48 protein-coding genes and 1 pseudogene are annotated in these 49,362 nt (G+C 66.8%); 30 read left to right on the forward strand and 19 right to left on the reverse strand.

Annotated features, from left to right (window positions below; all coding sequences use genetic code 11):
• Positions 1-491: 491 nt before the first annotated feature.
• Positions 492-1,451, reverse strand: a complete 960-nt coding sequence (locus tag FHG71_RS15695; RefSeq protein WP_139082649.1) for an SMEK domain-containing protein — start codon at positions 1,449-1,451, stop codon at positions 492-494.
• Between the two features lie 415 nt (positions 1,452-1,866).
• Here FHG71_RS15695 and FHG71_RS15700 point away from each other — a divergent pair, with 415 nt between their 5' ends.
• The 3 genes from FHG71_RS15700 (at position 1,867) to FHG71_RS15710 (ending at position 4,577) form a co-directional block, all read left to right on the forward strand.
• Positions 1,867-2,451, forward strand: a complete 585-nt coding sequence (locus FHG71_RS15700) for a recombinase family protein (RefSeq protein WP_139082650.1) — start codon at positions 1,867-1,869, stop codon at positions 2,449-2,451.
• A gap of 136 nt (positions 2,452-2,587) precedes the next feature.
• Positions 2,588-2,779: a WGR domain-containing protein gene (locus FHG71_RS24330; RefSeq protein WP_425467366.1), complete on the forward strand. Its 192-nt coding sequence runs from the start codon at positions 2,588-2,590 to the stop codon at positions 2,777-2,779.
• A gap of 616 nt (positions 2,780-3,395) precedes the next feature.
• Entirely contained in the window at positions 3,396-4,577 is a 1,182-nt protein-coding gene (locus FHG71_RS15710) for an aminotransferase class V-fold PLP-dependent enzyme (protein ID WP_139082651.1), read from the forward strand.
• 206 nt (positions 4,578-4,783) lie between these two features.
• Here the strand turns inward: FHG71_RS15710 and FHG71_RS15715 are convergent, their stop codons facing one another.
• The 6 genes from FHG71_RS15715 to FHG71_RS15740 all read right to left on the reverse strand — a co-directional run bounded on the left by FHG71_RS15715 (position 4,784) and on the right by FHG71_RS15740 (position 11,846).
• Positions 4,784-6,556, reverse strand: coding sequence for a histidine kinase famiy protein (locus FHG71_RS15715; RefSeq protein WP_139082652.1), 1,773 nt, complete (start codon positions 6,554-6,556; stop codon positions 4,784-4,786).
• 286 nt (positions 6,557-6,842) lie between these two features.
• The gene (locus tag FHG71_RS15720; RefSeq protein WP_139082653.1) at positions 6,843-8,081 is read right to left on the reverse strand and encodes a GAF domain-containing sensor histidine kinase; all 1,239 of its coding nucleotides are present in this window, start codon (positions 8,079-8,081) and stop codon (positions 6,843-6,845) included.
• Positions 8,082-8,415: 334 nt separating this feature from the next.
• Positions 8,416-9,894: an IS1182 family transposase gene (locus tag FHG71_RS15725; RefSeq protein WP_139082654.1), complete on the reverse strand. Its 1,479-nt coding sequence runs from the start codon at positions 9,892-9,894 to the stop codon at positions 8,416-8,418.
• 88 nt (positions 9,895-9,982) lie between these two features.
• Positions 9,983-10,450, reverse strand: a complete 468-nt coding sequence (locus FHG71_RS15730) for an MAPEG family protein (RefSeq protein ID WP_139082655.1) — start codon at positions 10,448-10,450, stop codon at positions 9,983-9,985.
• 40 nt (positions 10,451-10,490) lie between these two features.
• Positions 10,491-10,916, reverse strand: a complete 426-nt coding sequence (locus FHG71_RS15735) for a hypothetical protein (RefSeq protein ID WP_139082656.1) — start codon at positions 10,914-10,916, stop codon at positions 10,491-10,493.
• Between the two features lie 423 nt (positions 10,917-11,339).
• Positions 11,340-11,846: a cupin domain-containing protein gene (locus FHG71_RS15740; protein ID WP_218014113.1), complete on the reverse strand. Its 507-nt coding sequence runs from the start codon at positions 11,844-11,846 to the stop codon at positions 11,340-11,342.
• 117 nt (positions 11,847-11,963) lie between these two features.
• On the opposite strand from FHG71_RS15740, the gene FHG71_RS15745 reads away from it, so the two are divergent.
• From FHG71_RS15745 to FHG71_RS15755, 3 genes are all read left to right on the forward strand, one after another.
• Positions 11,964-12,581, forward strand: coding sequence for a TetR/AcrR family transcriptional regulator (locus FHG71_RS15745; RefSeq protein ID WP_139082657.1), 618 nt, complete (start codon positions 11,964-11,966; stop codon positions 12,579-12,581).
• A 409-nt stretch (positions 12,582-12,990) separates the two neighbouring features.
• Positions 12,991-13,824, forward strand: a complete 834-nt coding sequence (locus FHG71_RS15750; RefSeq protein ID WP_139082658.1) for a GNAT family N-acetyltransferase — start codon at positions 12,991-12,993, stop codon at positions 13,822-13,824.
• Between the two features lie 277 nt (positions 13,825-14,101).
• Complete coding sequence (locus FHG71_RS15755; RefSeq protein WP_139082659.1) at positions 14,102-15,427, forward strand: MFS transporter; 1,326 nt, start codon at positions 14,102-14,104, stop codon at positions 15,425-15,427.
• A 542-nt stretch (positions 15,428-15,969) separates the two neighbouring features.
• On the opposite strand, the gene FHG71_RS15760 is transcribed toward FHG71_RS15755, so the two are convergent.
• Together FHG71_RS15760 and FHG71_RS15765 are read right to left on the reverse strand one after the other, a co-directional pair.
• Entirely contained in the window at positions 15,970-16,569 is a 600-nt protein-coding gene (locus FHG71_RS15760) for a L,D-transpeptidase (RefSeq protein WP_139082660.1), read from the reverse strand.
• Positions 16,570-16,692: 123 nt separating this feature from the next.
• Complete coding sequence (locus FHG71_RS15765) at positions 16,693-17,256, reverse strand: L,D-transpeptidase (protein WP_139082661.1); 564 nt, start codon at positions 17,254-17,256, stop codon at positions 16,693-16,695.
• A gap of 292 nt (positions 17,257-17,548) precedes the next feature.
• Here FHG71_RS15765 and FHG71_RS15770 point away from each other — a divergent pair, with 292 nt between their 5' ends.
• On the forward strand, positions 17,549-17,935 hold the full coding sequence (locus FHG71_RS15770; RefSeq protein ID WP_139082662.1) for a DUF302 domain-containing protein: 387 nt from the start codon (positions 17,549-17,551) through the stop codon (positions 17,933-17,935).
• Between the two features lie 47 nt (positions 17,936-17,982).
• Here FHG71_RS15770 and FHG71_RS15775 read toward each other — a convergent pair whose 3' ends face one another.
• Positions 17,983-19,398, reverse strand: a complete 1,416-nt coding sequence (locus FHG71_RS15775) for an ATP-binding protein (protein ID WP_246045475.1) — start codon at positions 19,396-19,398, stop codon at positions 17,983-17,985.
• Positions 19,398-20,075: a winged helix-turn-helix domain-containing protein gene (locus FHG71_RS15780; RefSeq protein WP_139082663.1), complete on the reverse strand. Its 678-nt coding sequence runs from the start codon at positions 20,073-20,075 to the stop codon at positions 19,398-19,400. The genes FHG71_RS15775 and FHG71_RS15780 overlap by 1 nt, the downstream gene beginning before the upstream one ends.
• A 148-nt stretch (positions 20,076-20,223) precedes the next feature.
• Here FHG71_RS15780 and FHG71_RS15785 point away from each other — a divergent pair, with 148 nt between their 5' ends.
• From FHG71_RS15785 to FHG71_RS15820, 8 genes are all read left to right on the forward strand, one after another.
• A complete protein-coding gene (locus tag FHG71_RS15785) occupies positions 20,224-21,054 on the forward strand; it encodes a L,D-transpeptidase (RefSeq protein ID WP_139082664.1) in 831 nt (276 codons plus the stop codon).
• A 258-nt stretch (positions 21,055-21,312) separates the two neighbouring features.
• The gene (locus FHG71_RS15790) at positions 21,313-21,741 is read left to right on the forward strand and encodes a YeeE/YedE family protein (protein ID WP_139082665.1); all 429 of its coding nucleotides are present in this window, start codon (positions 21,313-21,315) and stop codon (positions 21,739-21,741) included.
• A 10-nt stretch (positions 21,742-21,751) separates the two neighbouring features.
• Positions 21,752-22,201, forward strand: a complete 450-nt coding sequence (locus FHG71_RS15795) for a DUF6691 family protein (RefSeq protein ID WP_139082666.1) — start codon at positions 21,752-21,754, stop codon at positions 22,199-22,201.
• 34 nt (positions 22,202-22,235) lie between these two features.
• Positions 22,236-23,126 carry an MBL fold metallo-hydrolase gene (locus FHG71_RS15800; protein ID WP_139082667.1) on the forward strand — a complete coding sequence of 297 codons (891 nt, stop codon included), beginning with the start codon at positions 22,236-22,238 and terminating at the stop codon, positions 23,124-23,126.
• Between the two features lie 27 nt (positions 23,127-23,153).
• On the forward strand, positions 23,154-23,480 hold the full coding sequence (locus FHG71_RS15805; RefSeq protein ID WP_139082668.1) for a protein tyrosine phosphatase family protein: 327 nt from the start codon (positions 23,154-23,156) through the stop codon (positions 23,478-23,480).
• Between the two features lie 106 nt (positions 23,481-23,586).
• A complete protein-coding gene (locus tag FHG71_RS15810; RefSeq protein ID WP_139082669.1) occupies positions 23,587-25,320 on the forward strand; it encodes a SulP family inorganic anion transporter in 1,734 nt (577 codons plus the stop codon).
• 47 nt (positions 25,321-25,367) lie between these two features.
• On the forward strand, positions 25,368-26,261 hold the full coding sequence (locus tag FHG71_RS15815) for an MBL fold metallo-hydrolase (RefSeq protein WP_139082670.1): 894 nt from the start codon (positions 25,368-25,370) through the stop codon (positions 26,259-26,261).
• A gap of 150 nt (positions 26,262-26,411) precedes the next feature.
• The gene (locus FHG71_RS15820) at positions 26,412-26,696 is read left to right on the forward strand and encodes an ArsR/SmtB family transcription factor (RefSeq protein ID WP_246045480.1); all 285 of its coding nucleotides are present in this window, start codon (positions 26,412-26,414) and stop codon (positions 26,694-26,696) included.
• Positions 26,697-26,973: 277 nt separating this feature from the next.
• Here FHG71_RS15820 and FHG71_RS15825 read toward each other — a convergent pair whose 3' ends face one another.
• From FHG71_RS15825 to FHG71_RS15835, 3 genes are all read right to left on the reverse strand, one after another.
• Entirely contained in the window at positions 26,974-28,482 is a 1,509-nt protein-coding gene (locus FHG71_RS15825) for a sensor histidine kinase (RefSeq protein ID WP_139082672.1), read from the reverse strand.
• A gap of 172 nt (positions 28,483-28,654) precedes the next feature.
• Positions 28,655-29,113: a response regulator gene (locus FHG71_RS15830; RefSeq protein WP_139082673.1), complete on the reverse strand. Its 459-nt coding sequence runs from the start codon at positions 29,111-29,113 to the stop codon at positions 28,655-28,657.
• A 2-nt stretch (positions 29,114-29,115) separates the two neighbouring features.
• The gene (locus FHG71_RS15835; RefSeq protein WP_139082674.1) at positions 29,116-30,258 is read right to left on the reverse strand and encodes a PAS domain-containing protein; all 1,143 of its coding nucleotides are present in this window, start codon (positions 30,256-30,258) and stop codon (positions 29,116-29,118) included.
• Between the two features lie 274 nt (positions 30,259-30,532).
• Between FHG71_RS15835 and FHG71_RS15840 the strand changes: the two genes are divergently transcribed.
• The 6 genes from FHG71_RS15840 (at position 30,533) to arsJ (ending at position 36,433) form a co-directional block, all read left to right on the forward strand.
• Positions 30,533-31,231, forward strand: coding sequence for a Crp/Fnr family transcriptional regulator (locus tag FHG71_RS15840; protein WP_218014114.1), 699 nt, complete (start codon positions 30,533-30,535; stop codon positions 31,229-31,231).
• An 18-nt stretch (positions 31,232-31,249) separates the two neighbouring features.
• The gene (locus FHG71_RS15845; RefSeq protein WP_139082676.1) at positions 31,250-32,005 is read left to right on the forward strand and encodes a PAS domain-containing protein; all 756 of its coding nucleotides are present in this window, start codon (positions 31,250-31,252) and stop codon (positions 32,003-32,005) included.
• Positions 31,957-33,048 (forward strand): ATP-binding protein, encoded by a 1,092-nt coding sequence (locus tag FHG71_RS15850; RefSeq protein ID WP_139082677.1) that lies wholly within the window; start codon positions 31,957-31,959, stop codon positions 33,046-33,048. The genes FHG71_RS15845 and FHG71_RS15850 overlap by 49 nt, the downstream gene beginning before the upstream one ends.
• Positions 33,049-33,312: 264 nt before the next feature.
• Positions 33,313-34,161, forward strand: a complete 849-nt coding sequence (locus FHG71_RS15855; RefSeq protein ID WP_139082678.1) for a metalloregulator ArsR/SmtB family transcription factor — start codon at positions 33,313-33,315, stop codon at positions 34,159-34,161.
• Positions 34,162-34,169: 8 nt separating this feature from the next.
• Complete coding sequence (locus FHG71_RS15860) at positions 34,170-35,180, forward strand: ArsJ-associated glyceraldehyde-3-phosphate dehydrogenase (protein WP_139082679.1); 1,011 nt, start codon at positions 34,170-34,172, stop codon at positions 35,178-35,180.
• Positions 35,181-35,248: 68 nt separating this feature from the next.
• Complete coding sequence (gene arsJ / locus FHG71_RS15865) at positions 35,249-36,433, forward strand: organoarsenical effux MFS transporter ArsJ (protein WP_246045481.1); 1,185 nt, start codon at positions 35,249-35,251, stop codon at positions 36,431-36,433.
• On the opposite strand, the gene FHG71_RS15870 is transcribed toward arsJ, so the two are convergent.
• The 4 genes from FHG71_RS15870 to FHG71_RS15885 all read right to left on the reverse strand — a co-directional run bounded on the left by FHG71_RS15870 (position 36,414) and on the right by FHG71_RS15885 (position 39,562).
• Complete coding sequence (locus tag FHG71_RS15870; RefSeq protein ID WP_139082681.1) at positions 36,414-37,589, reverse strand: MFS transporter; 1,176 nt, start codon at positions 37,587-37,589, stop codon at positions 36,414-36,416. The genes arsJ and FHG71_RS15870 overlap by 20 nt on opposite strands.
• Positions 37,590-37,659: 70 nt before the next feature.
• Positions 37,660-38,718 carry an ACR3 family arsenite efflux transporter gene (arsB, locus tag FHG71_RS15875; RefSeq protein ID WP_139082682.1) on the reverse strand — a complete coding sequence of 353 codons (1,059 nt, stop codon included), beginning with the start codon at positions 38,716-38,718 and terminating at the stop codon, positions 37,660-37,662.
• A 20-nt stretch (positions 38,719-38,738) separates the two neighbouring features.
• The gene (gene arsN2 / locus FHG71_RS15880) at positions 38,739-39,206 is read right to left on the reverse strand and encodes an arsenic resistance N-acetyltransferase ArsN2 (RefSeq protein WP_246045476.1); all 468 of its coding nucleotides are present in this window, start codon (positions 39,204-39,206) and stop codon (positions 38,739-38,741) included.
• A complete protein-coding gene (locus FHG71_RS15885; protein ID WP_139082683.1) occupies positions 39,203-39,562 on the reverse strand; it encodes an ArsR/SmtB family transcription factor in 360 nt (119 codons plus the stop codon). The genes arsN2 and FHG71_RS15885 overlap by 4 nt, the downstream gene beginning before the upstream one ends.
• Before the next feature lie 42 nt (positions 39,563-39,604).
• Between FHG71_RS15885 and FHG71_RS15890 the strand changes: the two genes are divergently transcribed.
• The 6 genes from FHG71_RS15890 (at position 39,605) to FHG71_RS15910 (ending at position 44,247) form a co-directional block, all read left to right on the forward strand.
• On the forward strand, positions 39,605-40,153 hold the full coding sequence (locus FHG71_RS15890) for a DUF6428 family protein (RefSeq protein WP_139082684.1): 549 nt from the start codon (positions 39,605-39,607) through the stop codon (positions 40,151-40,153).
• 132 nt (positions 40,154-40,285) lie between these two features.
• Positions 40,286-40,690, forward strand: coding sequence for an OsmC family protein (locus FHG71_RS15895; RefSeq protein ID WP_139082685.1), 405 nt, complete (start codon positions 40,286-40,288; stop codon positions 40,688-40,690).
• A gap of 85 nt (positions 40,691-40,775) precedes the next feature.
• Entirely contained in the window at positions 40,776-40,931 is a 156-nt protein-coding gene (locus tag FHG71_RS24000; RefSeq protein WP_218014116.1) for a hypothetical protein, read from the forward strand.
• A gap of 18 nt (positions 40,932-40,949) precedes the next feature.
• Positions 40,950-41,627 carry a PhnD/SsuA/transferrin family substrate-binding protein gene (locus tag FHG71_RS15900; protein ID WP_218014119.1) on the forward strand — a complete coding sequence of 226 codons (678 nt, stop codon included), beginning with the start codon at positions 40,950-40,952 and terminating at the stop codon, positions 41,625-41,627.
• Positions 41,624-43,042 carry an ATP-binding protein gene (locus FHG71_RS15905; RefSeq protein WP_139082686.1) on the forward strand — a complete coding sequence of 473 codons (1,419 nt, stop codon included), beginning with the start codon at positions 41,624-41,626 and terminating at the stop codon, positions 43,040-43,042. Before FHG71_RS15900 ends, FHG71_RS15905 begins: the two co-directional genes overlap by 4 nt.
• Positions 43,036-44,247 carry a sigma-54-dependent transcriptional regulator gene (locus tag FHG71_RS15910; RefSeq protein WP_139082687.1) on the forward strand — a complete coding sequence of 404 codons (1,212 nt, stop codon included), beginning with the start codon at positions 43,036-43,038 and terminating at the stop codon, positions 44,245-44,247. Before FHG71_RS15905 ends, FHG71_RS15910 begins: the two co-directional genes overlap by 7 nt.
• A 5-nt stretch (positions 44,248-44,252) precedes the next feature.
• Here FHG71_RS15910 and FHG71_RS23620 read toward each other — a convergent pair whose 3' ends face one another.
• Positions 44,253-44,513, reverse strand: coding sequence for a hypothetical protein (locus FHG71_RS23620; RefSeq protein ID WP_176559447.1), 261 nt, complete (start codon positions 44,511-44,513; stop codon positions 44,253-44,255).
• Between FHG71_RS23620 and FHG71_RS15915 the strand changes: the two genes are divergently transcribed.
• The 3 genes and pseudogenes from FHG71_RS15915 to FHG71_RS15925 all read left to right on the forward strand — a co-directional run.
• The gene (locus FHG71_RS15915; RefSeq protein ID WP_281281974.1) at positions 44,454-44,930 is read left to right on the forward strand and encodes an arsenate reductase (azurin) small subunit; all 477 of its coding nucleotides are present in this window, start codon (positions 44,454-44,456) and stop codon (positions 44,928-44,930) included. The two genes, FHG71_RS23620 and FHG71_RS15915, sit on opposite strands and share 60 nt — an antisense overlap.
• A 14-nt stretch (positions 44,931-44,944) precedes the next feature.
• Positions 44,945-47,521, forward strand: a complete 2,577-nt coding sequence (locus FHG71_RS15920; protein WP_139082689.1) for an arsenate reductase (azurin) large subunit — start codon at positions 44,945-44,947, stop codon at positions 47,519-47,521.
• A 401-nt stretch (positions 47,522-47,922) separates the two neighbouring features.
• Positions 47,923-48,462 (forward strand): annotated as a pseudogene (locus FHG71_RS15925) (TSUP family transporter); the annotation flags it as partial.
• Positions 48,463-49,362: the final 900 nt, after the last annotated feature.

Genomic DNA, 49,362 nt, shown 5'->3' on the forward strand with positions numbered 1-49,362 from the left:
TGGCCGCCCAGATAAGCAGGCAGACCCGCCGCGCGAGCCCCCTCGCTCATGGGTTACGCAACAACGCCCTTTCGGAATCTTAGCAACGCGGCTCTCCGATTTTCGCTTAAGAAGGCCAAAGCTAAGAAACTCGATGCAGAGCGATTTTCCGACGCCGTTATTCTTAGAGCTCGAGTCATCGCCCTCACCTATAATGAAGTTGACGCCGCCCTTGAAGGTGATAGGGTTGATCGTAGCAGGCTCGGTATATAGACGTTTAATCTGCATCGCGCGCTATCAAATAGGGCTCATCGAAGTCGACCAAGCCTACGGAGTATAGGAAGGTGAGGCCGTAAAGAAATGAGTTCGATGAGAACCAGGATTCTCGTTTGAAGTGGTCAACGACGTCGAAAATGCTTACCCGCTCCTTGCCAGAACTTTGCAAGAACCGGGCAATCTCGAAGCCAACGATTGCCGGCGCTTTGTTAATGGCTTGATCTTTAAGGAAGATGCTAGGCATGGCTCTGCCGTTTATTCGGGAACACATTGCACGCAATTAGTTGCTCTATTAGATAGTAGCGAACCGCGCCATCGTCAAATTCGGCGTCGCTTGAGCCCATCATTTTCAGCACGTCCTCGGTGAGCCTGTCTAATGCGGCTTCTGGGTCGCCTCCACATTGACTCAAGACTCGGTCGCTCCATCGCATGAGGTAGACCTGTAACTTGCGGACGCGGACGTGGCCCAGGTCTGAATATTTGTTTACCTCTGCCAGAGTTCGACCATAGATCTGATGGAGGTCCACATAAAGACGTTTTAGGAACTCGGCGTGGTCGGCGAAACGATCGTTGATTTTCTTATCGGGGTCAGGATCTTCACGGCCTTCGTCGAAGGAGAGGCCTTCTTCGGCGGCACTGAGCGCTTCAATCAATCGGATCAGCGTCTTTACCTCGTTGGAGAGCCGGGGCTCGGAGACGCGTAGCTCTGCGCGGAGGAAGTTTCGGCATGCCTCTAACTTGTTCAAGGGCATGTCGGAGATTTTGCGAAGCAGGTCGTTAAGTCCCCAGACATCTTCCTCGAGGGACATGGTAAAATTACCTTCGCCTCCTAAGGAGCTTTCGCGATATGCCTTCTTCTCTCCGATGATGAGAACCACGAGCCGATCGTACTTGCTATCTAGTCCGCCCTTAACGAAGCCGTTGTAAGTGTGTTTGATCTTCCCAATGTCCGAAGTTGATGTGACTTGGATCGCTAGGCGCTCCACTTCGTCGCCCAGGTCTACGGCTCTGGCGTTTTTCTCGATGATGTTGATGTTGACGAGGGCGTGGCCGAGGGCGACGTTGAGCAGGTCGCGAAAGAATGTCTCGGCGTGGATGTTGATGTCCTGCAGGTTGAGGTGGTTAAGGAGATCGACCTTCACCTTCAAGTGTGTGAGGTAATCCGTGATGGCGTTAAGAAGTTCTGCTCTGTTCATTAACTAACCCGGATCCTTACATTCACACCACACGCCGCTCGCGTCGAGGGGAGACAGTCGCGAGGCTAGTTGGTCAGCGCGAAGATGAAAGTCGAATGTGGCTCCATGTGGCGCTTGGGGGGGTTAGGCCAGGTTCGGGGCCCAGTCCAAGGGGTTTGACAGCTTACGGATAGCGCCGGTTGTAGTGCGTCGATACTGGCCTCCGACAGCGACTTTGGCCTTTGCCCGTCGGTGTGACAATTGTGGGCTGCTTGGCGAGTCGTGCTGCAGCCGGGAGGGGATGTCTGGTAATCGACCGTTTTCCTGACATGGCATACGGGGCTCGGTCGGGCCTTGGGTTTGTAGCTATTTTATGTCTGAAAACCGTGTCAGGAAATCAGTTGTCCTAGATACCCTGTCCAGCTACTATCCTGACATGCTCATTGGCTATGCTCGCGTTTCGACCGACGACCAGAACCTCGACCTGCAGCGGGACGCGCTGCGGCGCGCCGGCTGCGGCCGGATCTTCGAGGAGAAGGAGAGCGGCAGGGCAGGGACCAAGCGCCCGGCTCTGGAGGCGGCGCTGGCTTTCCTTCGTCCCGAGGACCAGCTCGTGGTCTGGAAGGTGGACCGGCTGGGGCGCTCTCTCCGCGAGATGCTCGACACCGCGCACAAGCTGCAGGCGCAAGGGGTGAAGCTCCGCTCCCTGACCGAGGCCGTGGACACGGAGACCCCCACCGGGCGGCTGATGTTCAACTTCCTGGGCACCATTGCCGAGTACTTCCTGGACCTGAACCGCGAACGCACCATGGAGGGCCTCAAGGCCGCGGCGGCCCGCGGCCGCAAGGGGGGGCGCCGGCGCAAGCTCTCGGAAGAGGACCTCGCGATGGCCCGGGCCCTCCTCAAGGACCCAAGCATCCCGGTGGCGCAGGTGGCCAGGCGCCTCGGCGTGAGCCGGGCCACGTTCTACGCCTACTTCCCCGGAGCACGGAGCCGGAGCATGAGCGGAGCGGGAACATGAGCGAGCCCGAGCAGCTGGATCTCCTGGACTGGCTCGCGGCGCAGCCACCCAGCCCTCCTCCGGCTGCACTGGAGCCCGCGCTCGTTGTAATCGACCAAAGCCCTGATCCCGTCCTCCTCACCCGCGTGGACCGGTCCTGCAACATGCGCCGGTTCTACAGTTTGGCGCTCGCCACCAGCTCTTTGGCGAGTGCGGGGTGGTGCGCCACTGGGGGCGGATCGGGGCCTCGGGCCAGACCCGGACGGATTGGTATCGCGAGGCTCCGGAGGCGGAGACTGCGCTTCAGGCTCTGCTTCGTGTGAAGCGCCGCCGAGGGTATGTATCCTGAGGTGATCCGGTCCCCTTCGGCGTGTGGGCAGGAGTCGAGCCTTGCTGGAACGACGAAGCTGATCGGCGGTAGGGCAGGGGCCTTTGCAGTATCCTCGGGCCAAGAGCGGCCGTTTCGCACCTGACATACGCACAAGACAATTCGTTGAGATGTCTGCTTCGCCGAACAGTGCATCAAGTCAAGATTTACGCACCAATCCTGAGTTTAGCTGTCAGAGGCCAAGCAGCCATCCAAAACCGCCGTAAGGGCGTTCATCATTGCCGCGTAGAGAGGTCTGGACCCGACTCAAGGAACACGCCGCCCGGATCGACTTGTGCAGTCCGCAGGGTCGCTTCTTCTGCAACTGTGTCTGCCCAGTCCAGATTGGTGTTGACCCCAAGTCCCCCCTGACCATGACCCCCAGGCCGTGAACGGGGGCCGTGTCGGTCAGGACCGCACGGACCTCAACTTGGAGGAGCCGCTCCGGCCGACAGGCTCGATATTCATGATTCACGGCAGGTGAGCGGGAAGGGCTCCTAGCGGCGGCCGGAGCTTGACCGGGATGAACCGGCCCTCGACTCTGGGGGACCCCTGGACGGCCATCAACGGCTGACTCGGAAAGCCGGAAAGGACGCGCATGAGCCTCGACATTGAAAAGCTTCGGTCCGAGACACCAGGCGTCGCCAACCGTGTTCATCTCAACAACGCCGGGGCCGGGCTGATGCCGCGGCCGGTGCTCGATGCGATGGTCGGGCATCTCACCCGCGAGGCGGAGATTGGTGGGTATGAGGCGGCGAGCGAGGCGGCCGCAGACCTTGAGGGCGTGTATGACAGCGTGGCGCGGCTGCTCGGGTCAGGTCGCGACGAGATCGCCCTCACCGAGAATGCGACGGTCGCTTGGCAGCTCGCGTTCTACTCCCAGACATTCCGGCCGGGAGACCGCATCCTGACCGCGCGGGCAGAGTATGCGGCCAACTACGTCGCATTCCTTCAGATGGCCAAGCGGACCGGAGCGATGATCGAAGTCATACCCGACGACGGGAATGGCGTGCTGGACCAGGACGCTCTCGATCGCATGATCGACGACCGAGTGAGGCTCATTGCGATCACCTGGATCCCGACGAACGGCGGGCTTCGAAATCCGGCGGCAGCGGTTGGCCGGATCGCGCGAAAACACGGGGTGCGCTACCTGCTTGACGCCTGTCAGGCCGTGGGCCAGATGCCGACGCGGCTGGAGGAGCTGGGGTGCGATTTCCTGACCGCGACGGGGCGGAAGTTCCTTCGTGGCCCGCGCGGGACCGGCTTTCTCTATGTCCGGCGCGATCTGATGCTGGGCTTGGAACCACCGATGATCGACCATTTCGGGGCGCCCTGGGTTGCCCCTGATCGCTACGAACTGCGACGTGACGCGCGGCGCTTCGAGACGTGGGAAAACAACTATGCAGCCCGACTCGGTCTCGGGCGCGCCATTGAGTACGCCCTCAACCTCGGTCTCGGGAAGATTGAGGAGCGATGCCGAACTCTGTCAGCGCAACTGCGCGACGGCCTGCGGACTATTCCAGGTGTGACGGTCCAAGATCTTGGCCAGAATCCCGCCTCCATTGTCACCTTCTCGATCAAGGATCATGACGCGGAGAGCGTAAGGGCCACGCTGTCCCACTCCGGCTTCAACGTCAGCGTCTCATATCCGTCCAGCACTCTCCTTGACGCGCAGGCCCGTCACCTGCCCGCGCTCATTCGGGCTTCGCCTCACTACTACAATACCGAGGACGAGGTGTGCCGGTTCATCGCCGCGATGAGCAAAGCCGTCGATGCATGACCTCGAAGTTCTTGCCGTCTGTGCTCAGGCGTCTGCTTCCAAGCCGGCGCAGGTGGAAGGACCAGAGCCGGAAGGTGTTCACCCGCATCGCCCGAGCGCCATCTCCGTAAACGGTGAGGGGCCTTGCTCTCTTGGCATGGCTCACGTTGTTCGTTCCGGCTGGACCCACACGACGAAGCTGGCATTCGAGCGCGAGCCGGCAGCCCTCACTCCTGTGCTGGCCCGAAGTCCGACGCCCGGCGGCGCTTGGTGCCCTCGCCATGCCGAGCAAGCGCGCCGCGCACGCGGTCCATGAGCTCGGCCCGGCGGTAGGGCTTGGCAAGCACGTCCATGCCCGGCACCCGAGTGCCTTGCGCGAGCTCCTCGTTGTAGCCGGTGGTCAGCAGCACCGGGACCTCGGGGGCACGGGCCCGCAGCTCGGACGCAAGTCCAAGCCCGTTGACGTTGCCCGGCATGATGAGGTCGGTGAACAGGAGGTCCACGCGGTTGCCCTCGCGGTGGAGAAGACGCAGCGCCTCGTCGCCGCTGGTCGCAGTCAGCACGCGATGCCCCATCTCCTCTAGCGTTTCGCGCGCGAGTGCCATTATGTCCTCATTGTCCTCCACCACCAGCACGAGCTTACTGTTCTCAGCGCTCAAGCGAGGTGCCAGCTTCGCAGGTTCGACCAACTCGCCACGAGTCTCGACCTCCGAGGCAGCCATATGGGCTGGCAGGATCATCCGGATGGTGGTGCCCCGCCCCACTTCGCTCTCGATCTCCAGCCGCCCGCGGGACTGTTGCAAGAAGCCATGAACCATGGCGAGGCCCAGGCCCGTGCCCTTGCCCTGACTCTTGGTCGTGAAGAACGGCTCGGCCGCGCGGGCCACCACCGAGGGCGGCATGCCTTCTCCCTCGTCCCTGACCTCAAGCACGACGTAGTCACCCGAGGGCAGCTCGCGCGAAAGCGCGTCGCCGTTGAGGTGGAGCCGCGAGGTCGCGATGGTGATCTCGCCCCCCTTGGGCATGGCATCGCGGGCGTTTGCAACGGCGTTGAGGAGCGCGGACTCAAGGTGTGTGCGATCCACAAGGCAGGCCGGCAGCCTGCGGCGCAAGTCGAGCCGGAGCTCCACGCCCGAGCCCGCCGTGGTCTCCAAAAGGTCGACGAAGCCCAGCACGGCGTCGCTGAGGTCGATGGGCTTGGGATCGAGCGCGGTCTTGCGGGCAAAGGCCAGAAGCTGGCGCGTCAGGTGCGCGGCACGGTCGGCGGCGATCTGGATGACGTCCAGCCGTCGCCTGAGGTCGGGCTGCTCAAGCCGCGCCTGGAGCCGCTCGAGGTTGCCCGCGATGGCGGTCAAGAGGTTGTTGAAGTCGTGCGCAAGCCCGGCAGTGAGCTGGCCCACGGCTTCCATCTTCTGCGCCTGCCGGAAGCTGTCCTCGCTGGCGCGCCGGCGTGTGACGTCGAGTTGCGAGGCGAAGAAGTAGAGAAGCTCCCCTTGCGGGTTGTGAACAGGGCCGATGAACACCGCGTTCCAGAAGGGCGTGCCGTCGCGCTTGTAGTTCAGGATCTCCAGGCTGACCGGCTCGTGCGCCTTTACGGCGTCCCGCAGGACGCTCACCGTGTCCCGGTCCGTCTTGGGTCCTTGCAGGAAGCGGCAGTTGCGCCCCAGGACCTCCTGCTCCTCGTAGCCGGTGAGGTCGAGGAAGGCCTTGTTGGCGAAGACGATCGGATTGTCGGGCTGGCGCGGGTCCGTGAGGATCATCGGCATGCGCGTCATCTCGACGGCGGCGAAGAAGGGCCCGCCCCGCTTCGAAAGATCGTCGTCGGTAATGGTCGACTCGCGCCAGTGACGCCCCTGGTGTCTTCCGGCCAGCATCGCGGAGTCGTCGGCCAGCGCATCGCCGGCGGGAATGCCTGCGGAGCCGCCCGCACCGGGGCCGCCGCCCTCGAACTCCACGCGGCCGGCGCTCGCGCCCAGGTCGTCCTGCTCGTCTGCGCTCATGCCTACTCCGCTCCTGCCCTATGCTGCGGGCAGACGTCGCGGATCACCTCACCACGAACAGCACCGCAGGCCGACCCCGATCTAATTCCGGCACACCGTCCGTGCCCTTTGCCGCGCCCGAACTGGGCCGCTTGTCGCCGCTTACGCAGCGCTTCGTTACAGCAGACATAACGCTGGGGCGGCCTAGGCCAACAGCGAGCTGCTAAATCCACCTCGGGCGAGCCCTACTTGGCGCGACAGTCACGATTTGCGCAGAGCGGCAAATCTGTGAGCCATTGAAGTGGTGCTACTCGGCAGCTGTTGCGCCGAGAGCCCTCAGCGGCATCTCGAACGTGAAGCACGTCTGTTCGGGCGTGGAGGTGGCGCTCATCGTTCCGCCGTGCGCGCGCGAGATCTCGGCGGCGATGTAGAGCCCCAGACCCAAGCCATGGGACATGTTGCCCTGCCCTTGGTAGAACGGCTGGAACAGCTGCTCCAGCATATCAGGCGAGATAGGCGCTCCGCCGTTGGCGACGGAGAGCACAAAGGTGTCCTCGCTGGTCGCCGCCGTCACCACGACGGGTTGGGCCGTGTCGCCGTGCGTCAGCGCGTTCGAGAGCAGGTTCGAGAACATCTGCCCGATCCGGTCAGGATCGCAAAGAACGGGTCGGGTCAGCGCAATCCTGGTCTCGATACGCGCGTCGGGATGCGACCACCGCAGTTCGGTGATGATCTGCTCGAGGACAGGCTGGAGAGGCGCGTCGCTGTTGCGGCTCACAACAAGTCCCTGACCGAGGCGGGATCGGGCAAAGTCGAGCGTGGTCTCGATCAGCTTGGCCATGCGCACGGCGCTCGTCTTCATCATGGCCATGACGGAAATGGCGCGGGCGCTGGCCGGGTCGCGCTCGATGATCCGCAGGCCCGCATCTATCGCTGCGAGAGGGTTGCGAAGGTCATGCCCGAGCACGGCGATGAAGCGCTCGCGAAGCTCCGCCACGTGGCGCTCGTGCTTTCGCTCCACCTCCATCCTGTGGCGCTCCTCCACCAGCAGGCGCCGGGTCTCAAGGAGAGTTGACACTTGTCGCGCCAACGCAAGCAGGCCCGCCTTTTGGGCCTTGGTCAGACCATTCGGTCGGGGCTTCGTGTCGATCACGCACACGGAGCCCAAGGGCACGCCCGCCGGATCGCGTAACGACGCGCCGGCATAGAAGCGGATGAAAGGCTCTTCGGTCACGAGCGTGTTGCTCGCTGTGCGTGGGTCCAGCCGGAGGTCCGGGATGATGAGGACGTCGTCCTCCGTCATGGCATACTTGCAGACTGACTGATCCAGGGGAGTCTGGCATTGGGGAAAGCCTAGGTGCGCCTTGAACCATTGTCGGTCATCGGCCACCAAGCTCACCAGGGCGACTGGGGTTTGGCAAAGCTCTCGCGCAAGAAGCACGATATCGTCGAAGCCTGGCTCGGGTGGAGTGTCCAGGATGTCCAGACGGCCAAGGGCCGCCATCCGTTCAGCCGTCGTGGCGGCGTTCTCGCGAAACTCGTCCATGACGCGCAGCTAAGCCGAAACCGGGAGGCACTTGAAGAGCCTGCTCGCTTGGCCAGCAGTGCCGGCCCGGTCCGATCGTGGCTTCCGTTGCCGCGCATCGGTTCCGTGGACCATGCTCGCGACAGGCATCGAACCGAGAGCGGCCTAAAGCGCCTCCTGCAAAATGTGCATCAATCATGCAGACCGTGTGGAAACGCCCCCGGCGCTGAGCGACAGGGAGCCTTGGTGACGGACGGTGACCCGCGTTCGGCTCCTGTGGGGCCGTAGAGCGACCTGGGCGATCAGGAACCAGCCCCGGCCGGGTGGTCACCAGTCAGGCAGCACGGGTGTGCCGTTAACCCTTTGCCGCGGCGATCAGGCCGGGCACTCCGACCAGGCTGATGGCACGCCGGATGTTATAGGCCAAGGCCGTCAGGCTGAACTCACCGCGGACGTTCTCGAGCCGCCGCATCAGGAAGGCGCCCTGGTTCATCCACTGCTTGATCGTGCCAAACGGATGCTCGACGCTGGATCGACGTTGATCCATGACCTCGGGTCGGGCGGCGAGCCGCACCGCCATCATGACCTCGGGTCGGGCGGCGAGCCGCACCGCCATGCGGTCGAGCACGGCCTCGTTCTCCAGACGTGAGACATGTCGGTAGGTCTTGGTGCAGTGTGGTCGGAGCTGGCAGGCCAGACAAGCCTCGCGGTTGCTGTAGTCGATCTTGACGTTGTCACGCGAGCGCCCACGCCGACAGGGCCGCAGGATCTGGCCGGCGGGACAGGTGAAGGTGTCTGTCGTCGGGTCGAAGCGGAACGCCTCTTTGGGGAAGAAGCCCTCCCGCACGGACGAGCCCCGCACCGGCTTGGTCACGTAGGTGGTAACCCCAGCCGCTTCGCAGGCCTCGATGTCCTCGATCTTGAAGTAACCCCGGTCGGCGACGGCTTCGATCCGCTCCACTCCGAGCGCCTCCATAGCGGCCTTGGCCGTGGGCGCCAGCAGCCCGATGTCGACGACCTGGCTGTGGACCTCCTGCTCGACGATGAGCTTGTGCTTCACGTCAACGGCGACCTGGACGTTGTAGCCCACCCCTACCTTGGTCATGCGCGCCATGGCCCGGCTGTCGGGGTCCGTGAGCGAGATCTGGTCCTCGCCGGTGCGGTCCAGTTCCTCCAGGAGTGCCTGGTGGCGCTGGCGCTTGCCCCGGACCGCCGCGATCTTCTCGGCCAGCTGGGGGTCCTCGCGGCCCGGGCCGCTGCCGCCGCTTGAACCGTCCTCGTAGGCGTCGCCTTCGTCCAGGCGCTTCAAATACCCGGCCAGCCTCTCATCGGCCTGTTGAACAAAGGCGGTGAGCGCCGCCCTGGTGAAGTTGCGGTCCTTGTTGTTGACGGCCTTGATGCGGGTGCCGTCGACGGTCAGCAACTCGCGACCGAACAGGTCGAGCTGTCGGCAGAGCAGCACGAAGGCCCGGAACACGGATCGGAAGGCCGCGCGGTTGTCGCGCCGGAAGTCCGCGATGGTCTTGAAGTCGGGCCTGAGGCATCGCAGGAGCCAGATCACCTCGATGTGGCGGTGCGCCTCGGCTTCTAGGCGCCGGCCCGAGCGCACGCGGTTCAAGTAGCCGTAGATGTAGAGCTTCAGCAGGTCGGCAGGATTGTAGCCCGGCCGGCCGGTGGCCTTTGGACGGACGCGGGCGAAGCCGGCAGCCCCAAGATCCAACTCATCTACGAAGGCCTCAATGAAGCGGACCGGGCTGTCCGGGCCCACGTAGTCGTCGACCGCCTCGGGCAGAAGCAGCAGTTGCGAGCGTTCATGTCCAGCAAGATGTGCCATGGCAGGAGGATACCACGGCGGCTCACTCACCGGTCAGAATAGCCCGCCGGGTTCTCACACGGTCTGCATGATTGACGCACCTATGCAGTCAGGCCAGCGCCGCGACCAGCACCCAGACGGCCATGACCATCACCACGACGGAGCCGACCGAATAGAACGTGGCCCGCACCTCGTGGTTCTGCGCCGTGGCATAGGCCAGGGTGTGAGCCAACCGAGCCAGCACGAAGACGGCGAACAGCAGCACCGCCAGCCAGACGGGCGGCTCGACCGTCACAAGGAGGAGGCCGGCGGCCAGGAAGGCCGGGATGTTCTCGAGGTCGTTGCGGTGCATGCGGCGGGAGCGCTCCACGTCCGCATGGAAACCGAGCTGCTCGGGCCGGGGGTTTCGATTGGCTGGGGATGGTCGCAGATCTTCGGGGTTGAGGAGACCCGCATCCGTTCTCAGCATCAGGACCACCGTCATCCAGCCTTGGCCCATGATCTTGAGGACCATGATCGCGGCCGCTACGGCGTAGGTCATGAAGACCGGGTTCTCCATCGTCAGCATGGAGGTCATAAAAGGCTCTCCTGCACGGCGTCGTTGATGCTGGACCGTTTCACTCGGCGGGCGTCATGTGACCGCTGCTGCTGTCCATCCGGAGGCGCGTCGCACTGGCGCCGAAGCCGTGACGGACCACGGTGAACAGGAACACCACCATGGAGCCAAAGGTCAGGAACGAACCTGCGATCGCGAGACCCGGCGAGCCCCCGGTCGTGGCGATGGCGATCCCCGGGACCATGACGAGCACGCCGGGGATGGCAAGCGCGGCATGGACACGGGGCAGCCAACCGCGGGCGGCCTGGGGGGTCACGCGATAGTAGAGCCCGAAAAGCGCCATGGTGGCCCAACCCACCAAGTTGAGGTGGGCGTGCGCGCCGACCATGGAATGGTCGTTGCTGGCGGCCATCTGAAGGCCCCAGATCATGCCGCCCGTGACGCACAGGACGGCGGCGAGGAAGAAGACGAAGGCGATGTCGCGCATGGGCGCTCTCCATGGGGTTGGGTCGTTGCTTCGGCCAAGGGGGTCGGCCAGGGCCAGTGAACCCTGACGGATCTCGCGGAGGATCGCCGACAGGCAGATGGCGTTAAAAGAACCGCTGATGGTCGCCTTTGGCGAAAGAGAGGTTCGCGCCGAGCTGGTCCCGTGCGAGCCCGAGGTCGCGCAGGGAGGCGTCCGAGAGTGTGCTAACATCGCGGGTTCTTGCGCCAGGAGTGGGGGCCGCAGCGCGCCAGACGGTCAGGGCTCCAGCAAGGCGCTCCCAGAGCCGCATTGGTCGGCCGGGTCGTAGGGCAGCAGAAGGCAGCATAGCGATGTCCTTTCCCGGACCGCGAGCCTTTGACGGGCCGCCGAGCTGATCCCCTTCAGGGGAGGTTACATCCGATGTCGAGAGGAGCCGTTCTGGACCTAGTGATCAGCGCTGGGGGGCAGCAGGAACTCGAGCCCATGCCGGCGGCCGAGCTCGAGGAGGCGCGGAATGTCCGGGGCGCCGACGGGTGGCGGCAGATCGCGGGTGCCGGACGGCAACGGGTCACCCGCCTCGCTGAAGAAGGCCTCGTGGTCGCGACCCGGCGAGTTGACGATCAGAAGCTTGCCCGGTGTTGTCCCCGCATTGCGGAAGGCATGCACCGCGCCGTCAGGAACCCGGACGCAGTCGCCAGCAGTGGCCGGGATGGTGCGGCCCTCCACCGTGAACTCGAACTGGCCGTCGATGACATAGAACACTTCGCCGTCCGCCGGGTGACGATTGGGAGGGGCCCCAGCTCCGGGGGCCACCAGCGACTCCGTAAGACTGTAGGCGCCACCCGTCTCGTGGCTGCGGACCAAGAAGCGCAGGAGGTTACCCAAGAGATGATAGGTGTCCGTCTCCAGGCGGACCACAGGCTCAAGGGCGGCAGTCGAGGTGGCACTCATTCTGAACTCCCTGGGGTAAGTCGACTCTTGTATCCGGTCGACGTAAGACACACATATACTCATGAGATCGTAGTCTCAACAGGAAAGTGAGATGCATGTCTCACAAGAGAGGTGCGGATGCAGATGACCGAAGGCCGCGTGCAGCAGAAGGCCCGGACCCGGCGTGACCTTCTGGAAGCTGCCCGGCGGCTGATGGACAGCGGGGACACGTTCAGCGTGAACGCCGTGGCGGACGCGGCTGGGATCTCGCGCGCGACAGCCTACCGCTACTTCCCCGACGCAGACGCTCTCATGCTCGAGGCCGCCCTGGACAGCCACGTGCCTTCTCCCGAGGAGCTTGTGGGCGACGCGCAGGACGTGCGCGAGCGCGTCCACCGGGTCAGGCACTTCCTTTTTCAGGCTGTCCAGGATGCAGAGAACTTCTACCGGCGCTACCTCGCGCGGGTTCTGGACAACTCCGTCCAGACGGACGGGTCGCGGCAGATCCGTGGCGGGCGGCGCATCCCGATGTATGAGCACGCCTTGGCCCCGGTCCGGGAAGAGCTGAGCCAGGCTGCCCTTCGGGACCTCGTGCTCTCGCTGTCGGCCGTCTCGGGCGTGGAGTCCTTTATCGCACTGAAGGACGCCTGTCGGGCGGACGACGAGACCGCGAGGCGGATCTCCATCGGGCTCATCGACGCCATCCTCGACAAGGGCCTGCGCGACCTCGAGGACGTTCGCCTCAATCCAGCATAAGCTCTCTCAATAGTCCGCCCTGCGGCATGTCGAGCATCCGATGTGCGTCTTTCAAGAATACTGTTGAAAAACTCGGCCGAGGGCTCTTTCGGGCGTCCTTCGGCCAGCTTGGTCGAACTTGCCGCTTCATAAGCTGCTGATTTTGCTAGAGGCAGTTCGGCCCGAAAGTCCGTTCCGGAGCCTTTCTCGGCTCGCCACCGAGTTTTTCAACGGTATTCAAGAAATATGCACAGACGAGCAGCTCGGAGGACTCTTTCCACTCCGCAACTTGGCTCTTGCTCTGTCATAGGTACAACGAACCGTTGACGTTTGGAACGCGCTCCTCTTCGTTGCGCACAGGGTGGCAGGCCCTCGCGTCCGCATCTTGGCCACTTGCCGGGAGGTCCGATCCTTGGGAGGAGGGCTCATCATGCAAGCTGAAGCACCTCGCCTCGTCCGTATGGGCCCGGAGCATCTCGACGGAGCCATGGCGCTATCCCTGGCCGAGGGCTGGCCGCATCGGCTGGAGGACTGGGCGCTGATCCTGTCGCAGTCCGAGGGCGTGGTCGCAATTGACGGACAGCAGGTGGTCGCCACTGCGATCGCCATCCCGTTCGGCCCCGTCGCCACCCTGGGCATGATCCTCGTGGACAGGCGCTTGCGCGGACGCGGCCTCGGGCGGCGGGTCGTGGAGCATGCCATGGCACAGCTCGCGCCCCGGGAGTGGCGCCTGGTCGCCACGCAGGAGGGGCTGCCACTCTACCGGAAGCTCGGCTTCGAGCCCTGCGGGGAGGTGCAGCAGCACCAGGGGTTAGCGCGAGCCGCTCCGGGTCACCTGCCCGCGGACTGGGCCGGGAACGCCGACGCTCCTGATCTGGCTGCTCTTGACGAAGCGGCGACCGGCATGGACCGCAGCTGGCTCATGGAGGCGCTGCTTCGCGACGGTCGCGCTCTGATCCAGCGAGAGAGGGGCGAGGTCGTGGCGTTTGCGGCCCATCGTCGTTTCGGCCGGGGCGACCTCGTCGGCCCCCTTGTGGCCCGCTCGGAAACCGAGGCACACGCGATGCTCGGAATGCTGCTCAACGTGTCCGCTGACCGTTTCCTGCGCGTGGACCTCACGGATGAAGGCATCGGTCTCAGCCCCTTTCTGATCGAGCACGGTCTCGAGCCTGTGGGGACTGGCACGATGATGAGGCGGGGGCGGGCTCAGCCGATCAGAGGCGCCCACCGCCGTTTTGCCTTGGTCGCGCAGGCTCTGGGCTGAACCGGCCCGAGACGAACCCAGTCCTTTGCTGCCTCACACGACCATGCCCATGCGAGACATGACGCCTCGCCTTGTGCGTATCTCATGCAAGACGCGCGCAAGATCTGAGGCGTGTAGTCCGGCGGAGGACCTCCGGCTCAGGACTCGCAGTCTGGCGGAAGAGGGGAGGTCATGTGCTTAATCCTGACACCTTAGGGCCCGCTGTCGGCGGCCTGCGCCCAAGTGGGTCGCCAACCAAGGCCGCGGTGCCGGATAAGCCCACAGCTGGAATGGCTTCATGACGGCTGACGCTTTCCGCAAGGCACCAGCTGCCGGAAATCTCGCCCACGGCCTTCGCGAGAACGTGGGCCAGGTCCTGCACCAACTCCTTCAGGTGCTGCTCGTGGGCCTCACGCTGGGGATGATGCGGACCGTGGTGCCGGCCCTGGCCGAGATTGAGTTCGGCGTGGCGCGCGGTTCCTTCCTGCTTCTCACCGCCTTCGTGATGGCCTTCGGGGTGGTGAAGGGGGCGATGAACTTCGTGGCCGGGCGGCTCTCCGAGCGGGTGGGCCGCAGGCGGGTGCTGCTCTGGGGATGGCTCATGGCTCTGCCCATTCCGGCGATGATCTGGCTCGCGCCCTCCTGGGGCTGGATCGTGGCCGCTACGGTGCTTTTGGGCATCAACCAGGGCCTGACCTGGTCGATGACCCAGACCGCCAAGCTCGACCTTACGCGAGCGGACGAGCGGGGGCTCGCCCTCGGGCTCAACGAGTTCGCAGGCTATGTGGGCGTGGCACTTGCCGGCGTAATCACCGGGTATACGGCCGCGGCGCTCGGGGCGCGGCTGGGGCTTCTGGTGTTCGGGCTCGCTGTGATCGTCCTGGCGCTGGCGCTCACTCTATGGGGCGTGCGCGAGACGTTGCCTTGGGCACGCGCGGAGGCGGCTCGGCATGGACGGGCGTGGTCAGCCCGCCCTTCGATGCCGGATTCCCGATCGGACCTCCCGGAGAGCCTTTCAACCTGGGAAGTCTTTGCGCTGATGTCCTGGCGAGACCGCCGGCTTGCGGCGGTGTGTCAGGCTGGGCTCGTCGAGAAGTTCGTGGACGCGCTGATGTGGGTGATTGTGCCGGTGTTTCTGTTCCAGCGGGGCGTGGACCTGCCGGGGATCGGCTGGATCGTAGGGGTCTACGGATTTGTCTGGGGCGGCTCGCAACTCGTCACCGGGCGGCTCTCGGACCAGGTGGGCCGGTTCTGGCCCAACGTGCTCGGCATGTGGATCTGCGGCGCGGGGGTAGCGCTCTTCGTCCTGGGGCAAGGAACAGGTTGGTGGGCCATGGCCGCGGGCGTGGCGGGGCTCGGCATGGCGCTCCTCTATCCGAACCTCTCGGCCGCGGTGGCGGACATAGCTCCACCTGCCTGGCGCGGCTCGGCCATTGGGATCTATCGCTTCTGGCGCGACCTGGGCTACGGTGTTGGCGCGCTCGGGCTCGGGGTGGCCGCGCATCTGACCGGCGCCCTGGAACCGGCAGTCTGGTTTGTCGCCGTGTCGATGGCTCTTTCCGGCGCTCTTCTCTGGTGGTGGGGTGAGGAAACGCACCCGCGGCTGGCTCAAGGGCGCAGCTAGGCAGGCTCACGCCGCCAATCAGGCTCCCGGATCCCCTTATTGGTTGTGATGAGCGCTGCCCCCGCTCCGGTCAGACAGGCTCAGCGACCCGTCAGTGTCACAGTAAGAAATCCTCCCCCTGCGGCTCGATCCGTCGGGTGATCTCCTCCTCAATCGCCTCAAAGCTGACGCCGAGCTGCACCAGCTCAGGTTGGACGGCGTCGTCGACATCCGTCCCGGCGAGCGTCTGCTGAGGAACCCTGATCTGATAGGCCTGACGGCTTCCGGTTCCCGCAGCCGCTCCAGGGTCGCCGAGTTGAGCGGTCGCGCAAGGTTGCCGTGCAGGACCTGGCGGACGGACCAGTGAGTTCGGCGCAGGATCTCCAGCAGATCCGACGGATGATCGAACGACGGGCATTTGGACACGGCGTGTGAACTCACCTGGGCCGGATCCTTCAAGACGGTTGACCACAGCGGAGACGACCGCAACCCACTGGCCCAGGTTGGGCTTTGGAGTTCCTGGCCAAGTCCGATGACCGAGGTTTGGGTGTCCCGCTTCAGGGCTACGACGGGAGCAGCGGTTCACTGGGCGGGTAGAGCACGACGCGCGTGCCGAGGGGCACCACGTGGTAGAGCTCCATGATCTGCGCGTTCACGAGCCGGGCGCAGCCGTTCGACACCGCCGTCGCGATCGTCTCGGGCGCGTTGGTGCCGTGGATGCGCAAGAACGTGTCGCCGCGCTCGGGGGTGAAGAGATAGAGCGCGCGAGCCCCGAGCGGGTTGTCGGGCCCGCCCGGCATCCCGTCGGCATACTGTGCATAATGTTCGGGCTCCCGTGCGATCATGTCGGGGGTCGGCGTCCAGCTGGGCCACTCTTTCTTGGCGCCGACGTAAAACACGCCGGGCTCGTAGAGGCCTGGTCGCCCGATCCCGCAGGCATACCGCACCGCCATCTGGTCCGAGAGGGTCCAGTAGAGCGCGAAGCGGTTGGGGTCGACGTGGATCTCGCCCGGGGGAAGCCCGGCCTGCACCGGCACGATGCGCGGCATAAGCACAGGCGGCAGAACCTCCATCGCCTCAGATCCCTCATGCGCCTCTCCGCCGGTAGCGGCCACACTCAACGTGGCCAGCCCGGAGAGGAGAAGTTGGCGTCGGCTCAGCATTCTTCTGTCTTTCCTCGATGGCTTCGGAATCCGGTTCCGGGCCTGGGGCAGTGCGCCCGCCTACACGCCGTTCGGGGCAATGTGGCCTCGGCTGGATTGCCAGGCGCGGAAGTGGTTCTGCCCTCAGATGATCCGCACTTGGGTGCCGACCGGCACAAGGTCGAAGAGCTGGGTGATGTGCTCGTTGTAGAGGCCCACGCAGCCATCCGAGGACGAGCGCCCGATCTTGCGCGTGTCGTGGGTGCCATGGATGCGGTAGTACTGCCAGGACAGGTAGAGGGCGCAGGCGCCCAGCGGGTTGCGGGGGTCTCCTCCCGGCACCACCGCCGGCCATTCGGGAAAGCGCTCGCGCATGGACGGGGTCGGCGTCCAGGAGGGCGCTACCTTCTTCTCCACCACCTCGGTGTAGCCCCGCCGGGTCAGCTCATCGCTCGCCGGGACGGAGGTCGGGAAGACGCGGTAGTCAGACCCATCCGCGCTCCAGTAGTGGAGCGACGTGGAGGTGGTGTCGGCGACGATGGCTCCCGCACCCAGCGTCTCGAAGTGGTCGCGCCAGTCGTGGGTCACAAAGCCCGAGACGTTGCGGCTCGGCGTTTCTTGCGCGCGCAGCAGCCCGGGGGCGGCCAGTCCCGCCACCAGGGTCCCGGCCCCCAACAGTAGACTCCGGCGGGTCGTGTCTCGGCTCATGTCGTTGTCCTGCTCAGCGGCCGTGTCCGTCCGGCCTTGGGTCATGCTCGATCGTGCAAGGGCGAGTCCCGAGTGTCCTGTTTCGCCCCGAGGCAGAGCCGTGGGAGCAAGACGAGGCGGGACCACCGCATGCAGGGCTCCAGGATGGCCGTCGAAGCTTAAGCCAACCTTAAGGGACCACGTCATGACCAGAGCAGAGGATATGCGTGCCGCCCCGCAGTCCGCTGACAGCTCGATGGATCAGGATCGCTGCCGACCCGTTGAGCCTGGGAGTCGGATGGAGGTCAGGACTATGGACTACACGATCAACCGCGTCTTCCCGAACGCCGACGTCGAGAAGGTCGACGCCCGCGTGAAGAGCGCGCTCGCTGAGCAAGGCTTCGGAGTCCTCATCGAGATCGACGTGGCAGCCACCATGAAGACGAAGATCAACCAAGACATCGCCCCCTACCGCATCCTGGGCGCCTGCAACCCGACCATGGCCTTCCAGGCGCTTGGCGCGGAGCCCCGGGACGGAGCGATGCAGCCCTGCAACGTGATCCTGCGGGCGGTAGAGGCTGGGGTCGAGGTGAGCGCCATCGACCCCGTGGCCTCGATGATGGCGATCAAGAACGAGGACCTGAAGAGCGCGGCCGGAGAGGTGCGCGACAAGGTCCGGCAGGCTTTGGAAGCCGCGTAGCCCCTCCCGTTTCGCCGGTTACCTGATTGGCCAACGACGACCTGATATCACTTGGCCGGGCTCGCCTGTAGATCTGGCACGGCCGGACCGACGTGCCCTGAGAGGCAAGGCAGGACGAGTTCGGCCAGAAGGCCCCCGCCCTCGGCCCGGGTGAGCGACAGGCGCCCGCGCAGGCGCTCCATTGCCAGATCCACGATGGCAAGGCCCAAACCACTACCTGCCCCCTCAGCCTGCCGGCCCCGCACGAAGCGGCGGGTGACCAAGGCCAGCTCATCCAACGGAATGCCGGAGCCATGGTCTCGCACCCGAATGGCGCAGCTCCGGCCCTCTTCGACGGCGTGCATGGTAAGGGTCACCTCAGAGCCCTGCGGCCCGGCCGCCAGAGCGTTCTCCAGCAGATTGCGGACGGCGGTCCCGAGGAGGAGGGGACGGCTGCATTGCAGGACGCAGCTCTCCTTCAGGTCGGCATGGAGCGCAACGCCTTTGACCCGAGCCAGCGACGCGAGATCCTCCATTACGTCGGCCAGAAGAGGCGCAATGCTCGCGGGATGCTCGCCAGCTTCTGCCACTTCGGCCTCGATAGCCGCCATATCGAGGAGCTGGCGAACCATGCGGTCGGTACGGTCCACCGCCTTCTGGATCTGCGCGAGCGCCCGGTCCTTCGTGGCGGGGTCCGGCGACATGGCCGCGACCTGCGCCTGGGTCTTGAGACCCGAGAGCGGCGTCTTGAGTTCGTGAGCGGCAAAGGCCGTAAAGGTGCGCTCGCTCTCGCGCGCTGAGGCCACGCGGGTCATCAGGCCGTTCAGGCCTTCGATGAGTGGGCGCACCTCGCTGGCCGCAGGTTCATCGGGCAAGGGGGTCAGGTCGGAGGCCGACCGGTTGGAAAGGACCCGGGCCACCCGGTCCAGGGGGGCGAGGCCCCGCCCGAGACTGATCCAGATCAGGCCCAGGAGGGCCGGGAGCACGAGGCCGGCGGGCAGCACCAGGGCGGTGATGATGCTGCCCACCAGGTTCTCGCGCATCGCCCTAGTGTCGGCCACCATGACCCGGATGCCGAGGTCGGGGTCCTCGGCGGTGTAGACGCGCCAGGCCTGCCCATCGACATCGCTCGTGCTGAAGCCGGACGAGTTGGAGCTGAGACGTCCATCGGGAGCGCCTTCCGACTGGCCCAGCAGACCGCCCTCGACCGACCAGATCTGGCAGGAAAGGCGGTGCTCATAATCGGCCGCAGGCGCGAAGGCCGTCTCCGTTCCAGCACCCTCCATCACCCCGGCGGCGGCCCCGAGATCGATGCTGTTGTCGGCGATGAGCGAGACCACCATCCGGGCCGCCTCCGAGAGGCGGGCATCCAGCACGCGCTCGACATGCGCCTCGGTCCGAGCTCGCGTCCAGACTACGGCCGAGGCCCAGACCGCGCCGGTGGCCAGAACGAGGATGAGGAAGAGACGCAGGCGTATGGACATCAGGCAGTCTCCTTCGCGGTCGGGGGAGCGAGACGATAGCCGGCGCCCCGCACCGTCTCGATGAAGCTGGCTCCGAGCTTGCTGCGCAGCCGGTGGACGTGGACCTCGACGGTGTTGCTCTCCACGCCGTCCTCCCAACCGTAAAGGCGCTCTTCGAGTGCGGACTTGCCCAGGACGGCGCCGGGGCGCTCGATAAGGGCCCGCAGGATTGCGAACTCTTTCGGAGAGAAGGTCTGCACCTCGCCGGCGATCTCGCCCTTCATCTTGGCAGGATCGAGCACAAGGCCGTTCCAGGCGATGCGGCCATCGGCTCGGCCCTCCGCGCGGCGCAGGATGGCGCGCAGGCGGGCGGCGAGTTCCTCCAGGTCGAACGGCTTGCCCAAGTAGTCGTCGGCGCCGCCATCGAGCCCCGCCACCCGCTCGTGCGGGCGGTCACGGGCGGTCAGCATGAGCACCGGCAGAGTGGAGCCCCGACTGCGGAGCCGCGCCAGGAGGTCGAGCCCCGAGCCGTCCGGCAGCATGAGATCAAGCACCATGCCGGAGAAGCCGCCGGCCTCGAGCGCCGCCTCCCCCTCGACCCGTGTGGCGACTGCTTCGGAGGTGAACCCGGCAAACGAGAGGCCCACCACGAGGCCGTCCCGCAGGACATCATCGTCCTCGATGATCAGGATGCGCATGATGAGACCTCAGGGGCTGTGGCACAGTCGAGGCGTCCTGCCCGGCTTTCCTTAAGCCTGGCTTAAGGCGGAGGGCCGACAGACGCGGCGTGTTCCTGCGGGACCGCTGCCGGTCGCGCAACCCCGAAGCCACAAGGAGCACTGCTTCATGTCGTCCCATTCCGCGGCCCTGCTGGGTCTCGCCGGCCTGAGCCTGGTGGTCGCCTGCGCCCCTCCGGAGCCGGGCGAGACCCCCGACCCTGTCGCTTTTGTCGCGCCCCTTGAACCAGCCCCGCCGGCGCTGACCCCAGACGAGCTGGCCATGGATGGGCCCGTCCAGGACGGGGACACCCTGATCCCCGCCGTGGACCCCCAGTACCTCACCAGGGAGAAGATCCGCCAGGAGGTGGACTACTGGACCGCCGAGCGTTCGGGCACCACCAACGTCGACCCCTATGCCCGCACCCTCTACTTCATCCTCGAGGGTGACCGGGCCATGCGCTACGCGGTGGCCGTGGGCGATGACGGCCGCGGCTGCTCGGGCGAGGGGATCGTCCCCTACGCTCGCGAGTGGCCGCGCTGGACGCCCACGTCGAACATGCTGGCCGAGAACCCGGAGCTCTACGGACCGCACCGCAACGGCATGCCGGGCGGCCCCGAGAACCCTCTGGGCGCCCGCGCCCTCTACATCCACCAGGACGGCGAGGACACGCTTTACCGCATCCATGGCACGCCCCAGCAGTGGTCGATCGGGGAGGCCACCTCGGCCGGATGTATCCGGCTCTTCCAGCAGAACATCATCGACCTGCACCAGCGGGTGGAGGGCAACACGCGCGTGGTGGTGCTCTCGGCTGAAGAGAGCGGGCAGGGGACCCGAAGCCCGAATGCGCTGATCGATCCGCTGCCGATGGCCGGGGGATCGGTCATGGAATCGGAGGAGGTGCTCGCCGGCCTGAGTGAGCCGGACATCGGCGGCGGACTTGAGCTGGGGGCTTGGTAGGCACGCGCAGTCAGGTAGGCGGGTCGGCTTGGTGCTGGCTTGCCACCCCCGCGCGGGACGGCTGTCGGACATGCCGCAGCCCCGCATGCCGAACCCCATCCGGCCCCTTGACATATGCAAATATAAGAATATGTATGCGTCCGTAATCGGGGCCCGACCCAAGCATTCACCGCACGCTGACAGACTTGGTCCGGCCCCGACCCTCTTGAACCGACACGGCCCTGGACGGCCATACCTCCTCGCAAAGGGATCCCGCCTGTGACCCTCACCGACTTTACCCCATTTGCCTCGCTCTCGGGTGGTGCGCTGATCGGCCTCTCGGCCGTGCTGCTCATGGGCCTCCTCGGCCGCATCGCCGGCATCAGCGGCATCGCGGTGCGACTGCTGCCGCCCTACCTCGACGCCGACACCCGCGGACGCATGGCCTTCATCCTGGGCCTGATCGCCGCGCCGTCGGTCTGGCTCCTCACGACCGGCGCCTGGCCGCAGGTGACCCTTGAGGCGAGCGCCCCGCTGCTCCTCGTCGCCGGTCTCCTCGTAGGCTTCGGCTCGGTCTGGGGGGCGGGCTGCACGTCGGGCCACGGGGTCTGTGGGCTCTCGCGCCTGTCGGCCCGGTCTTTCGTCGCGGTCGGCACCTTCATGGCCACGGCCTTCCTCACCGTCCTCCTCGTTCGTCACGTCTTCTGAGGTCCTGCCCATGCCCATCCTTGTCCAGTTCCTCCTCGGTCTCCTTTTCGGCACCGGCCTCATCGTCGCGGGCATGTCCGATCCCGCAAAGGTCCTGAACTTCCTCGACCTCGCGGCCATTCCGTCAGGCACTTGGGACCCGAGCCTTGCCTTCGTGCTCCTGGCCGCCACGGCCGTGACCTTCGTGGGCTACCGCCTGGTGCTGCGCCGGCCCCGGCCAGTCTTCGACACCCAGTTTCACCTGCCCCACAAGACCCGGATCGAGGCTCCAGTCATCGTAGGCCCTGCGATCTTCGGCATCGGCTGGGGTCTTGTGGGCCTCTGCCCGGGTCCGGCTTTCACCGCCCTCGGCACCGGCCGCCCCGAGGCCTTCCTGTTCGTTACCGCCATGCTCCTGGGCATGGTCGCCGCCCGGCTCCTTGCGCTGCGGGCCATCGGTGGCTCCGCGCAGCGCGCCTGATCCAGTTCACTTCGCCTCTGAGGAGATCCTCATCATGCAAGACGTTCCTTTCATCCCCGAACTGTCCGTGAAGCCCGAGGTCACGGCCTTCTTCGACGAGGCCACCAACACCGTGACCTACGTGGTCAAGGACCCGAACTCGAACGCCTGTGCCATCGTCGACTCGGTGATGGACATCGACTACGCCTCCGGCCGGATCACCTATGAGAGCGCCGACAAGGTCATCGACTTCGTGAAGGCCAACGGCCTCCAGGTCGAGTGGCTGATCGAGACCCACGTCCACGCCGACCACCTCTCGGCCGCGCCCTACATCCAGCAGAAGCTCGGCGGAAAGATCGGCATCGGCGCCAACATCACCGTGGTGCAGGACACCTTCGGCAAGATCTTCAACGAAGGCACCGAGTTCCAGCGCGATGGCTCGCAGTTCGACCGCCTCTTCGAGGACGGCGACAGCTACGAGATTGGGACGATGACCGCCCACGCCCTCTACACGCCCGGGCACACGCCGGCCTGCATGACGCATGTGGTCGGCGACGCGGCCTTCGTGGGCGACACCCTCTTCATGCCCGACGGCGGCTCGGCGCGGGCCGACTTCCCGGGCGGCGACGCGGGGGTGCTCTACGACTCGATCCAACGGGTGCTCGCCCTGCCCGACGAGACGCGGCTCTTCATGTGCCACGACTACGGCCCGAACGGCCGCGACATCCAGTGGGAGACCACGGTCGCCGAGGAGAAGGCCCACAACATCCATGTGGGCCAGGGCAAGTCTCGTGAGGAGTTCATCCAGTTCCGCACGGAGCGGGATGCTTCCCTCGCTGTGCCCAAGCTCATCCTGCCCTCGCTCCAGGTGAACATGCGTGCGGGTGAGGTGCCCACGGACGCCAGGGGCCGGCCGATGCTCAAGGTCCCCGTGAACGCCTTCTGACACCTACACTGCGACAAGGACACCGTTATGCAACTCAAGAAGCTCGACGAGCGGCTCTCTGTGGGCCCGCAGATCACCCCTGACGAGGTGGCCGACCTCGCGAAGTGGGGCTTTCGCTCGATCATCTGCAACCGCCCAGACGATGAGGATCCGGGCCAGCCCTCCTTTGCCGAGATCGCGGCTGCCGCTGCGGAGCAGGAGATGGAGGTCCGGCACATCCCGGTTGCCGGTCGGCCCGCCGAGGCGCAGGCGGTCGCTTTTGCGGAGGCTCTCAAAGAGATGCCAAGTCCGATCTACGCCTATTGCCGCTCCGGCGGCCGTGCCGGGGCGCTGGCCATGATGACCGGCCGGTAAGCTCGACGACCTTGCCGGCTCCGGCCTCTTGAGTCCGGGGCCGACCGCTCACCGGGGTCGGGCCGCCCGGTGCCCTTCTCGCCTTCAGATCTCCAAGGACACTGCCATGAGCCCTCGATCCCTGGCCCGCTACCTACCCGTCCTGGACTGGGGCCGTCGCTACGGCAGGCGAGCGCTGTCGAGCGACCTTCTCGCGGCAGCGATCGTGACGATCATGCTCGTTCCGCAGTCGCTGGCCTATGCCATGCTGGCGGGGCTGCCGCCCGAGACCGGGATCTACGCCTCCATCGCGCCGATCGTTCTTTACGCGATCTTCGGCACGAGCCGGGCCTTGGCGGTGGGCCCGGTCGCGGTGGTCTCGCTGATGACGGCGGCTGCCATTGGAGCGGTGGCCGAGCAGGGAACAGCGGGCTACGCCGCAGCCGCCCTGACCCTCGCTCTCCTGTCCGGGGCCTTTCTAGTGCTCATGGGCGTATTCCGCCTGGGGTTCCTCGCGAACTTCCTATCGCACCCGGTGATCGCCGGCTTCATCACCGCCTCGGGGCTCCTCATCGCGACGAGCCAGCTCAAGCACATCTTGGGTGTTCCGGCGGGAGGCGACACGCTGCCCGAGATGGTCCTGTCCCTGATCGAGTTTCTGGGCGAGACGAACTTGTGGACCCTGGCCCTCGGGGGTGTCGCCACGGCGTTCCTCGTCTGGGTGCGCCGTGGTCTCAAGCCGACCCTCATGGGCCTCGGCCTCTCCTCGGGAGCCGCCGGTGTCGCCACCAAGGCCGGACCTGTTGCGGCGGTCGTCGCGACCACGCTCGTGACCTGGGGTTCGGGTCTTGCCGACCGCGGCGTCCGCATCGTCGGCGAGGTGCCCCAAGGCCTGCCGCCCTTCACCCTCCCCCCGCTTTCCCTCGACCTCCTCACCGCCCTCGCCATGCCCGCGCTCCTCATTTCGGTCATCGGCTTCGTGGAGTCGGTATCGGTGGCGCAGACCCTGGCAGCGAAGAAACGCCAGCGGATCGACCCCGACCAGGAGTTGATCGGCTTGGGCGCCGCCAACCTCGGCGCGGCCGTCACCGGCGGCATGCCCGTCACGGGCGGCTTCGCACGCTCGGTCGTGAACTTCGACGCTGGCGCCGAGACCCCCGCCGCCGGGGCCTTCACCGCCATCGGCCTTCTCGTGGCGGCGCTGGCACTCACGCCCCTCCTCTACTTCCTGCCGCAGGCCACGCTCGCGGCCACGATCATCGTCGCGGTCCTGAGCCTCGTGGACTTCGGGATCCTGCGCCGCGCCTGGGCCTACTCCAAGGCCGACTTCGCCGCCGTGGCCGTCACGATCTTGCTGACCTTGGGTCTTGGCGTGGAGGCCGGCGTCACCGCGGGAGTCCTGCTGTCCCTGATGCTGCATCTTTACAAGACCTCGCGCCCGCATGTGGCCGAGGTTGGGTTGGTTCCCGGCACCCAGCACTTCCGCAACATCCACCGCCATCAGGTGGAGACCGACCCCACCATTCTCTCCGTCCGCATCGACGAGAGTCTCTACTTCGCCAACGCCCGCTACCTTGAGGACTGGATCCTCAGCCGAATCGCGGGCTCGCCGGTGCGGCACGTGGTCCTGATGGCCTCGGCCGTGAACGAGATCGACTTCAGCGGCCTCGAGACGTTGGAGGAGCTCAACCACCGCTTGAAGGACGCCGGGATCACCCTGCACCTCTCGGAGGTGAAGGGCCCTGTGATGGACCGTCTGGAGCGGACCCACTTCCTCCAGGACCTCACCGGCCGCGTCTTCCTGTCCCACTTCGACGCCATGCGCGAACTGGCGTCTGCCGAACCCGCCGCGGCCGAGTGAGCCCGAACAGTCCCCCATCCCTCGCAGATCCAAGGAGAAGAGTCCCCATGCTGAGCAAGACCAGCCCCTCCCGAGGCCCCGGCAGCCCGCGGGTGATCGGCGCCTACGAGCCCCGCAGCGGCAGCATCCAGTACATCGTCGTGGACGAGGCGACCAAGCAGGCCGCCCTCATCGACACCGTGCTCGACTTCGACCCCAAGCACGCGCGGACGTCTACGAAGAGCGCACAATGGGCCTTGGACACGATCAAAGCCGAAGGGCTGACCCTGGCCTGGATCCTCGACACCCATCCGCACGCCGACCACCTGATGGCCTCGGCCTGGCTCAAGGAGCAGACCGGGGCTCCCACGGTGATCGGCGAGAAGGTCCGCGACATCGCGAAGCTCTGGCGCAGGATCTACAACTTGCCGGGTGAGTTCGAAACCGAACGTACCTTCGACCGGCTCGTGCTCGACGGCGAGACGCTGCCCCTGGGCGATCTGGAGATCCGGGTGATGCTCTCGCCCGGTCACACGCTGGGCTCGGTCACCTACGTCGTGGGCGACGCGGCCTTCGTGCATGACACCTTCATGCAGCCCGACGTTGGCACCACCCGGGCCGACTTCCCCGGCGGCTCGGCGCGCGACCTCTACCGCTCGCTTCAGGCGATCCTGGCGCTGCCCGAGGACACCCGCGTCTTCGAGGGCCACGACTACGGCACAAAGGAGCGCAAGGAGCCTGCCTGGGAGGCCACGGTCAGGGAGCACCGCGAGCGCAACAAGCATGTGGGCGGCGGTGTCAGCGAGGAGACGTTCGTTCGCCTGCGGGAGCAGCGCGACGCCGTGCTCGACCTGCCCGACCGGATGCTCCATGCCCTTCAGGTGAATCTGCGGGGCGGACGGCTGCCCGAGCCCGAGGACGACGGGCACTGCTATCTCAAGATTCCAGTGAACAAGTTCTGATCGGGCGGTCATGGTCCCGGATCTCAGGAGCACGATATGACGGAACGCGGGAGCGCCAACATCAAAGAGGTTCCGGTGGGCTACGGGTCCGACAGCAGCGAGAGCGCGGATACGCCTGACGGGCGCCTCGCTGCCACTGACCTCGACCGCATGGCGGCCAGCGCCACGCAAGCGGCGGACTTCCTCAAGTCCCTGGGCCACGAGCAGCGGCTCATGATCCTGTGCCATCTGGCCTCGGGCGAGAAGTCCGTGGGCGAGCTTGAGGAGGTCCTGGGGGCTCGGCAGGCCGCCGTGTCGCAGCAACTCGCCCGCCTGCGCCACGAAGGGCTGGTGACCACCCGGCGCGAGGGCAAGACGATCTACTACGGGCTAGGCGACGAGAGGTCCAAACGGATGATCGGGCTCCTCTACGAACTGTTCTGCAAGATCGACTGAGCCCGATGCTCCGGGGAGCTGCCAATCCTCAGGGAGTGTACCATGCGGACCAGCCGATTGCCTACCAGCTCGACGGCAAGGTGCGCGAGATCTAATAGACCTCAAACTTCTCGCCCATTCCGAACAAGACCGCGCCTCAGGGCCTCGGCGGCGTGTTGTGCGTGGCGGCGGAGACCACCCCAGCTTCCCTGCTGCGCCAAAGCGAGGACCGCTTCCGCGCCGTTGTCGCGACCGCGACTGGCTTGGGTGGACCCTGTTGGCATATCCACGGCCAGCCTCATCGGCCGCCGGTGAGGTCAGCGAGTGGCACCTCGATGGTGACGACGAGCCCGTGCGGCTGCCAGTCCCGCGACAGCGTGGCGCCCAGCTGGCCGGCAGCGACACGATCCGTCAGCAGTGTGCCAAACCCTCGCCGCTCCGGCGTCAGGGGCTCGCCAGGGCCTCCCTGCTCCTGCCAGACGATGCGGAAGGTCTCACGCGCGGCGGCGCACCGGACACTCACACGGCCCTCGTGCGCGGCGAGGCTGCCATGCTTGACGGCGTTGGTGACCAGCTCATGCACCAGAAGTGCCAGCGCCGTGGCCTGCTGCGGGTCCACCCGCATGTCATCGCCTGTGAGTTCGATGCGTTGTCCCGGCGCCTCTTGGTAGGGCGCAAGGACGAGTCGGAACACGCCCTGAAGCGTCTGCTCCTTGGGTCCGGTCACAAGGCCGGGCGCGCCAGCGGGGCTGATCGTGTCATGCGCGCGCGCCAGAGCCGAGAAGCGCGACTGCAGGAGCGCGGCGAAGGGCCTGGCCTCGGGCAGGTCGCGCGCCGAGAGCGCGACCAGGCTGGAGACTAGCGCGAAGATGTTCTTGATGCGGTGCTGGAGCTCGCGCGCGATCAGGTCGCGCGCCTCCTCGGCCTGCTTGAGGTCGTGGATGTCGGTGCAGGTGCCGTACCAGCGCGTGATGCGCCCCGTGGTATCGCGCATGGGCTGCGCCCGGCCGATCACCCATCGATACTGCCCCGACCGGTGCCTGAGGCGGTACTCGATGTGGTAGGGCTCGCCAGTGGCGAGGCTGTGCCGCCAGCACGTCCAGGCCCGCTCCTGGTCCTCGGGGTGGAACATGCCATTCCAGCCCTCGCCGTCGGTGGAGCCTTCGGGCACCCCGGTGAACTCGTACCAGCGGGCGTTGTAGTAGTCGTGAAAGCCGTCGGGCCGTGTGGACCAGATCATCTGGTCGACCGAGTCCACGATCGCCTCGAGGCGTGCCTCGCTTTCCCGGAGAGCCAGTTCGGCCTGCCGCCGCTCGGTGATGTCGATCAGGATGCCCGGAAAGCGCACCGGCCGGCCCGCCCCGTTGCGCTCGCAACGCCCCCGCGCCGTGACCCAGCGCAGCGTTCCGTCCTGACCGACGACCCGGTACTCCGACCGGTACTCTTCCCCCGTGACAAGGGCCTGCTCGATGGAAGCCCGCACCGGGTCTCGGTCCTGCGGGTGGATTCCGCTGAAGAAGGCATCGAGGGAAAGCCCTCGCGCCGCTGCGTCAAGGTCCAGGCCGAACAGGCGGGCCAGGGTGGGGTTGGCCCGGACGAGATCGTCCTCAATGTCCCATTCCCACGAGCCGACCAGGCCCGAGGCCTCCAGGGCCCGGGACAGCCGGTCCCGGCTCTGCTCGACCGGATCCGATCCTCCTTCATGATGGCTCGCGACGAGAGCCGGAGTGCTATGCGGGAGGCGTCCAGGGTCCCCGTCCCAGTCGTCCATTACTGGTTCGGCGTGATCATGGGCGGATCGGGTCACCCGATCCTCGTTCGTGGGCGAGACAGGCGTCCCGGCAAAGGCTCGGATTGTCGCAAAAGCTGGTTCTCCAGGTCGGCGGGCACGGAGCCGAGCGATCGCATGCTTGAGCGTCAGCTGGCGGCACCATCAGCATATGTCAGGTGTCGAACAAAAGGAACCAGGACGGATCGCCTCAGTGCGCCCCTAGACGGATGCGTCCGTCCTCGGCCGGTTGGAGGTGGGGTGCCAGCTGAAGGCTCCAGGGCGGCGGCGGCTCGGCCCCGTCCTTGAGCGCCTCGCCCACGAAGGCGATGGCGTTCTCGATGCCGTTGGCGGTGTAGGGCTTGCCAATCACGCCCACGGCCCCGGCGAAGTCGTCAGGGATGCGCTTCACGTTGGCGGTCATGAACAGGACGGTGGTCACCCCGCTGCCGGCGATGGCGCGCGCCACCTCCACGCCGGTCGGGCCGTCCAGAAGGTGGATGTCGACAAGCGCCAGCTCGGGCCGGGTCCTCTCGGCCAGCTGGATGGCCTCGCGCGAGGAGGGCGCCAGGCCTACGACGTCATGCCCTGCGTCGCGCAAATCTTCCTCCAGCGCATAGGCCAGCAGCGCCTCGTCCTCAACGATCAGCACCCGAAGGGGTCGTGCCATTCTCATTGGTCCACTTCGACATAGGTTCGGGGCATCCGCACGGTGATCCGGGTGCCAGGGTCGGCTGTCTCCCAGCGCACCTGAGCCTGCAGTTGACGCGACAGCATCTCCACGACCGTGCGGCCGAAGGAGCCACGCCCCAGCTCTTGGCCCGGCAGGCCCACACCGTCGTCTTCGATGCCGATGACCAGCTCACCTTCCTCCGGGCGGACGCGCACGAGGAGGCGACCGCCCCGATCGCGGAAGGCGTGCTGCACCGCGTTGGTGACAAGCTCGCTGACGACGAGCGCGAGTGGCGCGGCTTTGTCTTTGCTGATCTCCACCGGCTCAAGCTCGAGCTCGAGCCGGATGTCGGCACGGCCTGCCGCGCTCACAAGGTCAGAGGCGAGGTCGCAGGCGAAGGTAGCCACATCGAAGCGGCTCACGTCATCGCCCTGATAGAGACGGCGGTGAACCGTAGCCAAGGCCTCCACGCGGGAGAGCACCGACCGCAAAGCCACCGCGGCGGCCGGGTCGGACGTGCGCTTGGCCTGCATCTGAATGAGCGAGCCGATCATCTGGAGGTTGTTCTTGACGCGGTGATCGACCTCATGGAGCAGGACGGTCTTGGCCCGGGCCTCCGCCCTCGCCTCCTCGATGCTGGCCTGGAGCTCGCGTGTGCGCCGGTCCACGGCGTCCTCCAGCTCCTCGGCCCGCTCGTGCATGGTCTGCTCGCGGGCCTTGCTGGCGGTCACGTCGTGCTGGGAGGCGAAGAAGTAGAGGATCTCGCCCGTCTCGTCGCGCACGGGGCTCATGAAGAGCGCGTTCCAGAAGGCGGTGCCGTCCTTGCGGTAGTTCAGGATATCGCCACGGAACTGCTCCCACTCCTCGGCGATCGCTCGCCGGATCTCGGCCACGCAAGCCGGATCGGTGTCCGGGCCCTGGAGGAAGCGACAGTTGCGCCCGATCACCTCGTCGCGCCCGTAGCCGGTGAGCTCGAGGAAGGCGTCGTTGGCGAAGACGACCGGGTTGTCCTCCTGGCGGGGGTCGGTGATGATGATCGGCATGCGCGTGCGCCGGATGGCCGCCGCAAAGGGATCGCCCGGCAGATGCTCGCGGTCGAGCTCGGCGCCACGCTCGTAGGCCTCCTCATTACGGTCGGGCATTCAAGAGCCGCCCTCGGTGAGTATCAGGTCACGAGACGGGTCTCTCCAGCAGCCTGCCTCTGGAGCGGCCGCACCTGCTGTGTTCGGGTGGCCCGACGAGGCGCGTCCTGTCCGTTCTGCCACGTTCCGCCTCATACCCGTCTTGCGCTGTTCCGACAGCCCACCTGACTTATGCAACTCTGGTGTCGTTCATTTGTTCGATACCTGACAGACAAAATATGTCACCTGCCACCACTGAGAGGCCGCAAGCCCACACCAACATGCGATGTTCCCGATGAATCTCCGTTCCTCACCCAAGCCAACGGGCAATGCCCTACTGGCCCGTCTGGGCCTCGGAGCGGCCGACGTCGATGTTGTGCCCGCCGTGCGCGGGCACGTGCTCTGGGAGCCGGATGTCCAACTCGAGACGGCTGTCTTTCCACTCTCAGGGATGGTGTCGCTTGTGGTCTCCACAGAGGACGGACGCAGCGCCGAGGTAGCGACGGTCGGTCGCGAGGGAGCTGCAGGCGTGACGCCGGGGCTGCGGCCCGTGCCCTCCTTTGCCCGTGCGGTGGTGCAGATCCCGGGGGACATGGCGCATCTGGACCTCGCGCGTCTGCGCGAGCTGGCCCAATCCAACGACGCCCTCGGTGAGGTCCTCGACCACTGGCGTGAAGTGCTGCTGCGGCAGGTGATGCAAGGCGCGGCCTGCAACGCCCTCCATGAGACCCCCGAGCGTGCCGCGCGCTGGATCGCCATGACGCGGGACCGCACCGATGGCGACGACCTTCCCCTCACCCAGGAGTTCCTGGCCGAGATGCTGGGCGTGAACCGCCCCACCGTGACCCTCGCCGCTCAGGACCTCGCTGCCCGCGGGCTCATCGAGTATCGCCGTGGCACCATCCGCATCCTCGACCGGGACGGACTTGAGGGCGCGGCCTGCGACTGTCTCCGGGCCGGGCGGGCGGCTTACCGGCAGCTGCTCGGGGCGTGAGGCTCCTTCGTCGACGCCATGAAGCGAGGGGAGGTGACGATTGTCACGGACGCCCAGGCCGACCCCCGCGTGGCCGGAACGGAGGCGCTCGCCGCCCTGGAGCGGCTGAGCGGGCGCGCCTTCGTCAATGTGCCGGTCATCGAGCGGGGCCGGTTCGTGGCGATCCTCTTCGTCAACGACGCCCGCGCGCGCGACTGGTCCCCCGAGGACCTCGCCCTCATCCAGGAAGTGGCGGGGTGGACCCGCACGGCTGTCGAGCGGGCCCGGGGCGCAGCCGCCTTGCGCGATCTCAACGAGACGCTGGAGGCCAGGGTCGAGGAGCGCACGGCCGAGCGCAACCAGCTCTGGACCTTGTCGCAGGACATGCTGGCGTGGGCCGACTATGGGGGCATGATGTCGGCCGTGAGCCCGGCCTGGACACGGGTGCTGGGCTGGACAGAGGCGGAACTGCTGAGCCGACCCTACACCAGCTTCATGCATCCCGAGGACACGGGTCCCACCCTGGAGGCTCTGGCCCGTATGAGCGAGACGGGGGAACCGACGCGCTTCGAGAACCGCATCGCCACAAAGGACGGGGATGGAAGCCCATCGAGTGGACCGTGGCGTCGGAGCCGGACAGTCCCAACTTCGTGGCCGTGGGCCGCGACATCAGCACCGAACGGGAGCGCCAGGCCGAGCTGGAGGCCGCCCAGGAGCAGCTGCGCCAATCGCAGAAGAGGGAGGCCATGGGCCAGCTCACGGGCGGCGTGGCGCACGACTTCAATAATCTCCTGACCCCGATCATCGGCTCGCTGGACCGGCTGCTCACGCGCGGGGTGGGCAGCTCCCGCGAGCGGCAGCTCATGGACGGGGCGCTGCAATCGGCCGAGCGGGCCAAGACCCTGGTGCAGCGCCTTCTGGCCTTAGCGCGACGCCAGCCACTCCAGCCCACGGCGGTCGATGTCAGGGAGCTGGTGGAGGGCCTGGCCGACCTCATTGCCAGCACCACGGGGCCGCGGATCGATGTGCGGGTCGAGTTGCCTGCGGATCTGCCGCCCGCGCTGGCGGACGCCAACCAGCTTGAGATGGCGCTCCTGAACCTCGCCGTGAACGCCCGCGACGCCATGCCGGAGGGAGGCAAGCTGACCATCTCGGCCGAGCGGGTGTCGGTGAAGACAGGCCGTCGCACTAAGCTCCGCCCCGGGCACAACGTCCGCTTCTCGGTCCAGGACACCGGCACAGGCATGGACGAGGCGACGCTGGCCCGCGCCGTTGAGCCCTTCTTCTCGACCAAGGGCATTGGCCGAGGGACAGGCCTGGGCCTCTCGATGGTGCATGGGCTGGCTTCGCAGCTCGGGGGTGGGCTCACGATCACCAGCAACCCCGGCCAAGGCACGACCGTCAGTCTGTGGCTGCCCATCAGTGCGGTCGCGGCACAGGAGGACGGTCAGGACAGCCATGTCCCGGCTGCCTCCAAGGCACAGGGGATAGCCTTGCTTGTGGACGACGAAGATCTCGTTCGCATGAGCACGGCGGATATGCTGACGGACTTGGGCTACGAGGTCGTGGACGCGACCTCGGCCGAGGAGGCCCTGCGCCGCATGGACGAGGGGCTCGCGCCGGACCTCGTGGTCACCGACCACCTCATGCCGGGCCTGAGCGGCCTGGACCTGGCCCGCGACCTTCGCTCGCGCCGACCCGACCTGCCGGTTCCGATCGTCTCGGGATATGCGGAGATGGAGGGGATCGTGCCCGGCTTCCCGCGACTCACGAAGCCGTTCCGGGCAGCGGAGTTGGCCGCGAGCCTCGCCGCGCTGGGACAGGATGGCGAGGGATAGCGACAAGACACGACGGGCAGCTCCTCAGGTCGAGGAAGCACTGCAGATCCCTGGAGCGGAGTTCGACTTGGGCGAGCTCGAGGAGCGAGCCAGCCACAATGCGCATGAATGGCGCACAGCTGACTGAAACAGAGACCGCTCTCTAAACCCTCTCCATCGACACTCGATCTACAGATCTATCGTGCGGTGAGCTTCAGGGCGCTCGGCACCACGGCCTGTGAGACTCGTCATGGACGTGTCACATTATTCTTGTATTCGGGAATCATGGAAATCTGTCTTGCCGCTCTTGCCTTCACCTGCCTCGGTCACCCTGGGCGCCTTGCCGTGTTCCGGCTGCTCATGCGCTTCGCCCCTCAGGGCGTGCGGCCGACCGAGATTGCTCAGGCGACAGGATTCAAGGCCAATACCCTTTCGCATCACCTCAGCGATCTCCAGGGCGCCGGTTTGATCCGGGTCGAGCGGCAGGGGCGATCGCTGTTCTACTCGGTCGACCTCGATACGACCGAGAGCCTGATCGGCTACCTCGCCCTTGATGTCGGGCGGGCGCGGCCGGACCTGCTCGTTCCTTTGTTGCCTGCCCTCAAGGATCAACCCGCCATGGCAGCCACCGGCTACAACGTGCTCTTTATCTGCTCGGGCAACTCGGCCCGTTCGATCTTCGCCGAGGCGCTCCTACGCGATCTTGGGAAGGGAAAGTTCCAGGCTTTCTCGGCCGGGACCCGGCCCAACACGCAGCTCAACCCGTTCGCCCTCGAGGTCCTGATGCGCAACGGCCACGACGTCGGCGACCTGCGCTCGAAGCACATCTCGGAGTTCCAGCATCCCGGAGCGCCGGTGATGGATTTCGTCTTCACAGTCTGCGACACGGCCGCCGCCGAGGAGTGCCCACCCTGGCCCGGCCAGCCCATCACCGGCCACTGGGGCCTGCCCGACCCGGTAAAGGCGCAAGGGACGGACGCCGAGAAGGGTCTCGTGTTCGCGCAGACCTATGGGGCGCTGCGCCGTCGCGTCGAGGCCTTTGTCGCGCTGCCCTTCTCGGCGCTCGACCGGCTGGCGCTTCAGGCGCGGGTGGACCGTATCGGCACCCTCGGCGACATCGCCCATCAGGAGTAAGGCGCCACATGCCTCGCATCGCGCTCAACGGCCTCGGCCGCATCGGCAAGCTGGTCCTGCGCGACCTCATCGACAGCGGGGCGGGCGGCGAGATCGTGCTCCTCAACGATTCCACAGGCGACGCCGAGCAGCATGCGCTTCTGCTGGAGTTCGACAGCGTTCACGGGCGCTGGAAGGCCGAAATCGGTCATGAACCCGGTGCGCTCGTCGTGAACGGCCGCCGCATCCGCCTGACCCACGAGAAAGCCATCGACGAGCTGCCGTTGGCGGAGTTGGGCGTGGACCTCGTCATCGACTGCACGGGCGTGTTCAAGACGGGTGCCAAGGTGCAGCCCTACTTCGGGGCGGGCGCGCGCAAGGTGGTCGTCTCGGCCCCGGTCAAGGACGGTGGGGCCCTGAACCTCGTCTACGGAATCAACCATCACCTCTATGACCCGGCGACCGACCACCTCGTCACGGCGGCGAGTTGCACGACGAACTGCCTCGCCCCGGTGGTGAAGGTGATCCTCGAAGGTCTGGGCATCCGCCATGGCTCCATCACCACGATCCACGATGTGACCAACACCCAGACCATCGTGGACCGGCCTGCCAAGGACATGCGCCGGGCGCGCTCGGCGCTCCTCAACCTGATCCCGACCACGACCGGGTCCGCGACCGCGATCACGCTGATCTACCCGGAGCTGAAAGGGCGCCTGAACGGCCATGCGGTGCGCGTGCCGCTCCTGAACGGCTCCCTGACGGACTGCGTGTTTGAGGTGGAGCGGCCGACGAGCGTCGAGGAGGTGAACGCCCTCTTCCAGGCCGCCGCCAGGGGGCCTCTTCGGGGCATCCTGGGCTACGAGACGCGGGCGCTGGTGTCGTCGGACTTCACCAACGATCCCCGCTCGGCGATCATCGACGCGCTGAGCACCATGGTCGTGAACGGCACGCAGGTGAAGGTCTACGCCTGGTACGACAACGAATGGGGCTACGCCTGCCGGCTCGCGGACATCGTCCGCATGGTGGCGGGCTCGCTGTGACCGACGTGCCGGCGGCTCCAAACCCACTGCGCGCCTATGGGGCGGTCACAGCGGCCTACTGGGCCTTTATGCTCACCGACGGCGCGCTGCGGATGCTGGTGCTGCTGCACTTCAACAGCCTCGGCTTCACCCCTATCCAGCTGGCCTGGCTGTTCCTGCTCTATGAGGTGGCCGGGATCGTCACCAACCTCTACGCCGGTTGGCTCGCCGCGCGGTTCGGGCTGGCCTCCACGCTCTATGCCGGGCTGGGGCTCCAGATCGGGGCACTGGCGGCGCTCTCGGCCCTCGATCCGGGCTGGGGCGTGGCGGCCTCGGTCGCCTTCGTCATGTCCGTGCAGGGCGTCTCGGGTGTGGCCAAGGACCTCGCCAAGATGTCCTCGAAGTCGGCCGTGAAGCTCCTGGCCCCGGACGGCGAGGGCACGCTCTTCCGCTGGGTGGCGGGGCTCACGGGCTCCAAGAACGCGGTGAAGGGCCTGGGCTTCTTCCTGGGAGCCGCGCTCCTGGCGCTCGCGGGCTTCGAGGCGGCGGTCTGGGGCATGGCCGGAGTGCTCCTCGCGATCCTCATCGCGGTCGTCCTCTTCCTGCCCGAAGGCCTGCCCGCGAAGGACAAGGGGGCGAGGTTCGCGGGCTGGCGCTCGCCCGATCCACGAGTGAACCGCCTGTCGCTCGCACGGATGTTCCTGTTCGGGGCGCGCGACGTGTGGTTCGTCGTCGGCGTGCCGGTCTACTTCCAGGCGGTGCTGTCGGACGGGACGCCCGAGGGGCGCCGCTGGGCCTTCTTCATCATCGGCGGATTCCTCGCCCTCTGGATCATCGGCTACGGCGCCGTGCAGGCGATGGCCCCGCGCATCCTGCGCGCCCGCGGGCTGCCCGGGCGCGAGGTCGTGGACCGGGCGATCTGTTGGGCGGGGCTCCTCGTGCCCATTCCCTTCGCGCTCGCGGCCCTCGTGTGGCTGGCGGGCGAGCCCTCGGCGGGGCTCACGGCCGCCCTGATCGGGGGGCTCCTCTTGTTCGGCGTCGTCTTCGCGGTGAACTCCTCGGTCCACTCCTACCTCATCCTCGCGTTCGGCGAGGCCCACCGCATCACCCGCGACGTGGGCTTCTACTACATGGCGAACGCCGCCGGGCGGCTCGTGGGCACGCTCCTGTCGGGGCTGAGCTATCAGGCGGGCGGCCTCGTGCTGTGCCTCGCCACCGCCGGGGCGATGGCGGGCCTGAGCTGGCTGGCGGCCCTCAGGGTCCGGAGCGCCTGAGGAGCAAGAGGGCGGCGAGCGAGGCTGCCCCGATCCCGGCCGTGATCCAGACCGCTTCCGGACCCCAGGCGGTGAGCGCGGCGCCGAAGATCAGGGGCGCTCCGGCCTGAAGCGCCCGGGCTGGGGCGTTGAGCCAGCCCAGGCGTTTGCCGTAGCCCTCGGGTCCAAACAGCGCGAGCGGCAACGTGCCCTTGGCGATGGTCAGGATGCCGTTGCCGGCCCCATGGATCAGCGCGAAAGCGGCAGCCGCTGGGCCCCCGACCAGGATCAGGATCAGCGCCGCGACGGGATGGCAGGCGGCGGCGATCCGGGCGGAGAGCAACGGATGGAAACGGCGCAACAGCCCGAACTCCAGCAGCCGCGCGCCGACCTGGGCGGGGCCGATGAGAGCGCCCGCGGCAAGCGCCATCGCCGGGGTGGCGCCCGCCTCCTCGAGTAGGCGGGGCAGATGGGCTGCCATGGCCGTCGAGGTGAACCAGGTCGCCGCGAATACGAAGGCCAGGAGAGCCAGGGCGAGCCGCGGCGGGGAGGTCGTCCCTTCGTCGGCCATGGCTCCAGGGTTGGCGGATCGCCCGAGCTGCGTGCCCTTGGGCAAGGACAGGTTCAAAGGCAGCGCGAGCGCGAGGTGCAGCGCAGCCCAGCCCAGGCAAGCCTCGCGCCAGCCCCATTCGGCCAGCATGAGCCCGGAGAGCGGCCAGCCCACGGTGCTCGCGAAGCCTGCGATCAGGGTGATCCCGGTGATCGGGGAGCGGGCTGCCGGCCCGTAGATCCTGGCCAGGGTGGCGAAGGCCGCCTCGTAGAGCCCGATGCCCATTCCAATCCCCACGACTGCCCATGCAAGGAACAGGGTCACGGGCCCCTGCGACGTGGCCAACCCTGCGAGACCGGCCGCGAAGACCAGGTTCGACAGGGCGAGCACGCCGCGCCCCCCGAGGCGGTCGATGCGCGCTCCGGCCCAGGGGCCGACCAAGGACGAGACGACCATGGCGAAGGAGAAGGCTCCGAATACCCAGACCGGGGACAGGCCGAGGTCGGCGGCCATGGGCTCGGCCAGCACCGCCGGGAGATAGTAGCTGGACGCCCAGCCGACGGTCTGCGCCACCCCGAGCGCCCAGACCACGTGCGCGGGCGCCGCGGGCCGGGCCAAGGTCAGCAAGGTTGGCTCCCGCTTTGGCGGGCTGCGTCCTTCGCGTGGCTCTGGTCCAGGCAAGGGCGGGGGACCATCGTCAGCGCGTGCTCTCGGGGAACCACTGCCTGGTGCGGTTGGCAAAGGCCACGAGCGAGAGCATGACGGGTACTTCCACGAGCACGCCCACGACAGTGGCGAGCGCCGCGCCCGAGCCCAGGCCGAAGAGGCTGATCGCCACGGCCACAGCGAGCTCGAAGAAGTTCGACGTGCCAATCATCGCGCAGGGTGCGGCGATGTCGAAGGGCACCCGCAGCGCCCGCGCCGCGCCGTAGGCCACAAAGAAGATCCCGTAGCTCTGGATCAGGAGCGGGATCGCGATCAGCACGATCACCAGCGGGTTCGCGAGGATGGTCTCGCCCTGGAAGCCGAAGAGGAGCACGACCGTGGCGAGGAGCGCCGCCATGGTCACAGGCTTGATGCGGTCGCGGAACGCCTCCACGGCGGCCAGGCCGCCCTCGGCCTCGAGCCTGCGCCGGGTGAGGATCCCAGCCGCGAGCGGCACGACGATGTAAAGGAGCACCGACAGAAGCAACGTGGCCCCGGGCACCGCGATGTCGGTGACGCCCAGGAGCAGAGCCACGATGGGCGCGAAGGCGAAGACCATGATGACGTCGTTCACGCTGACCTGCACGAGCGTATACGTCGGATCGCCCCGCGTGAGATTGGACCAGACGAAGACCATGGCCGTGCAGGGCGCCGCGCCCAGGAGGATCACACCGGCAAGGTAGGCCTGCGCGTCCTCGGGCGGGATCAGGCCCGCGAAGACGTGCTGGAAGAAGAGCACGCCCAATGCGGCCATGGTGAACGGCTTCACGAGCCAGTTCACAATCAGCGTCACGATCAGCCCCCGGGGCTCCTCGCCCACCCGGCGGATCGCGCCGAAGTCCACGCCCACCATCATCGGGTAGACCATGGCCCAGATGAGCACGGCCACGGGCAGGTTGACCGAGGCGACCTCGAGGGCAGCCAAGGCGGCGAAGAGACCGGGCGCGAGGTTGCCGAGGATGAGCCCGGCCAGGATGGCGGCCGCCACCCAGAGCGAGAGCCAGCGCTCGAAGGTGCCAAGGCCCCCAGGAGCAGCGGTGGTGTCGGTCATCGGGGTCTCCTGCGTGATCGTCACGCCTTGGGGGCAAGGGACCGCGTCATGAGAGCGGCCGAGGACGGACAGAGGCTCGCGGCCTGCCGGGTGGAGCGGATACTCTCCGGGGCGTCCGCGCGGGCGATGCCGACGAAGCCGAGCCGCTCGAAGAACGGCGCGGCCGTGGTGGTCAACAGCCAAGCGCGTCGGGCTCCAGCCCCTGCCGCTTCGCGGAGCACGGCCTCGGTGACCTGCCGGCCGAGCCCCCGGCCGCGCAGTCCCGGCAGGACCACGAGGGAGCGCAGGAGCGCGTCCTCGCCAAAGACCTCGTAGCCGCCGTAGCCGATCGGCCTGTCGTCCAGCCGGACGCGGACAAAGATGCGCCCCGGTTCGGTCAGGTCGTCCGTCGGAAGGCCCTCGGCCGCCAAGGCCCCCACGAAGACGCCATAGTCGGAATCCGCCGGGTGGAGCGGCTCGCCAGACAGCAGGACGGCAGCGTCGGTCACGAGCAGGCCCTCGGGGCATCTGGCGCGCAACAGCCTGTGGCCACGGCCAGCGCGGGCTCGCAGACCTCGCGGCGGCCTGCGCAGCAGTCCTCCATCAAGAAGCGGATAAGCCCCGAAAGGGCGCCATACTCGGCCGTGTAGATGATGGAGCGGCTCTCGCGTCGCGAGCGCACTAACCCCGCTTGCTCGAGTTCCTTGAGGTGGAAGCTCATGGTCGAGGCTGCGGTGCCCATCTCCTCGGCGATGGCCCCTGCGGGAAGGCCGGGTTCGCCCGCGACGACGAGCAGACGCACGATGCGGAGCCGTGTCTCCTGCGACAAGGCCGCGAAGATGGATAAGGCTTGACGTTCTTCCATATTTCGATATCTCTAGAAACATTGCATAGAGGAGTAGTCGAGATGCTCGATCAGATCAAGTCCATTGACACGGCGCCCGTCCGCTTCACGGACCCGGTCGACGTCACCCTTGGGGAGCTGCTGGGGTTCCTCGACGGCCATGGCGACCGGCCCCTTGTTTTCGTCTACGACGGCCGTGCCGTGAAGCACGGCTACCACGTCACCGAGGTCAAGGCGGGGCAGTTCGCAGCCCTCGACTGCGGCGCCAACCCGGAGAGTTGGACAGAGATCTTCGTGCAGCTCTGGGACGTGGAGGAAGGGGAGCGCAAGCATATGGCGGCCGGTAAGTTCGCCAAGATCATCCGCAAGGTGTCCGAGCATGTTGGCCTCAATGGCTCGGCGAAGCTGACGTTCGAGGTCAGCGACGGCGTCGCACCGATGGCGCTTTTTCGGGCCGGATCCCCGGTCATCGAAGGCGACCGGGTTCATGTGGCCCTGTCGGCTCGCCCGGCGAGCTGCAAGCCGCGGGACCGCTGGCTCAAGGAGCAGCAGGTGGTCCAGCCAGCCGCGGGCTGTTGCCGGCCATCCAGCGCCGCCCCCTGCTGCGGGTGACAAAGGGGAGATCGCCGGCACGGTCCCTGGCCCAGCGAACTTGAACGGTTTCCAGGTCCAAAGGTCTTGGACCGGGCTTGTCGCTTGCTCCGACGAGAGGAAGAATGATCGGACCCATAGGGGGAGATCAGCATGCTTGAGTACCGGGTTGCCGCGCGCCGGATCGACGCCCACGGTTCGGTGGCCACCACGAAGCAGGCCGAGGTCGTCCTCGACACCGACGTGGCTGGCCGGGTGGACGCGTTCAACCCGGCCGAGCTCTTCCTCGCGTCCATCGCCGCCTGCATGATCAAGGGTGTGGAACGGGTGACGCCCATGCTGCACTTCCAATTTCGGGGCGTGGAGGTCACCCTGCACGGGATTCGGCAGGACAGCCCGCCGAAGATGATCTCCGTCACCTATGAGCTGGTCGTGGACACCGACGAGGACGATCGCCGGCTCGAGCTCCTCCATACCAATGTGCGGAAGTATGGGACGATCTCGAACACGGTGGCCGAAGCTACTCACCTTGAAGGGATCATCCGGCGCAAGGGGTAAGAAGGAGAGCGATTCCCGCTAGGTCAATCTCGCCGGTTGCAGGCCAGCCCGGGATGAGGTTTCCTGGCCGCCAGGGGAGGACATCATGGCGCCCACGCGGCGACAGATGCTGGCTTGGGGGACTGCCGCCCTTGCCGCGGCGGGGACGGCCCGTGCCGCGGCACCCCTCCGTCTCGGTCTGACTCCCGTCTTCCTCGACAACGACGTTGCCGTGATCGACGGGCTACGCTTGGCCCTGTGATCTGCCGCCGGCGGTGCCATCGAGGTCGCACAGCGCCGGACCTACCAAGAGGTAACAGGTCTGCTCCTTGAGGGATCGGTCGATGCCGCATGGCTCTGCGGCTATCCCTACATGCAGCATCGCGACCGGCTGGCCCTTCTGGGCGCGCCGGTTTGGCAGGGCCAGCCGCTCTACCAGTCCTACCTGATCGTCGCTCCGGACGACGCGGCAGCGGGCCTGGCCGACCTCGAGAACGGCATTCACGCCTTCTCGGACCCGGACAGCAACTCTGGCTGGCTGGTCACGGCGGCCGACCTCAGGGCGATAGGACGCCGTCCCGAGGAGTTCTTCGCCCGAACCATCTTCTGCTGGGGGCATCGTAACGTCGTGCGCGCGGTGGCCGGAGGCCTTGTCCGGTCCGGCAGCGTGGACGGCTATGTGTGGGAGGCGCTCGCGGAGATCGAGCCGGACCTGACCGCCCGCACTCGCGTCCTGGCCCGGTCGGAATGGCTGGGCTTCCCGCCCTTCGTGGTCCGGGCCGACAGGATGGATGAACCGGGGATCCGGGCGTTCCGGGACGCGCTCCTTGGGATGGAGACGACCGAAGCCGGACGGGCGGCGTTGGCCCTGCTCCGGCTGGACTCGATCGGTCCCGCCCAGCCCTCGCTGTATAACGGCATCCTGTCGAGGATGCAGGCCCTGAACGCGTCGCCATGACGAGGCTGCTGCGCAATCTTCCTCTGTCCGTCCGCGTGCCGGCCCTCGTCGCCGGCCTGATGATCCTCGTGGGGGTCGTCGCCTCGCAGCAGGTGCTCGCGGTTCTGGGGCGGGTTCAGGAGGAGCGGCTGAGGGAGATCGCCCGGCTCCAGGTCGAAGGCCTCGCGGTGGCGCTGGGCCCGGCGGTCCTGCGGGAGGATGTCTGGGAGGTCTACGACACGCTAGACAGGGCCTCTCTGGCGGCGGACGGCCGGCGCCTCGTGCTGACGGTGGTGGCCGATGGCCAGGGGCGCGTGCTCGCCGCCAGCGATCCGCGGCGCGCCCCGGTGGGCCGTCCCATCGGGCCGCTGGCTGAGGGCGCGCAAGCCCTTGAGGAGGTCGGTCTCGCGGCGGGCTTGGCGGAGATTCGCGTCCTAAGCTCCCTGGAATACCAGGGGCGCGTGGTTGGCCAGGTCTTGACCGAACTCGACGTGACGGACCTTGCGGCCGAGCGGTCCCGCCTTGTCCGGATGCTCCTGGCCGGGAACGCCGTCCTCACGGCGCTCTTCGCCCTCGGAGGATACTGGACCGTGCGGCGCATGATGAGACCGTTGCGGGTGCTGGCTCGGCACATGGACATGACCGAAGGGCGGCCGACTGCGATCCCGCTCGATCCGCGTCACGACCCCGAGGTCGCGCGCCTCTTCCGCACCTACAATGACATGGCAGGCGCTGTCGAAGCGAGGTCCGAAGCCGAACGCAGATTCGCGGAGCGGGAGCGTTACGCGAGCCTCGGGCGCCTGTCCTCCTCGCTCGCGCATGAGATCAACAACCCGCTCGGGGGACTCCTCGCTACGGCCGACACGCTTCAGGCCTTTGCCGACCGCCCGGAGGTGGTCCAAGACGGTGCCGCCCTGATCGAGCGGGGCCTCCGGCACCTGCGCGATGTCGCCAAGGCGACACTGGAGCAGCACCGGCTCGACCCGGAGGGGGCACCGCTCGGGGCCGACGACCTCGAGGATCTCCGGCTCCTCTTCTCGCCCGAGGCCCGGCGGCTGGAGCAGGCGCTCGAATGGCGGGTGGAGGCCCGCGGCGACACCCTCGCGCGACTGCCGGCGGCGCCGGTCCGGCAGATCGCGCTGAACCTGCTCCTGAACGGCTCCCGGGCGGCCGGCTCCGGCGGAACGGTGGGACTCGATGTCGAGGAAGGCCCGGGAGAGCTTCGCGTCGTGGTCCGCGACAGCGGGCCCGGGCTTCCCGATTCGGCGCTCCGGCGGCTCCTGACCTCCGACCCGGGAGGCCCGGGCGGAGGGCTCGGGCTTCGGACGGTGCGGGACCTGGCCGCCGCTCTGGGCGCTCGTATCGATCACGCGAGGGCCGCGGGCCGCACGGAGATCCGAGTCCGATTCCCCATTCCCGAGGTCGCCGCATGCTGAGGGGCCGCCGCTTCGCTCTCGTTGAGGACGACGAGTTCATGGGCTCCGCCATCGAGCAGCGACTCAGGCTTGAGGGGGCCGAGGTCGTCTGGCTCAAGCAGGCCGTTCGGGCGCTCCCCGCAATCCGCACGCCCCGCGCGCCGATCGACGCGGTGATCTGCGACATCCGTCTCCCCGACGGCTCGGGCGAGGAGATCTATGGCGCGCTCTGCCGCACCCATGCGCCGCCGCCCTTCTTGTTCATCACCGGACAGGGCGACATCGACCAGGCCGTGCGTCTGCTGCGGGCCGGGGCGCAAGACTACATGACCAAGCCTTTCGAGATGAGAACCTTCCTAGACCGGCTCTCGCATCTCCTGCGGGCGCGACCGAACGATCCCTTCGAGCCCCTGGGCGTCTCCCGAGTGGCCGAGGAGACGGCTCGCCGCTGCGCCGAATTCGCTGCCCAGGATTGCCCTGTGCTGATCCGCGGCGCCGGTGGAACGGGAAAGGTCCGTCTTGCGCAGCGGCTGCACGACCTCTCGGATCGCGCTTACGCGCCCTTCATCTCGCTTACGAGGTCGGCGGAGGACCAGACCACGGTCAACGTGTCTGACCTCGAGACTGCCATCGAGCGTGCTGGCGAAGGCACGCTTTATTTAATGAAGGTCGAGGCGCTGAACCAGGAGGCACAGGCTGTCCTCCTGGTTCGTCTGGGGGACGGGTTCCGTCTGATCGCGTCCTGTGGTCCTGGCTTCTCTCCCGAGACGAGCCCCTTCCGGGCCGATCTCTTCAGCCGCCTCGCCTCGGCCGAGATCGTGCTGCCTCCGCTGGCCGAGCACCCCGACGACGCGCTGTGGCTGGCGCAACGGATCTTTCAGGCGGTGAATGCGCGGCGGGCTGTCCCGCTCCGGGGCCTCTCCGCGTTGGCTGAAGCAGCGATCCTCGCCCACGACTGGCCTGGGAACGGGCGTGAGCTCAGGACGCGGCTCGTGCGCGCGGTGGGAGCCGCCACAGGGGAATGGCTTTTCCCGGCGGACCTCTTCCCCGAGCGGGTGGCCGAAGGTGAAACCCTGGCCCCACTCGCTGATATCCGTGAAGCCGCGGAGCGACGCCACATCCTGCTCGCGCTCGAGCAGGCGAACGGGCACGCCGGAGAGGCGGCCAGGCTTCTGGGCATCTCTCGGACCACGCTCTGGGAAAAGATGCAGAAGCTGGGGATCTAAGCGCCTCAACCGTTCGGAAAACCGAACAGGCCGAATTCCTCAATGCGGTCAATAGCTTTCTGCGCCGCGGAAAGATTCGGGCCTGACTTCGTGCAGGCCATCGCGTCACCTACGATCGGTTCAAAGAAGACCGAGGGGAGGAGACCACCATGAAGTGCGGCAAACTCGTCGATGTCGGCCGGCGAAGCTTCCTCAGAGGGGGACTGATGACCGGCGCCGGAGTCGCAGCGGCGGCCGTCGCCGGGACGGGCGCCGCGCCAGCTCATGCGCAGACCTCGCTCGCGCGCGTCCAGAATCCGTCCACGCGACTCGCGAACTTGGCGGATCTCGTCGTTAACGAGCCCCTCGACATCACCTACCCGGACGAGGACAGCCCTGGCGTGCTCCTCAAGCTCGGGACCCCCGTGCAGGGCGGCGTCGGCCCTGACGGCGACGTGGTCGCCTTCTCGGTCATGTGCCCGCACAAGGGCTGGCTCATGTCCTACAACACCGCGGACAAGACGCTGAACTGCCCCGGCCACTTCTCGCGCTTCGACTGCGAGGCCGGCGGGCAGCAGGTCTGGGGTCATGCGACGCAGAACCTGCCGCAGTTCCAGCTCCGTGTGGACGAGACGGGCGACATCTTCGCCGAAGGTGCCGACGAGCTGATCTACGGCCGCCTCTCCAACGTGCTCCAGGCCTGAGGGGGGACCGAACAATGGCTTTCAAGCGTCAGATCGACCGGCTGCCGATCATCCCGGCCAACGCCCGCGTCAACAACGTGACCTGCCACTACTGCATCGTCGGATGCGGCTACAAAGCCTATTCCTGGCCCATCAACCAGCAGGGCGGAACAGCGGCCTCCGAGAACTGGGCCGGCGTGGATCTGTCCGAGCAGCAGTATCAGGACACCGATGCCTGGTATGCGCCCTCCATGTACAACGTCGTCCGACAGGACGGCCGCGATGTCCACCTCGTCATCAAGCCCGACGTGGATTGCGTCGTGAATTCCGGCCTGGGCTCCATCCGTGGGGCCCGCATGGCCGAGAACCGCCGCTCCGAAGTCACGGGCACCCAACTCCAGCGTCTGACCGAGCCGATGGTCTGGCGCTACGGCTCCTGGCAGCCCACGAGCTGGGACGACGCGCTCGACCTCGTGGCGCAGGTCACCGCGCGAGTCGTCACGGAGGGAAGCGAGGACGATCTCTACGTCTCAATGTTCGACCATGGCGGCTCGGCGGGCGGCTACGAGAACACCTGGGGCACGGGCAAGCTCTACTTCGGCGCCATGAAGGTGAAGAACGTCCGCATCCACAACCGCCCCGCCTACAACTCCGAGGTCCATGCGACGCGCGACATGGGCGTGGGCGAGCTCAACAACGCCTACGAGGACGCCGAGCTCGCCGACACGATCATGGTCGTCGGGGCGAACCCGCTCGAGACCCAGACGAACTACTTCCTGAACCACTGGATCCCGAACCTCCAGGGCGCGACGCTGTCGAAGAAGCGCGAGATGATGCCCGACGAGCCGCACGAGGCCGGACGCATCATCATCGTCGATCCTCGCCGCACGGTCACGGTCAACGCCTGTGAGGAGACGGCCGGACCGGAGAATGTCCTCCACCTCCAGATCAACTCGGGCACCGATATGGTGCTGTTCAATGCGCTCCTGACCCACATCGCCGATCAGGGCTGGGTGGATCAGGACTTCATCGACAACCACACCGCCCTGGGCGGCGAGCTGGCGGCCGATGATGCCATGGGTGAGGTGGCGGGCGCCTCGGGGCAGGAGATGCTGCCGCGCAAGCCCAGGACCGAAGGTCAGCCCACCGACCTCACTACCTTCGCCGAGGCGCTCGCCCGGAACCGCACCTCGATCGAGGATGCGGCCGAAATTACTGGCCTCAACCCCGCCGACATCATCAAGGCGGCCGAATGGATCGCCATGCCGAAGGAAGGCGGCTTCCGGCGACGCACCATGATCGGCTACGAGAAGGGCATCATCTGGGGCAACGACAACTACCGCACCAACGGCGCGCTGGTGAACCTCGCGCTGGCCACCGGCAACATCGGGCGGGAGGGCGGAGGTTGCGTTCGCCTGGGCGGCCATCAAGAGGGGTACGTGCGCCCATCCGATGCCCATGTCGGGCGCCCCGCCCCCTACGTGGATCAGCTCATCATCCAGGGCGGCGGCAAGGTCCACCACGTCTGGGCCTGCGACCACTACAAGACCACGCTCAACGCCACCGAGTTCAAGCGCGTCTACAATCACCGCACAAACATGGTGAAGGAAGCCATGGACGCCGCCGCCGGCAAGACGCGCGAGGAACTGGTGGACGCCATCGTCGCGGCGGTGAACGCGGGCGGGCTCTTCTCGGTCAACGTGGACATCATCCACACCAAGATCGGCCAAGGCGCGCACGTCATCCTGCCGGCGGTCGAGTCGGGCGAGATGGACCTCACCTCCATGAACGGCGAGCGGCGGATGCGGCTCGTGGAGCGCTATATGGACGGCCCCGGCGTGGCTCAGCCGGATTGCCTCATCGCGGCCGGGATCGCTCAGAATATGGAGAGAGTCCTCACCGAGATGGGGCGCACCGACTACGCGGCGCAGTTCCAGGGCTTCGACTGGCTGACGGTCGAGGACGTGTTCAACGATGGGTACCGCCAGAATGCGGGGGGCGGCGAGTTCGTGACCTACGACCGCCTGCGCGCCATGGGCAACAACGGCTTCCAGGAGCCGGCGGTGGGGCTCGACGGCGAGACCATCGTTGGCACCCCGCGCCTCTACGCCGACGGGAAGTTCGGGACCGAGGACGGGCGCGCCCTCTTCTGTGTGGCAGAATGGAACGGGCTCCAGGCGCCCGGCAAGGAGGAGCAGCGGGCGAACCACGCCTTCCTCATCAACAACGGCCGTTCGAACATCAACTGGCAGAACTGGTTCCTCGACCAAGACAACGAGTTCGTCCGCGACCGCTTCCCCTATCCCTTCATCCAGATGCACCCCGACGACCTTGCAGAACTCGGAGTGGCCCAAGGGGACCTTGTAGAGGTTTGGAATGCCGATGGGGCGACACAGGCCATGGTCTACCCCACCGACACGGTCAGGCCGAAGGAGACGTTCATGCTCTTCGCCTCGCCCGCCGGGGTGCAGGGCAACGTCATCAATGCCGGCGTCAACGAGCTCGTCCTGCCCAACTACAAGCAGACCTGGGCCAACATCCGGAAGCTCTCGGCGGCTCCGGCCACGGTCACCGGCCTGTCGTTCAAGTCGTGGGAGTACGACGCGGGCTGAGCCGCGCCAGTCCGGCCGGGGCTGCACCCGGCCGGATGCGATCCTGGTGCTCTTCCTCGACCAAGTCTGAAGGGGCCCAGTTCGGTTCGCCGCGTCCCATCCTGCTCGAGGGCAACGCTCGACAAGCGGTTGCCCTCACTCACAGGGACGCCCTAGGTCAGCCCGTCAGCAGGGCGGAGCGATCGAGAATGGCCGACACCTCGGAGGCGATGTGGCTGGCGCTCGCCTTCCTGGTCGTGGCGCTTGTCTAGGCCTCAGTCGGGCAGGCGGGCGCTTCGGGCTACATCGCGGTCATGGGGCTTGCCGGCATGGCGCCCCTGGCCATGAAAACAACCGCTCTGGCCCTCAAGCTGCTCGTGGCCGGCATCGGCACGGCCCAGTTCTAGCGAACAGGACGGCTCTCTTGGCGGGCGGTCTACCCCTTCGCGGTCCTGGGCTTCCCGTTCTCGGTGCTGGGCGGCGCGGTCCACTTGCCCACCGATGTCTACTATACCGTGGTGGGAGCCGTGCTCGTGCTCTCGGCGCTCCTGATGGCCAGGTCTGCTCTGCGACGGATTGCCGGAGCCCCGGAGACGGCCCGGCCACCTCCGTTCCTGCCTGCCCTTGCGACCGGTGCAGCCATCGGCTTTGTGTCCGGCACCACCGGCACTGGAGGCGGGGTGTTCCTCGCCCCCGTCATTCTTGCCATGAACTGGGCTCCGGCCCGGCAGACGGCCACGATTACGGCCGTCTACAACCTCATGAACTCGGCTGCCGCTCTCGCAGGCGCGTCGGCTTCATGGGGCTCCCTCCCGACCGCACTCCCGCTATGGCTCCTCGCCGTCGGTGCCGGCGGGTCTGCCGGAGCCTTCGTCGGAAGCCGCTATCTGCCGGATCGGGTGCTGCGCACGATCCTGGCCCTTCTACTGCTGCTCTCAGGGCTCAAACTGATACTGGAGTAAGATGGCGACGCAGAAATGTTCATTGCCGCACGGGATGGCCGACCTCACCTGTTCAGTCTCTTGAGCCGTGCATTTCCTAGGTGGACATGGCTTCAGTGCCTAGGCCCGGCACCAGCGGCAGGGCGAACAGCCAGGCATCTTTGGTCTCCGGCCGCGCAGGACGGCTTCTGATTCACCTCTGCATCCACCTTCCGAAAACGAGGGACCAACTCGAAGAAAGGTCACAAACGATCCTGGACCGACGGTCCCGGGGTCTGCACGTGTGACTTCATCGGGGTCGGCCAAGAGGTGTCACACCGCAGCTACGAGCCTCGTAGCAGAAGTCTGACACCAAGATGAAAGATGAGGATGAATCAGATGCATAGTTATTAGAAGAGCCTTCGGGCGGGCGTCCAGGTTGCGCTGGCGGTCGCACCAACCCCCTGGCTCGGCGATTCTCGTGACTATGTAGCAGAGCGGCAGCGCAGTGCCGTGAGGCACGCTGGACCTGCGGTGCCTACCTTCATCGTCGATGGCGACTGTGTTCAGCTCCGGAGCCAAGGCAATGTTCAACATCGCCCTGCATTCACTTACAGCCTCGGGCTTGCTCCGAGCCGCAGCGCCGAAGAGGGCTCGATCCCATGTGCTCGTCAGCAGAGAACTCGAACATGGAAGGGCGCGATCGAACACGCTACCTCGGCCGACGGCTTCGACCGGCTTCTCAAGCTCGAACAGGTCTGCGACCAACTGGGGCGCTCACCCGCCAGCATCTGACCCGAGGCGGCCAGACAGGATTCAGCAGGGGCGATCGCTCAGCCGGAAACAGACCCAAGGAGGAGTCCCGCAGATTGGTGTGTGTCAATCGGCACGGGATCGGGACCCTGGATCGGCGTTCAAGAGGGACCCCGGTGTGGATGCGGC

The organism is Rubellimicrobium roseum (genome assembly GCF_006152145.1).
Classification (GTDB): domain Bacteria; phylum Pseudomonadota; class Alphaproteobacteria; order Rhodobacterales; family Rhodobacteraceae; genus Rubellimicrobium; species Rubellimicrobium roseum.

Bases quoted from the DNA above. Each gene is read 5' to 3' on its own strand.
- FHG71_RS15770 (WP_139082662.1), top strand. From the start codon at position 17,549: ATGGACTACACGATCAACCGCGTCTTCCCGAACGCCGACGTCGAGAAG.
- FHG71_RS15805 (WP_139082668.1), top strand. From the start codon at position 23,154: ATGCAACTCAAGAAGCTCGACGAGCGGCTCTCTGTGGGCCCGCAGATC.
- FHG71_RS15725 (WP_139082654.1), bottom strand. From the start codon at position 9,894: ATGGCACATCTTGCTGGACATGAACGCTCGCAACTGCTGCTTCTGCCC.
- FHG71_RS15750 (WP_139082658.1), top strand. From the start codon at position 12,991: ATGCAAGCTGAAGCACCTCGCCTCGTCCGTATGGGCCCGGAGCATCTC.
- FHG71_RS15915 (WP_281281974.1), top strand. From the start codon at position 44,454: ATGACCGGCGCCGGAGTCGCAGCGGCGGCCGTCGCCGGGACGGGCGCC.
- FHG71_RS15860 (WP_139082679.1), top strand. From the start codon at position 34,170: ATGCCTCGCATCGCGCTCAACGGCCTCGGCCGCATCGGCAAGCTGGTC.
- FHG71_RS15700 (WP_139082650.1), top strand. From the start codon at position 1,867: ATGCTCATTGGCTATGCTCGCGTTTCGACCGACGACCAGAACCTCGAC.
- FHG71_RS15715 (WP_139082652.1), bottom strand. From the start codon at position 6,556: ATGAGCGCAGACGAGCAGGACGACCTGGGCGCGAGCGCCGGCCGCGTG.
- FHG71_RS15775 (WP_246045475.1), bottom strand. From the start codon at position 19,398: ATGTCCATACGCCTGCGTCTCTTCCTCATCCTCGTTCTGGCCACCGGC.
- FHG71_RS15745 (WP_139082657.1), top strand. From the start codon at position 11,964: ATGCAGATGACCGAAGGCCGCGTGCAGCAGAAGGCCCGGACCCGGCGT.
- FHG71_RS15780 (WP_139082663.1), bottom strand. From the start codon at position 20,075: ATGCGCATCCTGATCATCGAGGACGATGATGTCCTGCGGGACGGCCTC.
- arsJ (WP_246045481.1), top strand. From the start codon at position 35,249: ATGCTCACCGACGGCGCGCTGCGGATGCTGGTGCTGCTGCACTTCAAC.
- FHG71_RS15735 (WP_139082656.1), bottom strand. From the start codon at position 10,916: ATGCGCGACATCGCCTTCGTCTTCTTCCTCGCCGCCGTCCTGTGCGTC.
- FHG71_RS23620 (WP_176559447.1), bottom strand. From the start codon at position 44,513: ATGAGCTGGCGCGGCGCCCGTCCCGGCGACGGCCGCCGCTGCGACTCC.
- FHG71_RS15730 (WP_139082655.1), bottom strand. From the start codon at position 10,450: ATGACCTCCATGCTGACGATGGAGAACCCGGTCTTCATGACCTACGCC.
- FHG71_RS15910 (WP_139082687.1), top strand. From the start codon at position 43,036: ATGCTGAGGGGCCGCCGCTTCGCTCTCGTTGAGGACGACGAGTTCATG.
- FHG71_RS15740 (WP_218014113.1), bottom strand. From the start codon at position 11,846: ATGAGTGCCACCTCGACTGCCGCCCTTGAGCCTGTGGTCCGCCTGGAG.
- FHG71_RS15795 (WP_139082666.1), top strand. From the start codon at position 21,752: ATGCCCATCCTTGTCCAGTTCCTCCTCGGTCTCCTTTTCGGCACCGGC.
- FHG71_RS15895 (WP_139082685.1), top strand. From the start codon at position 40,286: ATGCTTGAGTACCGGGTTGCCGCGCGCCGGATCGACGCCCACGGTTCG.
- FHG71_RS15720 (WP_139082653.1), bottom strand. From the start codon at position 8,081: ATGGACGAGTTTCGCGAGAACGCCGCCACGACGGCTGAACGGATGGCG.
- FHG71_RS15810 (WP_139082669.1), top strand. From the start codon at position 23,587: ATGAGCCCTCGATCCCTGGCCCGCTACCTACCCGTCCTGGACTGGGGC.
- FHG71_RS15905 (WP_139082686.1), top strand. From the start codon at position 41,624: ATGACGAGGCTGCTGCGCAATCTTCCTCTGTCCGTCCGCGTGCCGGCC.
- FHG71_RS15710 (WP_139082651.1), top strand. From the start codon at position 3,396: ATGAGCCTCGACATTGAAAAGCTTCGGTCCGAGACACCAGGCGTCGCC.
- FHG71_RS15855 (WP_139082678.1), top strand. From the start codon at position 33,313: ATGGAAATCTGTCTTGCCGCTCTTGCCTTCACCTGCCTCGGTCACCCT.
- FHG71_RS15885 (WP_139082683.1), bottom strand. From the start codon at position 39,562: ATGGAAGAACGTCAAGCCTTATCCATCTTCGCGGCCTTGTCGCAGGAG.
- FHG71_RS15840 (WP_218014114.1), top strand. From the start codon at position 30,533: ATGAATCTCCGTTCCTCACCCAAGCCAACGGGCAATGCCCTACTGGCC.
- FHG71_RS15695 (WP_139082649.1), bottom strand. From the start codon at position 1,451: ATGAACAGAGCAGAACTTCTTAACGCCATCACGGATTACCTCACACAC.
- FHG71_RS15845 (WP_139082676.1), top strand. From the start codon at position 31,250: ATGAAGCGAGGGGAGGTGACGATTGTCACGGACGCCCAGGCCGACCCC.
- FHG71_RS15785 (WP_139082664.1), top strand. From the start codon at position 20,224: ATGTCGTCCCATTCCGCGGCCCTGCTGGGTCTCGCCGGCCTGAGCCTG.
- FHG71_RS15850 (WP_139082677.1), top strand. From the start codon at position 31,957: ATGGGCCAGCTCACGGGCGGCGTGGCGCACGACTTCAATAATCTCCTG.
- FHG71_RS15815 (WP_139082670.1), top strand. From the start codon at position 25,368: ATGCTGAGCAAGACCAGCCCCTCCCGAGGCCCCGGCAGCCCGCGGGTG.
- FHG71_RS15835 (WP_139082674.1), bottom strand. From the start codon at position 30,258: ATGCCCGACCGTAATGAGGAGGCCTACGAGCGTGGCGCCGAGCTCGAC.
- FHG71_RS15765 (WP_139082661.1), bottom strand. From the start codon at position 17,256: ATGAGCCGAGACACGACCCGCCGGAGTCTACTGTTGGGGGCCGGGACC.
- FHG71_RS15800 (WP_139082667.1), top strand. From the start codon at position 22,236: ATGCAAGACGTTCCTTTCATCCCCGAACTGTCCGTGAAGCCCGAGGTC.
- FHG71_RS15830 (WP_139082673.1), bottom strand. From the start codon at position 29,113: ATGGCACGACCCCTTCGGGTGCTGATCGTTGAGGACGAGGCGCTGCTG.
- FHG71_RS15890 (WP_139082684.1), top strand. From the start codon at position 39,605: ATGCTCGATCAGATCAAGTCCATTGACACGGCGCCCGTCCGCTTCACG.
- FHG71_RS15760 (WP_139082660.1), bottom strand. From the start codon at position 16,569: ATGCTGAGCCGACGCCAACTTCTCCTCTCCGGGCTGGCCACGTTGAGT.
- FHG71_RS15755 (WP_139082659.1), top strand. From the start codon at position 14,102: ATGACGGCTGACGCTTTCCGCAAGGCACCAGCTGCCGGAAATCTCGCC.
- arsB (WP_139082682.1), bottom strand. From the start codon at position 38,718: ATGACCGACACCACCGCTGCTCCTGGGGGCCTTGGCACCTTCGAGCGC.
- FHG71_RS24000 (WP_218014116.1), top strand. From the start codon at position 40,776: ATGGCGCCCACGCGGCGACAGATGCTGGCTTGGGGGACTGCCGCCCTT.
- FHG71_RS15920 (WP_139082689.1), top strand. From the start codon at position 44,945: ATGGCTTTCAAGCGTCAGATCGACCGGCTGCCGATCATCCCGGCCAAC.
- FHG71_RS15820 (WP_246045480.1), top strand. From the start codon at position 26,412: ATGGCGGCCAGCGCCACGCAAGCGGCGGACTTCCTCAAGTCCCTGGGC.